Here is a 56062-nt window from a genome sequence, read left to right as displayed (position 1 = left end):
GCAGAGTCCGGCCGCGGCGGCGGTGACGCTGCCGGTGCGCCCGACAGCGACGAACGCGCGCAGCAGGTCGAGCTGCGTCAGCCGCGACAGCGGCAGCGGCTGCCCGTGCGCGCTCGAGGCAGGCGTATCCGTCCGGTCCATTCGTCACCTCCGCGGTCAGCCTACTGCAGCGGACGAGGCACCGTCTCCGGGTGCGACCCTGCGTCGCATTGGCGCGCCGGGCGCGGCCCCGCATCCTCGCGTGCCGCGCCGTGCGACAGGCGGCCATGGCGGCCTTCCGCACGCCGCCCCTATCCTTGTCCCTCATGTCCGCACGCCCGCCCTCCTTCATCGACACGCTCGCGCGACTGCGGTGGGTGGCCGTCGCCGGCCAGTCGGTGACGGTGCTGGTCGTGGACCGCGCGCTCCACCTGCCGCTGCACACCGGCCCGCTGTGGGCGGGCATCGGCGCACTCGCGCTGTTCAACCTCTACGCCCACTGGCGCGGCCGCCAGGCGCGCGAGGCGTCGTCGCTGGAAGGCTTCCTGCACGTCTGCGTGGACATCGTCGTGCTCGCCTGGCTGGTGGCCTGGAGCGGCGGCGTCGGCAATCCCTTCAGCTCGCTGTTCCTGATGCCCATCGCACTGGCCGCCCTCGCGCTGCCGCTGCGCTGGGTGTGGGCCACCGGCGCCGCCAGCCTCGCCGGCTACGCGGTCTCGGCCTGGGCCGGGCAGCCCTTGCCGCATGCGCACGGCGTCGTCGGCTACGACCTGCACCTCTGGGGCATGGTGGCGAACGTCCTGGTCTCGGTGGGCGTCGTGCTGTTCTTCCTGACGCGCCTCGCCGGGGCGCTGCGCGAGGGCGAGCGCGAACTCGCCCGCCTGCGCGAGCAGTTCGCGCGGGACGAGGGCATCATCGCGCTTGCCACCCATGCCGCGTCGGTCGCGCACGAGCTCAACACGCCCCTGGGCACCCTCACCCTCATGCTGGACGACCTCGGCGAGCATTCCCTGCCGGCCGAGGTGCTGGAGGACTGCGCGGCCATGCGCAGGATCGTCGACGTCTGCCGCGACCGCGTGCGCGAGCTGGCCGCGCCCGCCCACGCCGAGGGCGCGCCTGCGACGGTGGACATCGAGCGGATCGTCGCGCGCTGGCAACTGGTGCGCCCGGCCGTCGACCTGCATCGCGGGGGCGAGCTGCCGCCGACCGCCGCGCGCGTCGATCCCGGCGTCGGCCACCTCCTGCAGGTCCTGCTCAACAACGCCGCCGACGCCAGCGCGCGCGCCGGCAGCACGCGTGTGGACCTGCACCTGACGCAGGCGGCAGGACGGCTGGTCGGCGAGGTCCGCGACTACGGCGCCGGCTTCGACGACGACGCCGCGCCGCTGCCCGCGCGCATGTTCCGCAGCACCAAGCCGGACGGGCTCGGCGTCGGCCTGGCGCTGTCGCACGCGACCGTGGAGCGGCTCGGCGGGCAGCTGTCCATGGGGCCCGCGGACGGCCCGGGCGCGCGCGTCCGCTTCGAACTTCCACTGGAGCAGGCGTCCGCATGAACCCCCACCGCCGCGGCCTGATCGTCGACGACGACGACCTCTACGCCCGCACCCTGCAGCGCTCGCTGGCGCGGCGCGGCATCGACAGCGGGATCGCCCACGACGCGGCGGCCGCCCTCGCCGCGGCGGAGGCCGAGCGGCCCGACTTCGCGCTCATCGACCTCAAGCTCGGCAACGATTCCGGCCTCGCCCTGATCGCGCCGCTGCGCGCGCTGCGGCCCGACATGCGCATCCTGCTGGTCACCGGCTACGCCAGCGTGGCGACCGCCGTGGAGGCGATCAAGCGCGGCGCGGACAACTACCTGCCGAAGCCGACCACGCTCGACGCCATCCTCCGCGCGCTCGACGAGGACGCCGGCGCCGCCGATCCGGCCGAGGTCGAGATCGAGGACACCATGACACCGCTCGGGCGCCTGGAGTGGGAACATATCCAGCAGGCGCTGCAGGCCAGCGGCGGCAGCATCTCGGGGGCCGCGCGCCTGCTCGGGATGCACCGGCGCACCCTGCAGCGCAAGCTCGCCAAGCGTCCCGGCCCCGAGCGCCGCACCATCGATTGACTGGAAATGCCATGCACCTGCGCCCGTTCCTCGCCTTCCCTGCCCTCCTCGCCCTGGCCGCCTGCGACCGGACTCCGTCCGCGGACCCGGACCGCGCGCCCGATCCGCAGGCCGCCGCCCCGGCGCCTGCGCTGCAGGAGGGCTGCGTCCTGCACCTGGTCGACGGCTGGCTGGCCCCGGCACCGCCGGTCGCGCCGGTCCGGGCCGGCTACCTGACCATCCACAACGCCGGCAGCGAGCCCGTCGAGATCGAGGGGGTGTCCTCGCCCGCCTTCGCCCGTGTCGAGCTGCACGCGACCGAGGAGTCCGGCGGCGTCAGCCGCATGCGGCGCCTGGACGCCATCGAGGTGGCGCCGGGCGAGGCGCTGGAGCTTGCGCCGGGCGGCCTGCACCTGATGCTGATGGATCCGGTCGAGGACGGCCTGCCCGGCACGGTCGAGGTGGTGGTCCACGCCTGCGGCGAGGACTGGGCCGCTCCGCTGCCGCAGCGCGAGGACGCGGGCGACGCCGGCAGCGCCCACCGCCACCACGGCCACTGACCGCGGCGTTGCAAGCGGGGCGCCCTGCCCGCAGGCTATGCCGGCCATGTCCGCCCGCCGCACGTTCCTCCACCTGCTGCTCTGCCTGGCGCTGATCTTCAGCGCCGGCGCCAGCGCCTGGGCGGCGAGCCACCTGCCCGCCGTTCCCGCGCCGACGCCGGATTCGACGGACTGCCACGACCCGGCGCCGGCCCCGCAGGACGGCACTCCCATGGCCGTCGACGGCCACGGGGGCTGCTGCGACGACGGCGAGGCCTGCCGCGCGCTGTGCATGCAGCTCCAGTCCGCGCCGGTCCTCGTGCTGGCGCGCCCGCCCGACGCCCTGGCGCGCCTTCGCGGCGCGGCGCCGTCCACGCATCCCGATGCGTACGCCTCGCTGCACGACTCGCCCGAGGTCCGCCCTCCCATCGGCTAGACGCTCCCGATCGACGGCCGGCCGCCGCGCCTGCGCAGCGGCCGAGTACCCGCGGCGCCAGCGCCGCCAGTGGAGAGTCACAGCATGCATTCCGATTCGCCGGGGCCCATCCGGGCCTCGCGCCGCCGCTTCGTCGGCGGCCTGGCCGCGGGCGGCGTCCTCGCCGGCCTCGCGCCTCCCGTCCGTCCCGTCTGGGCGCTCGCCGGCCCCGGCCAGCCCACCGTCCTCGCGGGCTCCGAGTTCGACCTCGTCGTCGACAGCCTGCCCGTCGACTTCACCGGCCGCACGGTCCGCGCGGTCGCCGTCAACGGCTCGATCCCCGCGCCGGTCCTGCGCTGGCGCGAGGGCGACAGCGTCACCATCCGCGTCGCCAACCGGCTCGCCGAGGACACCTCGATCCACTGGCACGGCATCCTCCTGCCTGCCGACATGGACGGGGTACCGGGACTGAGCTTCACCGGCATCCACCCGGGACAGACCTTCACCTACCGCTTCGACGTGCGCCAGAGCGGCACCTACTGGTACCACAGCCACTCGAACTTCCAGGAGCAGATCGGGCACTACGGCCCGCTGATCGTCGACCCCATCGCCCCCGAGCCCTTCGCCTACGACCGCGACTACGTGGTGATGCTGAGCGACTGGACCGACGAGGACCCGCGCCGCATCTACGCCAAGCTCAAGAAGCAGGCGCACTACTACAACCGCAACGAGCGGACCGTCGGCGACTTCCTGCGCGACGTGCGCACCATGGGCTGGCGGGAGACCCTCGCCGACCGCCGCGACTGGGGCCGGATGCGCATGTCGCCCACCGACCTCGCCGACGTCAGCGGCGCGACCTATACCTACCTGATCAACGGCACCACCCCGAACGGCAACTGGACGGGCCTGTTCCGGCACGGCGAGCGGATCCGCCTGCGCGTCATCAACGGCTCGGCGATGACCTTCTTCGACCTGCGCATCCCGGGCCTGAAGATGACGGTGGTCGCCGCCGACGGCCAGTACGTGCGCCCGGTGACGGTGGACGAGTTCCGCATCGGCGTCGCCGAGACCTACGACGTCATCGTGGAGCCGGACGGCAGCGCCGAGGCGTTCACGATCTTCGCCCAGGCGATGGACCGCAGCGGCTACGCGCGCGCGACGCTGGCGACCCGGCCCGGCCTCGCCGCGCCGGTGCCCGAACCGGACCGGGTGGTGCTGCTCACCATGGCCGACATGGGCCACGACCATCACGGCGATCACGGCACGCAGGCGGACGCGCACGCGCATCACGCCGCCCCCCCGCACGCAGGACACGGCGCGCATGGCGGGCACGGCGCCATGCAGGCCCACCCCGCCAGCGAGTCGGGCAACTACGCCGTGGACATGCAGACCATGACGCCGCGCCCGCGTCTGGACGACCCGGGCATCGGCCTGCGCGACAACGGTCGGCGCGTGCTCACCTACGCCGACCTGCGCAGCAGCTTCCCGGACCCGGACGGCCGCGAACCGGGCCGCGAGATCGAGCTGCACCTCACCGGGCACATGGAGCGCTACATCTGGTCCTTCGACGGCGTGAAGTTCTCGGACGCCCACCCGCTGGTGTTCCGCTACGGCGAGCGCCTGCGCCTGACGCTGGTCAACGACACCATGATGGAGCACCCCATCCACCTGCACGGCATGTGGAGCGACCTCGAGGACGAGCACGGCGCCTTCCTGGTGCGCAAGCACACCGTCAACATGCCGCCGGGCACGCGGCGGAGCCTGCGCATCACCGCCGATGCGCTGGGCCGCTGGGCCTTCCACTGCCACCTGCTCTACCACATGGAAGCCGGCATGTTCCGGGAAGTGCGGGTGATCGAATGAACGCGCTCGTCGCACTTGCCCACCAGGCACGGACCGGGGGCGGCGTCCCCACGGGGATCCGAACCCCGGCCGCGCGTCTGCGGCATCCGCATCCCGCCCTGCTCGCCGCTGCGCTGCTCGTCGCGCTGGCCGGCCCTGCCGCGGAAGCACGGCCGCAGGCGGCCACGGACGCCGCACACGCCGCCCATCGCCACGGCGCCTCCGCACATCCCGAAAGCCACGACGCCCACGCGCACCACCGCGCGCACGGACACCACGCACACCACGGGCACGCCGACGACGCACCGCCGTCCACCGGCGGCGAGAATGACGCCGCACACGCCCCCCATGCCAGCCATGTGGGGCACACCGGACACGCGCCGGCGCAGGCACAGCCGTCTCGCGCACCCGCGGCATCCGCGCAACACCACCACGGCCATCACGACCACCACCACGCGCACCACCCGCAGGCGAACGCCGCGCAGGCAGGGCCGAACCTGCCGCCGATCACGGATGCCGATCGTGCTGCCGCCTTCCCCGACCTCGGCCCGCACGACATGGCCCACGGCGGCCAGCACGGCCACATGGACGACAACCCCTTCAACGTCCACGTGCGGTTCGACCGCCTGGAGTGGCAGAACACCGAGCCGGACGCCACCCTCGCCTGGAGCGCGAAGGCCTGGCTCGGTCGCGACGACGGCCGCCTGTGGCTGCGCAGCCACGGCGCCCGCAGCGGCGGCCGGACAGAGCACGCCGAACTGCAGGCGCTGTGGGGCAGGCCGGTCTCGCCGTGGTGGGACATGGTCGCCGGCGTCCGCCATCGTTCCCGACCGGGCCCCTCGCGCAGCGCGGCCGCCCTCGGCGTGATCGGGCTGGCGCCCTACTTCTTCGAGATCGAGGCGACCGCCTTCGTCGAGGAAGGCGGCCACGTCTCGGCCGAGGTGGAGGTCGAGTACGAACTCCTGTTCACCCAGGACCTCGTCCTGCAGCCGAGCCTCGGCCTCGAACTCAACGGCCGCAGCGACGCGGCGCAGGGCATCGGCTCGGGGTTGTCGTCGGCCCAGGCCGGGCTGCGCCTGCGCTACGAGATCCGCCGCGAGTTCGCGCCCTACCTCGGCATCGAATGGGAACGCAGCTTCGGCCGCACCGCCGACTTCGCGCGCGACGCCGGCCGCGGACACAGCGATGCACGCCTGGTCGCAGGCCTTCGCGTCTGGTTCTGACATCCTTGGCGTCCACGCGCCCCCTGTTCAACGAGGAACAACCCATGTCCCGCTTCTTCGCCCTCGCCCTCGCGGTGGCCGCCTGCGCGGTGGCCCCGGCGCTCGCCGGCGGCCCCGCCGCCGCCGCCGAAGCCCGCGCCGGACTGCCGCCCGTCACGGTCCACAAGTCGCCCGCCTGCGGCTGCTGCGGCAAGTGGATCGAGTACCTCGAGGCCGCGGGCTTCGAGGTGCGGGTGCGCGACACCCACGAACTCGGCGCGGTCAAAAAGCAGGCGCTCGGCATGCCCATGTCGATGGCGTCCTGCCACACCGCCGAGATCGACGGCTACGTGGTCGAGGGCCACGTGCCGGTGGGCGACATCCACCGCCTGCTGGCCGAGCGCCCGCAGGCGCGCGGCATCGCCGTGCCGGGCATGCCGCTGGGTTCGCCGGGCATGGAGACCGTCGACGGCCGCGTCGAGCCCTACGCGACCCTGCTCGTCGCCGACGACGGCAGCGCCACCGTGTTCGCCCGCCATGGCGAGGGCAACGAAGAAAAGTGAAGAAAGAACGCCCGAACCCGTTGACGACTTCCGGCACCGCCCGGTAAGCTATTCGTCTTTCCAGCACGTGGGGCCATAGCTCAGCTGGGAGAGCGCTACAATGGCATTGTAGAGGTCGCCGGTTCGATCCCGGCTGGCTCCACCACTCAAAAAGCTGGATGTCTCAAGTCCCCATCGTCTAGAGGCCTAGGACACAACCCTTTCACGGTTGCGACCGGGGTTCGAATCCCCGTGGGGACGCCATCCAGAAGAACGAAAAGACCCGCTCCGGCGGGTCTTCTCGTTTCTGCGTTCCGCAACCGGAAAACGGGCGCACCGGACTCCCCCCGGTGCGCCCCTTCCCCTCCCCTAGTGTTCGGCGACGCCGTGGTCGGGACGCGGCGTCGCGGCGGTGCTGGGCGGCAGCAGCGGATGTTCGATGCGCGGCTGCTCGCCCGTCAGCGTACGAAGGAAGGCTGCGATGGCGCCCACTTCGCCGGCGTCGAGTTCGCGACCGAGCTGGCTGCTGCCCATGATGGCGACGGCCTCCTCGAGCTCCCAGACCTCGCCGCTGTGGAAGTACGGCGCGGTCAGCGCGACGTTGCGCAGCGGCGCGGCGCGGAACACGTACTCGTCGCTCGCGGTCTGGGTCACCACGAAGCGGCCCTTGTCGCCCTCAGGCAGCACCTCCGCCCCCGGACGCTGCACGACGCCGAACGGGAAATAGGCCATGCCGCCGAGGTTGACGCCGTTGTGGCAGGCGGCGCAGCCGGCATCGACGAACAGGCGCAGGCCCTCGCGCTCGCGCGCGTCGAGCGCGTCGGTCTCGCCGGCGAGGTAGCGGTCGAAGGGCGCGTTCGGCGTCACCAGCGTCGCCTCGAAGGCTTCGAGCGCACGCGCGACGTTGTCGAAGCTCACGGGATCGGGATCGTCCGGATAGGCCGCGGCGAAGGCCTCGACGTAGGCCGGCATGCTGCGCAGCGTCGCGACCACGCGCTCGGGCGTGTTGTTCATCTCGACCGAGGCGGCGATGGGCCCCTTGGCCTGCTCCATGAGGTCCTGCGCGCGGCCGTCCCAGAACTGGGCGATGTTGAGCACCGCGTTGAACACCGTCGGCGAGTTGCGCGGGCCGCGCTGCCAGCCATGGCCGATGGACGCGGGCACGTTGTCGGCGCCGCCGGTGCCGACGTTGTGGCAGGTGTTGCAGCTGATGACGTGGCTGCGGGACAGGCGCGGCTCGAAGAACAGCATGTGCCCCAGCTCGATCTCCGCCGGGGTCACCGTGCGCGCGAGGGCGTCCTCGCCGCGCTCGGGAATGGGCTTGAACAGCGTGGTCGCGGTGGCGTGCAGCGTGTCGTCGGCGTGGCCGACCAGCGGGCACAGCGCCAGCAGCAGGGCGGAAGCGATGCGGCTCGGTGACATCGGGCGCTCCAGTTGGATGGACCGCCCCAGTACACGTCGGCGCGCGGCGGCGCGCCTTGATCACGATCAAGCCGCCCGCGGGATCCCGCCCGGATCGCGCCCCTCAGACCGCGGCGAGCAGCGGGTCGGCCGGCTCGGCCGAGCGCAGGGTATAGGCGCCGTGGCCCTGCTCGGCCAGGTACTGCAGCCACTTGCCGAGGAAGGTGTTCATGCGCAGGCGGTGGTCGAAGACCACCCTGGACGGCGCATCGAGGCCGATCACGTCCTGCCAGCGCCTGCCGACGTAGCAGTGGGTCGCCTCGGTCTGCCGCGCGTCGAGGTAGTGCCGCACGTGCGCGGAGGGATCCGGCGCGCCGGTCACCGGGTCGGGCATGGCATAGCTCAGGCGCATCTCCAGCGTGTAGGGATGCCGCTCGAGCACCTCCAGGCGCAGGTCGAGACCGTCGCCCACCCGCGAGACGTAGGCGCCCGGCGCGAGCGCGACGGGCGCGAACATGCGCGTCAGCCGCTGGTGGTTCTCGGCGTACAGGCCCATCAGCCACGCGAAGCGGCCGACGCGCGAGGGAAGCCTGGTCTTTTCGGCGATCAACATGGGCGGATGCTAGGCATGGCTGGACGAGGGGCGCAACGCGCGTATGCTGGCGGGCGCGGCCCGCTCCGGCGCCGCGCGATCCGTCCTCGTCCATGGACGCCCTGGCCGCCGCCACGGACCGGCGGCGCTGGCGCCCGCTCAGAACAGGTGTCGGTGGATCCCCAGGGTCGAGAGCACCTTGCTCGCGATCTCCTCGATCGATGTATGGGTCGTATTGAGGCTGGACAAGCCCGCGTTGCGGAACAGCAGTTCAGCCGCCGCCACCTCGCGCCGGCACTGGTCGGGTTCCGCATAGCGGCTGCCCGGCCTGCGCTGCTGGCGGATCTGCGCCAGCCGCACCGGATCGATGGTCAGGCCGAACAGCTTGCGGCGGTGCGGGCGCAGGCGCTTCGGCAGCTCGGCGCCCTCCAGGTCCTCCTCGGTCAGCGGGTAGTTCGCCGCCGCCACGCCGTAGTGCAGCGCCATGTAGAGGCAGGTCGGCGTCTTTCCCGAGCGCGACACGCCGACGAGGATGAGGTCCGCCTCGTCGTAGTTCACGTCCATGCCGTCGTCGTGGCTCAGCGCGTAGTTGGTCGCCTCGATGCGGCGCTCGTACGCGGCGAAGTCGACCAGGCCGTGCGCACGCCCCACGCGCGGCTGCGAGGCCACGCCCAGTTCCTGCTCCAGCGGCGCGATGAAGGGCGCGAACACGTCGAGGATGAGCGCGCCGCTGCCGGCGAGCACCGCGCTCAGGTTCCCGTCGAGCACAGTGTTGATCACGATGGGCCGCAGCCCCGCGCGCTCGCCCGCCTCGCGGATGCGATCGGCGGCCTGCTGCGCGCGCCCGACCGAGTCCACGAAGGCGATCCGGTGGGTGTCGAACGGCATGTCGCCGAACTGCGTGAGCATGCTGTGCCCGATCGTCTCGGCGGTGATTCCGGTGCCGTCCGAGACGTAGAAGACGGGGCGTGGCTGGGTCATGGCGAGGGGAAAGCAAGGAAGGGTGAAAACTCTCACGGGGCATTGACCCGCGCCTGCGCGACACTACAAAAAGCGCGCCGGATCAAGCTTGTATGCCGTGAAGGCGACCCGCATCATACGCGGCCAAGGCGCTTCGCGCCGGTCGCGCCCCTCTCTTCCGACCCCTTATCAGGAGCGTCTTTTGAACGCGCACGTGCTTTGGCTGCATGAACTCCGTCTGGCCGATCTGGCCCAGGTGGGCGGCAAGAATTCCTCGCTGGGCGAGATGATCAGCGAGCTGTCGAACCTCGGCGTCTCCGTGCCCGGCGGCTTCGCCACCACCGCGGACGCCTTCCGCGAGTTCATCCAGTACAAGGACCTGTCCACCCGCATCTTCGACCGCCTCGCCACGCTCGACACCGAGGACGTGGACGCGCTTGCCGAGGCCGGCCGCGAGATCCGCGGCTGGGTGATCGAGGCGCCGCTGCCCGAGGCGCTCGACCGCGAGATCCGTTCCGCGTACGCGCGCCTGTGCGAGGAGGCCGGCGGCCACGACGTCGCCGTCGCGGTGCGCTCCTCGGCCACCGCCGAGGACCTGCCCGATGCCAGCTTCGCGGGCCAGCAGGAGACCTTCCTCAACATCGCCGGCGCCGACGAGGTGGTGATCAAGGTCAAGGAGGTCTTCGCCTCGCTCTACAACGACCGCGCCATCGCCTACCGCGTGCACCACGGCTTCAAGCACGAGGAAGTGTTCCTGTCCGCCGGCGTGCAGCTGATGGTGCGTTCCGACATCGGCGCCTCCGGCGTGCTGTTCACCCTCGACACCGAGTCCGGCTTCCCGGACGTGGTGTTCGTCACCTCCAGCTACGGCCTGGGCGAGAACGTCGTGCAGGGCGCGGTGAACCCGGACGAGTTCTACGTCTACAAGCCCACGCTGCGCGAGGGCAAGCCCGCGATCCTGCGCCGCCAGCTCGGCTCCAAGCAGATCCGCATGGTCTATTCCGACGCGCCGGGCGAACGCGTGCGCAACGAGGACACGCCCGCCGAGCTGCGCAACCGCTTCTCGATCACCGACGAGGACGTGCACGAGCTCGCGCGCCAGGCGCTGACCATCGAGAAGCACTACGGCCGCCCGATGGACATCGAGTGGGCGAAGGACGGCGAGAGCGGCCGCATCTACATCGTGCAGGCGCGCCCGGAGACGGTGAAGTCGCGCAGCAACGCGCAGCAGATCGAGCGCTTCCGCATGAAGCAGCGCGGCGAGGTCGTGGTCGAGGGCCGCGCCATCGGCCAGAAGATCGGCGCCGGCACCGCGAAGGTGATCCGCTCGCTCAAGGACATGAACCGCGTGCAGCCCGGCGACGTGCTGGTCGCCGACATGACCGATCCCGACTGGGAGCCGGTGATGAAGCGCGCCTCGGCCATCGTCACCAACCGCGGCGGCCGCACCTGCCACGCGGCGATCATCGCGCGCGAGCTGGGCGTGCCCGCGGTGGTCGGCTGCGGCAACGCGCTCGACGCCATCGAGGACGGCGCCGAGGTGACCGTGAGCTGCGCCGAGGGCGACACCGGCTACATCTACGAGGGCAGGCAGGAATTCGAGCGGATCACCGCGGACCTCACCGACATGCCGCCGGCGCCGCTCAAGATCATGATGAACGTGGCGAACCCGGAGCGCGCCTTCGACTTCGCCATGCTGCCGCACAAGGGCGTAGGCCTGGCGCGGCTGGAGATGATCATCGCCTCGCACATCGGCGTGCATCCGCGCGCCCTGCTCGAATACGACCGCCAGGACGCCGAGACCCGCCGCCGCATCGACGAGCGCATGGCCGGCTACTCCGACCCGGTGGGCTTCTACGTCGACCGCCTGGCCGAGGGCATCGCCACCATCACCGCGGCCTTCGCGCCGGAGCCGGTGATCGTGCGCCTGTCGGACTTCAAGTCGAACGAGTACGCCAACCTCATCGGCGGCGAGAAGTACGAGCCCGAGGAGGAGAACCCGATGATCGGCTTCCGCGGCGCCAGCCGCTACGTCGATCCCTCCTTCGAGCCCGCCTTCGAGCTCGAGTGCCGCGCCATGCGCAAGGTCCGCGAGACCATGGGGCTCACCAACGCCTGGGTCATGATCCCGTTCGTGCGCACCCTCGACGAGGGCCGGCGCGTGATCGAGGTGCTGCGGAAGCACGGGCTCGAGCAGGGCAAGGACGGCCTCAGGATCATCATGATGTGCGAGGTCCCCTCGAACGCGCTGATGGCCGAGGAGTTCCTCGAGATCTTCGACGGCTTCTCGATCGGCTCGAACGACATGACCCAGCTCACCCTGGGCCTCGACCGCGATTCGAGCATCGTCGCCAACCTCTTCGACGAGCGCGACCCGGCGGTCAAGAAGATGCTGGCGATGGCGATCGGCGCGGCGAAGAAGAAGGGCAAGTACGTCGGCATCTGCGGCCAGGGGCCGAGCGACCATCCCGATCTCGCCGAGTGGCTGCTCGAGCAGGGCATCGAGTCGATGTCGCTCAATCCCGACACCGTCGTCGACACGTGGCTGCGCCTGGCCAAGCTCAAGGCCGAAGGCGGCGCCGCGGCGGCCTGAGGCGACGCGCCGCCGGGCCCGACTTCCGACGCCCCGCCCTGCCCGGCGGGGCGTCGTCGTTTCCACACCACCACCAGGAGCCACGCCATGAACGCCTTCCTCGGCGCCCTGCCCTCCGACTGGGAAGACCGCCTGCTCGACTTCGGCCTGCACCTCATCGCGGCCCTGCTCATCCTGCTGGTCGGCATGTGGGTGGCGCGCCTGCTCGCGCACCGCATGCTGCCGCGCGTGCTCGACCGCGCGGGCGTGGACGGCATGCTGACCGCCTTCCTCCGCAACGTGGTCTACGTGGTGGGCGTGGTGCTCGTGATCGCCACCGCGCTGACCGCGATCAACGTGCCGATGACGTCCCTGGTCGCCGTGCTCGGCGCGGCCGGCCTGGCGATCGGTCTGGCGCTCAAGGACTCGCTGTCCAACATCGCCGCGGGCGTCATGCTGGTGACCCTGCGCCCCTTCCGCGCCGGCGACGTGGTGACCGTGGCCGGCCAGACCGGGACGGTGCAGCAGGTCCGCATCTTCCAGACCGTGCTGTCGGGGCCGGACAACCAGAGCTTCACCATCCCCAACAACCTCATCACCGCCCAGCCCATCGTCAACCTGACGGCGCAGCCGACGCGGCGCGTCGAGCTGGTGATCGGGATCGGCTACGGCGACGACATCGCCACGGCCAAGCGCGTCGCGCTGGAGGCCATGACCAGCGACCCGCGCGTGCTCGACACGCCGCCGCCGGACGTGCTGGTCTACGCGCTCGGCGACAACAGCGTCAACCTGGGCATCCGCTGCTTCGTGGCCAAGGCGGACTGGTTCGCGGTGAGGTGCGACCTGACCGAGCGCATCAAGCTCGGCTTCGACCGCGCCGGCGTCAGCATTCCCTTCCCGCAGCGCGACATGCACCTCTACCTGCACAACGGCGATGCGCAGCCGGTCGTGGAGCGGATCGCGCAGCAGCGCGGGCCGCAGGCGCCGCTGCCCGGAGGCGAGTGAGGCCGGTCGCCGGCCGCGGCCGAGGGCGCTCCTGCGGACAGGCGGCGCGCGGCCGCGGCCGCCCTTCCGCGCGGGTCAGGCCCCCGGAAGCCCGCCGAGCCGGCCCATGAACGGGCGGTAGTGGCGAAGTTCCGCGACCGAGTCGCGGATGTCGGACAGGGCCGTGTGCGCGGACTCCTTCGAGTAGCCCTTGGCGATGTCCGGCGCCCAGCGCCGCGCCAGCTCCTTGATCGTGGAGACGTCGAGGTTGCGGTAGTGGAACCAGCGCTCCACCCGCGGCATCAGCCGGTAGAGGAAGCGGCGGTCCTGGCAGATCGAGTTGCCGCACATCGGCGACTTGCGCTCGGGCACCCACTGCGCGAGGAAGTCCAGCGTCCGCGTCTCCGCCTCCACCATGTCCACGCCCGACTCCAGCACCCGCTGCCACAGGCCGGAGCGGCCGTGCTGGGTGCGGTTCCACTCGTCCATGGCCTCCAGCCGTTCCAGCGGATGGCGAATGGCGAGTTCGGGGCCCTCGGCGATGATGTTGAGTTCGCGGTCGGTGATGAGCGTGGCGATCTCGAGGATCGAATCGGTGTCCGGATCCAGCCCGGTCATTTCCAGGTCGATCCAGATCAGGTGGCTGTCGCTCGAGATGACGGGGTTGCTCATGTGCTCGCGGATGTGGGTCCCAGCGCGCATCATACCGGCAGCCCCACAGCATGCCCGCCCATGCCGACGCCCTTCTCCATGGACCCCGCGCACTACACCGTCATCTCCTCGATGATCACGCCGGCGTTCTTCCTCACCGCGACCAGCTCCATGCTGATGTCGTCCAACGCGCGGCTGGCGCGGGTGGTGGACCGCATGCGGGTGGATCTCGCGAAGCTGCGCGAAACGCCCCAGGGCGAGCAGCGCCGGCAGATGGAGGCGCGCATCGTGACGCACAGGAAGCGCTCGACGCTGGCGCTCTCGGCGCTGCGCCTGCTGTACGGGTCGCTCAGCGCCTTCGTCTGCACCAGCCTCGCGATCGCCGCGGACAGCTTCCTCGGCTACCGCCTGGCGCACCTGCCGACGTTCTTCGCGATCATCGGCGTGCTGCTGATGTTCGGCGCCTCGGTCTGCATGGGCCGCGAGGCCCGGCTGGGCCTGAAGATGCTCGACCTCGAACTGCGCGAGGAGCTTTCCCGCGACACGCTGGAGGCCATCGACGGCGGCGACAGGCGCCCCGACTAGAGCGTGGCGGGTGCGGGCTTCGGTCGCGGCTGAAGCCGCTCCTACGATGCAGAGCGCCGCAGCGACTTAGCCGCGACGCGCGGCGCGCTTGGCGCGGAAGTAGGCGGTGAGCCGTGCCGCGGCCTCCTCGCCCAGCACGCCGCCCTGCACCGCCAGCCGGTGGTTGTGGCGCGGATCGCCGAGCACGTCGAACACGCTGCCGGCGGCGCCGGTCTTGGGATCGGTCGCGCCGTAGACGACGCGGGCCACGCGCGCGTGGATCATCGCCATGGCGCACATGGTGCAGGGTTCCAGCGTGACGTAGAGCGTGCAGCCGACCAGGCGATGGTTGCCGAGCCGCATGCCGGCCTGCCGCATGGCGACGATCTCGGCGTGCGCGGTCGGGTCGTGCTCGGTGATGTTGCGGTTCCAGCCCTCGCCGACGAGGCGGCCCTCGGCGTCGACCACCACCGCGCCGACCGGCACCTCGTCGTCCTCGCGCTGCGCGCGCTCGCCCAGCGCCAGGGCGCGGCGCATCCAGCGCGCGTCCGTCTCGGCATCGGCGGGCGCGGCCGCGGGCAGCGGGCGCGGGAGGGGCGTCGGGGGCACGGCGGCGGAGCCTGGTGGGCGGGCGGCAATGATACGGCCCCGCCCCGCAGGCCGGCAGGCGGCTACTCCCTGCCCCAGCCCATGCGCCGCGTCACGCGCTTCTCGATCTCCAGCACGACCATCAGCGCCGCGCCGAGCGCGACGATCACGAGGCCGTCGAGCAGCGACAGCGGGCGGGTGTCGAACAGGCGCTGCATCGCCGGCAGGTAGGTGAAGGCGAGCTGCGCCACCACCACCACCGCCACCGCGCCCAGCACCGCCGGCGTCCCCAGCATGCCGCGCCAGCTGAACGAGCTGACGTGCAGGTAGCGCACGTTGAACAGGTAGAAGATCTCCAGCACCACGATGGTGTTGACGACCATGGTCCGCGCGGTCGCCAGGTCGTCGCCGTGGGTCAGGCCGTAGAAGAACACGCCCAGCGCGGCAGCGGTGAACAGCAGCGAGACCAGCGCCACGCGCCACACCATGAAGGGCGAGAGCAGGCCCTGCCCCGGCGGGCGCGGCCGTCGCCGCATCACGTCGGGCTCGGCGGGCTCGAACGCCAGGGCCAGGCCGAGCGTCGCCGAGGTCACCAGGTTCACCCACAGGATCTGCACCGCCGACATCGGCATGGCGAAGTTGAAGAGGATGGCGGCGAGCACCGCCAGCACCTCGCCGCCGTTGGTGGGCAGCGTCCACGAGGTCACCTTGCGGATGTTGTCGTAGACCACCCGGCCCTCGTGCACGGCGGCCACGATGGACGCGAAGTTGTCGTCCAGCAGGACCATCTCCGAGGCTTCCTTGGCTGCATCGGTGCCCTTGAGGCCCATGCCGATGCCGACGTCCGCCTGCTTGAGCGAGGGCGCGTCGTTGACGCCGTCGCCGGTCATGGCGACCACCGCGCCCGTGGACTGCAACGCGCGCACGATGCGCAGCTTGTGCTCGGGACTGGTGCGCGCGAAGACGTCGGTCTCCGCCACCACCTGCGGCAGCGCGGCGTCGTCGATGGCGTCGAGATCGCGCCCGGTGAGCACGCGCGAGCGCTCGCCCAGGCCGAGCTGGCGGCCGATGGCGGCGGCGGTGTCGCCATGGTCGCCGGTGATCATCTTCACCGCGATGCCGGCCGCGCGGCATTCGGCGATGGCCGCCACCGCCTCCGGGCGCGGCGGGTCGATGAAGCCCACCAGGCCGACGAAGACCAGACCCTGGGCCAAGTCGTCGTGGTCGACCCGCGCAGTGTCCGCCGGCACGGTCTTCACCGCGAAGCCGAGCACGCGCTCGCCCTGCGCTGCGGCCTCGGCGATCCGCGCGCTCCACGCGGCGGCGTCGAGCGCGACCGCGCCGTCCGCGCCGTCCGCCTGCAGCGTACAGAGCTGCAGCAGTTCGTCGGGCGCGCCCTTCACGAAGACGCAGGCCGCGTCGCCCTCGCGGTTGAGCGTGGCCATGTAGCGGTAGCGCGCATCGAAGGGGATGGCGTCGACGCGTCGCCACGCGCGGCGGGTGGCTGCGGGATCCAGCCCCGCCTTCATCGCCAGCGCCACCAGGGCGCCCTCCATGGGGTCGCCCTGGACCGCCCAGTGCCCGTCCTTCCGCACCAGCTCGGCGTCGTTGCACAGCAGTGCCGCGCGCACCAGCGGGGCCGCGGCCTCGAGCGCGCCGGGCGCCTGCGCTTCGAGCCCGCCCTCCGGTGCATAGCCGGAGCCACTCGCCACGACGCGCCCGGCGACCGTCTCCAGCCGCGTCGCGGTCATCTCGTTGCGGGTGAGGGTCCCGGTCTTGTCGGAGCAGATGACCGAGGTCGAGCCCAGCGTCTCCACCGCAGGCAGCCTGCGGATGGCGGCGTTGCGCCGCGCCATCCGCTGCACGCCGATGGCGAGGGTGATGGTGATGACCGCCGGCAGGCCCTCGGGAATCGCGCTCACCGCCAGCGCCACCACCGCGACCAGCGCGTCCACCCAGGGATAGCCGCGCACGGCCACCGCGAACGCGAACAGCAGGGCCGACATCGCCAGCGCCAGCCAGGTGAAGCGCGTGCCGAACCGGTTGATCTGGCGCAGCAGCGGCGTGGTCAGGGTCTGGACCTCGTGCAGCATCGCGCTGATGCGGCCGATCTCGGTGCGCATGCCGGTGCCGACGGCCACGCCCACCGCCTGCCCCGCCGCCACGAAGGTGCCCGAATAGGCCATGGAGTGGCGGTCGCCGAGCACCGCGTCGTGGGCGACGGGCGCGACGTGCTTCTCGGCCGCGACCGATTCGCCGGTGAGGATGGCCTCCTCCACCCGCAGCGAATGCGCGCGCACCAGGCGCAGGTCCGCCGGCACCCGGTCGCCGGCCTCCAGCAGCACGATGTCGCCCGGCACGATCTCCGACACCGGCACGCCGGTGCGGCTGCCTCCGCGCAGCAGCTGCGCCTCGCTGGCGATCAGGCCGCGGATGGCGTTGAGTGCGCGCTCGGCCTTGCCCTCCTGCACGAAGCCGACGATGGCGTTCACCAGGACGACCGCGACGATCACCACGGCGTCGAGCACGTGTTCCAGCAGGGCGGCCGCCACCGCCGCGGCGAGCAGGAAGTAGATCAGCGCGTTGTGGAACTGGGCCAGGAAGCGGAGCAGCGGGTGCCGCCCGGACGCCTGCGGCAGTTCGTTGCGCCCGTGCGTGGCCAGCCGGCGCGCGGCCTCGTTCGGGTCCAGGCCGTCGTGGCCGGACCCGAGCGCCTGCAGCACGACCTCCGCAGGGCGGGCGTGGAAGGCGGGGTCGCTGGCGGGATCGCGCGCCTCGGAAGTGTCCATGCTGGCTCCTGTCCTGGTGAGGAGGCGTGGCCTGCGCATCGGGGCGCATCCCCGCCTCGTCCGGATGATGCGCGCGCGGGGCGGGCGCGCGCCTTGCGTTCGATCAAGGCGAGCCGGCGCCGCGGCCTGCGCTTCAGGCCGCGCCCCACAGCGTGCGCAGGGGACCGTCGTCGCCCTCGACCGGATCGCTGTCCGGGCGCGGCAGGGTCGCGATGCGGCGGCGCATCTCCGGCGTCGGCGCCTCGCGACAGATGTCGGGCGTCTGCCCGGGCGGGTAGGCGCCGACGACGAGGAAGCCGTCGCTCGCCTCCAGGCAGCGGTGTCCCGTGCCCGCCGGTAGCACCAGCACGTCGCCCGCCGAGACCTGCACGTCCTCGCCGCCGGGACCGCCCAGCACCAGCCGCGCCGAACCGCCGGCCACGCCCAGCGCCTCGTGCGCCTGGGTGTGGTAGTGGTGATGGTCGTAGATGCCGTCGCGCCACTGCGGCGGCCAGCGGTTCGCGGCGAACCGGCTCTCGAAGGCCGAGGCGGCGGCCTCGACGGACCGCCCGGACAGCACGCCGCGATAGATCAGGACCGGCAGGTCCGGGGCGTTCGGCACCCAGTCCCGGGCGGTGAGCAGAAGCGTTTCCGGCTGCATCCGGCCTCCTCTTTCGGTTCTGCGGACGGCCCCACCCTCGGCGCGGCTGCGGCCCACTGTGTCGGCAGCGGCGTTGAGGGCGTGTCGTGCCGCTCGCCCCGGACACGCCGTGTCGACCGGGACAGCCGCTCCGAGGCTGCTGGATCCTGCGCGATGGTTGCCCGATCCTCCCATCCGGCGGCCTGCGCGCTTGTGCCGTGCCCGGCGCCGGGCGTAGCGTCCGCGGCATGCGATCGTCCGCCCCCGCCTCCCCTGCCGCCCTCGCCGAGCTGGGCACGCTGATCGCGCGCTACGCCCCCGGCCCGGGCGGGCATTGTGCGATCCCACGGGTCGGCCTCCTGCGCGCCGATGCCCCGACCGAGCCGGTACCGGTCGTCTACGAGCCGCTCCTGTGCCTCGTGGCCCAGGGGCGCAAGCGCGTCATGCTGGGCGAGCAGGTGGTGGAGTACGACCCCGCGAACTATCTGATCGCTTCGGTGGACCTGCCGGTGACCGGCGCGGTGCTGGAGGCCTCGCCGGAAGCGCCCTACCTCTCGATGAGCCTGCGCATCGACCCGGCCCTGCTCGCCGAGGTCATGCTCGGCGTGCCGGCGCCCGCCGCGCCCCCGGGCGCGCACCCGGGCCTCGTCGCCAGCCCCATCGACGCGGATCTGCTCGACCCCGCACTGCGCCTCCTGCGCCTCCTGGAGCGTCCGGAGGACATCCCCGTGCTCGCGCCGATGATCGAGCGCGAGATCCTCTATCGCGTCCTGACCGGGGAACAGGGCGCGATGCTGCGCCAGATCGCGCAGGCCGGCAGCACGCTCACCCGCATCGGCCGCGCCATCGCCTGGATCCGCCGCCACTACGCCGAGCCGTTCCGGATCGAGACGGTCGCCGCCGTCGCCAACATGACCCCCTCGACCTTCCACCGGCACTTCAAGGGCATCACCTCGATGAGTCCCCTGCAGTACCAGAAGCGCATCCGCCTGCAGGAGGCGCGCCGCTTCCTCCTCGCCAACCAGGCGGACGCGGCCAGCGTGGGGTTCGCGGTGGGCTACGAGAGCCCGTCGCAGTTCAGCCGCGAGTACCGGCGGCTGTTCGGCGCGCCGCCGCTGCGCGACGCCGAGCGTCTCCGCGCGAGCGGGCTGGCCGAGCAGCTTGCCGTGGCCTGAGCGCCGCGTTGACGCGCGCGCGAGGCCGCGCCCGCTAGGGTCGGGCGCTTCCGCGAGGAGTCCGCGATGACGCAGGCCGCGCCGCCCATGCCGCCGAGGCAGTACGCCCGGGTCGGCGACATCCGCCTGGCCTTCCACGAGGCGGGCCCGCGCAGCGGCGTTCCCGTCGTGCTCTGCCACGGCTTTCCGGAGCTCGCCTTCTCCTGGCGGCACCAGATCCGCGCGCTCGCGGATGCGGGCTACCGCGTGGTCGTGCCGGACCAGCGCGGCTACGGCGCGAGCGACCGCCCGGACGACGTCGCCGCCTACGACATGGCGCACCTGACCCGCGACCTCACCGGCCTCCTCGACCACCTCGGCATCGACCGCGCCATCTTCTGCGGCCACGACTGGGGCGGGCTCGTCGTCTGGCAGATGCCGCTCATGCACCCGCAGCGGACCGCCGGAGTGATCGGCGTCAACACGCCGTTCCGTCCCCGCCCGCCCACGGATCCGGTGGCGACGCTGCGCAGGTTGATGGGGCACGACATGTACATCGTGCACTTCCAGACGCCCGGCGACGCCGACGCCCTCCTCGCCGCCGATCCGCGACGGGTCTTCGACTGCCTGATGCGCCGTCCGCCCGCCGACGCGACCGCGGCGGCCAGCGGCGTGACCGACCCCGCCGGCACCGAAGGCGGCTTCGCGCTGGTGCGCTGGATCCAGGCCTGGGATCCGGCGCGCGACACCCGCGAGCGCTTCCTGACCGAGGCGGAGCTGGAGGTCTTCGTCGACACCTTCGCGCGCACCGGCTTCACAGGCGGCATCAACTGGTACCGCAACCTGTCGCGCAACTGGCAGCGATCGGCGCACCTGCCCGGGCGCGTCGAGGTCCCGGCGCTGATGGTGATGGCGGAGAAGGACCCGTTCCTGCCGCCCGCCGCCGCGGACGGCATGGCGCGGCACGTCCCGGACCTGGAGAAGGTCCTGCTGCGCGGCGTCGGCCACTGGACGCAGCAGGAGGCGCCCGACCGGCTCGCCACCGTGTTGATCGACTGGCTGCGGCGGCGCTTCCCGCCGCGCGCTGCGGCCAGCCCCGTCCAGTCCGCCTAGTCCGCCTGGTCCGCCTGGGCCGGCAGCGGCACCAGCAGCCGGACGCGCGCCCCGCCCGCATTCTCGCGGTAGAGCCTCGCCCCGCAGGTCCGGGCGAGGGTGTCGACGAGGCCGGCGCCACGCCGCGTGCGCCCACCCGGCGATGCCGACATCGCTTCCGCGAAGCCCGGCCCGCCGTCGGCCAGGACCACCTCGAGCGTCCCCGCGTCCGTGCGGGACACCCGCAGGCGCAGGCCGCGTTCGATGGCGGCGCCGTGCTTGATGGCATTGGTGACCAGCTCGTTGACGATCAGGCCGAGGTTGGAGGCGAGCGCGAACGGCGCGCGGACGCCCTGCGCCTCGCTCTCCAGCAGCGCGCGTTCGCCGCCCTGGGCCTCGAAGACGCAGCGCGCAAGCGTCGGCAGGTACTCGCCGAGGTCCACCCCGCCGCCCTCGTGGCTGTGCAGTTGCTCGTGCACCACGCCGAGGCCGCGCAGGCGCGCGATCGCATCGCAGAGGATCGCCCTCGCCTCCTCGCCCTGCGCGCGCGTCTGGGCGAGCTGCAGGTAGGACACGACCATCTGCAGGTTGTTCTTCATGCGATGGTCGAGCTCGGCCCTCAGCAGGCGCTGGTACTCCTGCTGCTCGCGCTGCTCGGTGATGTCCACGCAACTGCCGAAGTAGCCGGCGAACTGGCCGCTCCGGTAGTACGGCGCGCCGCTGTCCAGGATCCAGCGGTACTCGCCGTCGTGGCGGCGCAGCCGGTAGGGCATGGCGAAGCGCTCGCGTGCGTCGAACGCCCGCTCGTAGATCCCGACGCAGCGTTCGAGGTCGTCCGGGTGCACGTCCGCAGCCCAGCCGTAGCCGCACAGCTCCTCCAGCCTCCTCCCGGAGTAGTCGCGCCAGGGCCGGTTGAACCAGTCGCACAGCTTGTCCGGCCGCGAGCGCCAGATCATCACCGGCGCGTTGTCGGCGAGCTCCCTGAATTCGAGCTCGCCGAGATCGGGAACGGCGTCCAAGCCATCGATCTCGCTCTGCATCCTGCCTCCTCGCCTCGTGCCACCGCCGGTCTTGCCGGCCACCGCCCCCTTCTGTCCGTGTCGCCGCCGCATCCGGCAACGGCACGGGCTCCGATCATATACGGCGCATGAACGGCCGTGAGCAAGCGTGAGAAAAGGCGGTTGTGCGCCCCGGCGCCGCATGGCTGCCGCACCGGCCGTCCACATGGCGCGCATGCGCCCCGCGCCAGAGTTTCCGCATGGCAACGGCAGTCCGCCCACGCACGCTTCTTCTGGCCGCGACGCTCGCCCTGCCCGCGGCGCGGCCGGCGCCCGCCGTGCCGCCGGCACCGCCGGTCTCCACCGATCCCGCCGGCCTCCCCGTCTGCACCGCGTGGCGCGATGCGGGCGGCGTCCTGGCCCTGGGCCGCGTCGCTCTCGGGACGCGGCAGCGCGCGCTCCCGGCCGAGTGGCCGCGGACGCCGGGCTGCACCGACCGCGGCAGCGCCTGCGAGGTGCGCGACCCGCAGGGTCTCGCCTACGTCGTCGAGCGCGGCCGCATCGGGCGGATCGAAGCCCGGCGCGCGGACGCGCTCGGGGCGGTGCTCCCCCTGGGGCTGGCCTTCGGGGAGGAGCGCGGCACGGTCGCGCGGCGGCTGGCCGCCATCCCGGAAGCCGGCCCCCGCGCCCAGTTGCTGGCGCAGGCCGCAGGCGCCCACGGCCCCCGGTGGGCCAGCGACTTCTGCGTCATCCACGGAAACGCCGCGCCCGCGAGCTGGTACGTCGGCTTCGATGCCGCCGGGCGGCTCGAGACGGTCGGCCTCCGGCTCGACCCGGCGCAGAGAACGGAGCCACGACCATGACCCGACGCCCCTTCCCCCTGCCGGCGCTCCTGGCGCCGGTCCTGCTGACCGTCGCCGCGTGCGGCGGCGAGATGCCCCCGCAATCGGCCCAGGGCCTGCAGCAGCCCATCGAGGCACCGCCACCCGCCGGTCCCGGACGCCCCGCGCCGGCCGCGCACGGCGACGCCCCCGTGGTCGTGCTCGACCTGCGGGAGAACGCGCCGCCGCTCGCCGGCGGGCGTGGCCTCGACGCCCTGGCGGCGGCCTTCCCCGGTGGCGTGCCGGCCGGTGCCGACGCGCGCGGCCTGGTCCAGGGCCACTTCACCGAGGCCGGGCGCCCGCAGCAGGCGGCGCTGGTCGCCCGCGGCAGCGAGGCCACGCTGCTGGTGCTGGAGGGCGAGACCGTGGTCGCCCGCCTGCCGGTGCCCGCGCCCTACGACGCCGGGCTCGCCGCGGCGCACGACCTTGACGGCGACGGCAGGGACGAGCTCCTCCTCCGCAGCGAGCGGATGGACGGCGCGCGCACCGTCACCGGCGTGGCGGTCGTCGCAATCGAGGACGGCGCCCTTCGCATGCTGGAGCAGTACCCGCGCGCGCGCGTCGATGCCTGCGCGGGGGATGCCGGCCCGCAGCGGGTCATGGCCGGCGCCTTCCACGCCGCCGAGGGCGGGCTCGACGTGCGGATGTTCGCCGCGCCGTGCAGCGAGGCGGGCGCGCCCGCACTCGCTGCCTTCGAGGCGCTTTAGGCTCCGGTGCCGCGGGCGCCTCGGCCCGATGGGTCCTCGTCGTCCGCGAACTCGTCGAGCGTGATCGCGTGCTGCACCGCGTCCGCCAGGTCCACGCTGTCGCTCACGTCCGGCAGGCTGGTGAACTGGCCGTCGAGGTAGGTGAAGTCGAGCGTCTCGCCGATCCGGCGCAGCACCGCCTCCTCGCTGTCCAGCCCTTCCCCGTGGCGCTTGTCCCCGTCGAGCAGGTAGCGATGGCCGTCGCCGGCGCGCTCGACGGCGCCGAGGTCGATCAGGCGCCCCGGCGGATTGCGGGCGTAGATGCGCCCACCGGCGGCGTACAGGGTGAAGGGCCTGAGATTGGGCTGGCGGGCGTCTTCGGCGGACATGGCGGGCTCCCTTGGTCGATGGAGCGACCCTAGCCGCGCGTCCGTCGCTGCCGGATCAGCGTCGGCGGTACGACGTCGCAGGCGGCGAGACCCCGGGCATCCCCAATGCCGTCACCTCGTGCCGACCGCCGTCTCCCGCATGTTCCACGCCATGGCGCAACTGCCGCTCTTCGGGACCGGGCCGCGGACGCTGCTGGACGACGCCAGCGGCCGCATCGACTACATCCCCGGCTTCCTCGCTCCCGACGAGGCGCGGGACTGGTTCGAGCGGCTGCGCGCCGGCGTGCGCTGGCAGAGCGGTCGCCGCCGCATGTACGAGCGCGAGGTGGACGTGCCCCGGCTGGTCGCAAGCCATCTGCTGGACGACCCGCACCTGCCGGCACCGCTGGCCGAGGCCGCGGCACGCGTGCGCACGGCGGTGGACGCGCCCTTCAATGCGGTCGGGCTCAACCTCTACCGGGACGCGCAGGACAGCGTGGCGCCCCACAACGACCGCCTCGCCCACATCGCCGAGGGCCATCCCATCGCCCTGCTCTCGCTCGGCGACACCCGCCGCATGACCGTCCGCGCCAAGCTGCCGCCGCGGCGCGTCCTGCACGTGGATCTCGAACCCGGCAGCCTGTTCGTCATGAGCTATGCGACCCAGCTGCACTACGACCACGGCATCCCGAAGCAGCACACGCCCGTGGGCCCGCGCATCAGCCTGGCGTTCCGGGTCCGGCGCCGCGAGGCGGCGACCGACTGAGCCCGCACTTCACGGCGCGCAACGGCCACCCGGCCACCCTGTACTGCCCTGTTCCACACGGAGACGCCATGTCCCGCACCCGCCCGACCGTGCTCGCGGCCGCGATGGTCGCCACGCTCCTCTCCGCCTGCGGCCGCGACGACGCGCCCCCACCCACGCCGCCGGCCGAGGCCGCGCGCGACACGGCCACCCCCGGCACCACCATGCAGGCATCGCCACAGCCCGCAACGCAGCCCGGCGGCGCGCCCGCGCCGCTCCTCGACCTGCGCGACGACACGCCGCCGGCACCGCTGGACGAAGCCCGGACGGCGCAACTGATGGAGGCCGCCGGGCGCCAGGGCATCCGGCCGGACGCTTCGGTGGCGGGACTGGTCGAGGGCAGCTTCACCGCGACCGGCCGCCAGCAGCAGGCCGCCCTGCTGCTGCCCGGCTCCGAAGGCGATGCGCCGGCCGAAACCCCGCCGACGCTCGCGGTCTTCGAGGGCGGCAGCCTCGTCGGCCAGACCCAGCTCGCCGGTGGCGCCTACACCGGCATCGCGGGCAGCGGCGACTTCGACGGGGACGGCATCGACGAACTCCTGCTGCGGACCGATGGCGAGCATCTCGGACAGAGCTTCGTCTCGGTCGACCACGTCAGCATCGCCGACGGCAACCCGCGCGTGCTGCAGCGGTTCGAGCAGGCACGCCTCGACACCTGCGACGGCGACGGCGAAGAGCGCGAAGTGCTGGCGACGGTGCTGGTCCACCAGGACGGACGCCTCGCCGCACAGCGCTTCCGCGCCGAGTGCGGCGCCGACGGTGCCGACGCCTTCGCGCCGATCGACGATCCCGACCAGGGCGTGCTGCCACCCGCGGCGGGCCAGCAGACCTGAGCCACGAGAGCGCGCTGCGCGCGCTCAACCCCCATCCCGGCCTTCCCCCGCAGGCGGCGGAAGGAGCCGCTCGCGCGGGTGTGGAGACTGTCGCTCCCGCACCGGAACAAGTCTGCAGACGAAACACCACCAGCCCCCTCCCCCGCGGACAGCGGGGGAGGGTCGGGGTGGGGGCGCTTCTGCTCCGTGCCGTTGCCGCTGCTTCCATCCCGCCTTAACACGCTCTCGTGGCCGCCGACGCGCCGGCACCTTCCTGCTTGTCATCCCGAGTGCAGCGAAGGATCTGTGCCGTCATTGCCGGCCCGGGCGCGAGATCCCTCGCCTTCGGCTCGGGAGACACTGGGCCGGGGCCTTTGCCTTTGCCTTTGCCGTTTGCAGGAAAGCACGCGCTGCGCGCGCTCACCCCCATCCCAGCCTTCCCCCGCAGGCGGGCGAAGGAGCCGGTCGCGCGGGCGTGCGGACTGTCGCTTCAGCACCGGAACGACCCTGCAGACGAAACACACCAGCCCCCTCCCCCGCGGACAGCGGGGAGCGTTGGGGTGGGGGCGCTTCTGCTTCCACGCGCGCGACGATCGCCCCGGGCCGTGCGGGATTGCGCGTGCTGTAAGAAAGTCCGTCGGCTCCGGACTACCTGTATCGGGCACACGGCAAACCGGGACTCCAGATGCCGGCAACACCCGCCAGCGACGCACAGGAACGGCTCTACCGCGAGGCCGTCGACGCCCACGGCGCCGCGCTCGCGCGCCTCGCGCAGGCGTACGAACGCGAGCCCGACGCGCGCCGGGACCTGCTGCAGGACATCCACGTCGGCCTGTGGCGCAGTTTCGCGACCTACGACGGACGGTGCAGCCTGCGCACCTGGACCTACCGGGTCGCGCACAATGTCGCGGCCAGCCACATCGAGGCCGCGCGCCGTCGCGGCCAGGCCTTCCTCGACCTCGAGGACGTGGTGCTGGTGGATGGCAGCGACGTCGAGGCCGACGTGGGTGCGCAGCATGCGCTGGGGCGGCTGCATGCGCTGATACGGCAGCTCAAGCCGATCGACCGGCAGGTCATCCAGCTCTGGCTGGAGGAACTGCCCGCCGCGTCCATCGCCGAGATCACCGGCCTCAGTGGCGGCGCCGTCGCCACCAAGGTCCACCGCATCAAGGCGCTGCTCGCGCAGCGCTTCAAAGGAGAGAGGTCATGAACGAGTACGCCCCCGATGCACTGCGGCGCCTCTGGCAGGCGCAGGGTCCGGTCACTGCATGCCCGCCGGATCCGGCGCGCGTGCGCGCCGGTGCATTGCGCTTCGAACGGCAGATCCGCCGCCGCAACCGCCTCGAATACGCGGCGGTCGCCGTCCTGATTCCCTGGTTCGCGACGGTCGCGGGCCTCGCGCTGATCGGTGGAACCGATCCGGGCAGCACGCTGCTCGGGCTCGGCGCCCTCCTCCTCGCGCTCGGCGTCGCCTACGTCGGCATCCAGCTGCATCGCCGCGCCAGCGTGGCGACGCCCCCGCTGGGCGCGCCCTGTCTCGCCTTCCATCGCGCGCAGCTCGAGCGCCAGCGCGCGGCCGTCGCCTCGGTCTGGCGCTGGTACCTCGGGCCCCTGCTCCCCGGCCTCGCCTTGATGTGGCTGGGGCCGGCGATCGCTGCACCGGAGCGCTGGCCCATGCACCTGGCGATACTCGCCCTGCTGGCAGGCGGCTGTGTCGGCGTCGGCGCGCTCAACACGCGCGCTGCGCAGGCCCTGCAGCGTCAGATCGACGCCCTCGATGCGCAGACGGGAGAGGTGGCATGAGGCGCCGGCTCGTCCTTGCCCTCGTCGTACTGCTCGCGCCGCCACGCGCCATGGCCGACGACGCGCTGACCGCACTGCTGGAGCGGGTGGCCGGCGAACACGCAGGCGCCGTGCAGGTGGTGGTCGGCATCACGACGCCCGAAGGACGCTCGGTCACGGCGCATCCGGGCACGGCAGGTTCCGCCGCGGACGGGACGGCGCTCTTCGAGATCGGCTCCCTCACCAAGGTCTTCACCGGGCTGCTCCTCGCCGACGCGGTGGTGCACGGCGAGGTCGCCTTCGAGACCCCGGTCGGCGACCTGCTCCCCGATGCCGCGTCGATGGGTGGAGAGGGTCCGAGCCTGCTCGACCTGGCGACCCACACGAGCGGCCTGCCGCGCCTGCCGCCGAACCTGCAGCCCCGCGCGCTCGACAACCCCTATGCCGACTACCACGAGGAAGACCTGCTGGCAGTCCTACCGTCACTGCCGCGCCACGATACGCCACAGCCTTTCGTCTACTCCAACCTCGGCAGCGGCCTGCTCGGCCAGGCCCTGGCCTGGCATGCGGGAACGGACTACGCGACCCTGCTGCAGGCACGGGTGCTGAAGCCCCTGGGTCTCCACGAGACCATGGTGGACGTACCGCCGGGGCTGGCCCAGCGCCGCGCACCGGCGCACGACGCGACAGGTCGCCCAACGGCGTACTGGGATTTTTCCGCACTCGCCGGTGCCGGCGCCCTGAACGCGAGCGCGGACGACCTGCTCTCCCTGCTCGACGCCTATCTCGACCGTCGTCCGTCGCCGCTGGCGGAGGCCATGCGGCAACAGCTCGCGAACCGCCGCGCCGGCAACGCAGGCATCGCGGCCGCCGCGGTCGGCTGGTTCGTCGAAGAGCTTGCCGGTCGCACCATCGCCTGGCACAACGGCAGCACCGGCGGCACGCGCAGCTTCATGGGCTTCGACACCACGCACGGCATCGGCGTCGTCGTGCTCACCAACACGACCGCGCTCGACGTCACGCCCCTGGGCCTGCGCCTGCTCCGCAACGGCCTGCCGGAGGCCGGCTCTTTCCCCCACGACAAGGAGGTCACCATGCTTCGCTCCATGCTCGGCGGCGCCACCCTCGGCGCAGCCCTCGCCATCGCCAACCCGGCTCCAGTCGCTGCGCAACCGGCGGCGACGCCCACAGCGCAGCAGGCGAGCGAACTCGACCAGGCCTACCGGACCGCGCCGAAGCGCTGATCGGGCTCTTCAATGGCGAGGTCGAGCCCGCCGAACTGTTCTCGGTGGCTTTCTTCCAGGCGGTTCCGGAACAGCAACTGCGGCGGACCATCGCTGCGGTGACGGCCCAACATGGCCCCGCCCGCGAGGTGGAGCACCTCGATGTCGCCCGCGACCACGGCAGCCTGGTCGTCGCCTTCGGCACCGCGCGGCTCGCCATGCGGATGGTGCTCGCCAGCAGCGCCCCGTACGTGATCGAGGGGCTTCTGATCACAGGCGAGGCGCCCGAGCCCGCGACCGCTGCACAGGAGTCCGACCCGCGCTGAGCCGGGGCACACGGAACGCAGGCGCCGGGAGGGACAGGACTGCAAGGTCCCGGAAACGTCTGCCGCCGCAGCCCTAGAGCCCGAACGGCCAGGTATCCGGTGCGTCCTCGCGGGCGTGCTCCGGCCCCAGCGGGGTCAGGGCACGGGTGGTGTCGAACCACACGTAGGCGTCGAACTGGCGCGGCAGGCAGGCCTCGGCGTAGTGGCTCCAGCGCTCGGTGTCCGGCCGGTAGATCACGCCGATGAAGCGCTGCAGGCGCCCCTCCTGCAGGCGACGGTGCAAGGCGGGGTCGCGGGCGGGATCGAGGTCGAGCAGGAAGCGCGGCAGGCCGCTGTCGTGGCACAGCCGCTCGACGCTGTCGCGCAGCGAGGGGCGCACGTCCATGACCTGCATGGCCTCGCCCCAGTCGTGCGCCGCCGCCACGGTGCCGGCATGCGTGCCGAAGCCGATGAGCGCCGCGTCGCGACCGAAGCGCTGGCGGCACAGCTGGCCGATGTTGTGCTCGCCGCGCACGGCGCCCATGTCGGTGTGGCGGGCATCGCCGATGTGCGAGTTGTGCGCCCAGACCACCGCCTTCGCATCCGGTCCGTGCGCGTCGAGGAGGTTCTCCAGCGTCTCGAACATGTGGCTGTCGCGCAGGTTCCAGCTCTCCGCGCCGCCGTAGTACATGACCCGGTAGTAGCGTTCGGCGGAGGCCACCAGGCGCGCGTTCTGCGCGGCGTCGAGGAAGGCCTCGCCGTCGGCCCGCGCGTACTCCAGCCGGCGCTCGAGCAGTTCGCGGCACTGCCGCACCACGGCCTCCTCGCACCTGGCATAGCCGGCGCGCAGCGAGGCGCGGCCATAGGTCGCCGGGTCCTTCTGCCAGGGCGTCAGGCAGCCGTAGCGCTCGCGGGCCACCGCGGCGGCCTCGGGATCGATCGCATCGAGGTAGCGCAGCACGCTCTCGATCGAGCCGTTCATGTTGTACATGTCCAGGCCGTAGAAGCCGACCTGCCGCGCGGAGGGCCGCCCCGCGTTGTGCGCACGCATCCAGCGGGCCAGCGCGTCGATCTCGGTGTTGCGCCACATCCAGGTCGGGAAGCGCTGGAACATGCGCTCCGGCCGTGCAGGGGCCGGCAGGTGGCGCACGTAGCGGTTGACCGCCGCCGCGTCCGGCCAGTCCGCCTCGACCGCGACGAGGGTGAAGCCGTGGCGTTCGACCAGGCGCCGGGTGATGGCGGCGCGCGCGGCATAGAACTCGTGCGTGCCGTGGCTGGCCTCGCCCAGCAGTACCACGCGGCGGTCGGCGTAGCGGTCGAACGGCAGGGCGAAGCCGGGATCGTCCGGCGCCGGCAGCGGCTCGGCGGCCGCGGCGATCCGCTCCGGGAGGCTGTACTGCCGCGACGGCGCCGGCACGTGGTCGCTGGCCGCGCGCGTGCCGTCCTCGGCGAAACCCTGCTCGCCGATCAGCGGCACGAAGCGCACCGCACCGAGGTCCTCGTCCTCGTACTCGTCCTCGCCGACGCGGGTGATGCGGCGCAACTGCTGCACCGCGCCGCGTTCGCCCACCGGCACCACCATGCAGCCGCCCACCGCGAGCTGCCCGCGCAGCGCCTGCGGCACCGCCGGCGCACCCGCGGCGACCAGGATGGCGTCGAAGGGCGCAGCCTCGGGCCAGCCACGGCTGCCGTCGCCGATGCGCAGCACGACGTTGTCGTAGCCCAGCTCCGCCAGCCGGGCACGGGCGCGCTCGCCGAGGCCGGGGTGGCGCTCGATCGCATGCACGCGCGCGGCGATCCGCGACATCACCGCCGCGGCATAGCCCGAGCCGGCACCGACCTCCAGCACGCAGTCGCCGGCGCTGAGGCCGGCGGCCTCGATCATCAGCGCCACGATGTAGGGCTGCGAGATGGTCTGCCCCTCGCCGATGGGCAGCGGGCTGTCCTCGTAGGCGAACTCGGCCATGTCCTCGCCGACGAAGGCCTCGCGCGGCACGCGCCGCATCGCCTCCAGGACCCGGGCCCGGCGGATGCCGCGCCCTTCGAGCTGCGCCTGCACCATGCGCTCGCGCGCGGCGGCGAAGTCGATCATCGCAGGCGCCTCCCGGCGCGCAGCCGCGGACACGGAAACCGTACCGGCCGCGCGGCAGCCTAGGCGCGACCTGCGCGCTGCGAATGCGGTCCGCCGGGCTCGGACACCCGCGCGAGCGTCTCGCCCGCGGCTTCCTCGCGCCGGGTCGTGAGATCGCCCAGCGACACCACGCCCACCAGGCGCTTGTCGCGGTTCACCACCGGCAGGCGGCGGATCCGCTGCTCGCCCATGTTGCGGGCCACCGCATCGGTGTCGTCGTCCTCGAAGCAGTACTTGGTCCCGCTCGACATCACGTCGCGGACCGGCGTCTCCGGCCCCTTGCCCTGCGCCACCCCGCGCACCGCGATGTCGCGGTCGGTGACCATGCCCACCAGGCGGTCGCCCTCGCCCACGGGCAGGGCGCCCGCGTCGAGTTCGGCCAGCATGCGGGCCGCGTCCTGGATGCTCTGCTGCGGGCTGGCGACGCGGACGTCGCGGGTCATGACTTCGCTCACTCTCATGACGTCCTCCTCGTTGCGGCGGAGTGCCGCACCACGGGACTGTCCGCGCCGGACGGTCGAACCGACGTCAACCGGCGTCCTGCTCCGCATTCGCCGCTGGGCGCAGGTTCAGCGCCGTCTGCCGCGTGCGAACGGGCCGCGGGCCACGCTGCCGCGCGGGACGGACCTCAGCCGTGCCGCTGGCCGCCGACGGCGGCGCCGACGCCCTTGGGTGCGACGGCGCCGGCTCCCATCCGAAGACGCTGCGCCCGCCGTAGGCATGCGACTGCCGGCGCTCCTCGTCGATCAGCGCCTCCACGCCGGGGCCGGAGGCGTGGCGCTCCAGGCGACGCGCCTGGGCGTCGAGGCGCCGGATGGCCTCCAGCTTCTCCTCGCGCCCGAGCCTGGCCTCGGCGATGGCGGTCTTGAGCGTGCGGATGGTCCGGTCGTAGACGCGCGTCGGCACCGGGAACGGATGCCGGTCCTTCCCGCCATGCGCCATCGAGAAGCGCGCCGGGTCGGTGAAGCGGCACGGCGCGCCGTGCAGCACCTCGGCCACCAGGGCCAGCGCGCGCACGGTGCGCGCACCGACGCCCGGCACCTGCAGCAGCTCGGCGAAGTCGCGGGGGCCGGCCTCGGCGGCCGCGGCGAGGTTGCCGTGCAGCCGGCGCACGACGATGTCGCCGGCATGGACCGCGTGGCGGTCCGGCATCGACAGGTGCGGCAGCAGGCCCAGCTGGCGGGGCAGCCCGGCCACCGGCGCGGCGCCTTCGAGACGCGCCAGCTCCCGCGCGATGCGCTCGGGCCCGAGCATGCCGAGCAGTTCGAGCTGCGCATCGCGCGAGGCCGCGGCGCGCCGGTCGGCGAGGTTGACGATGCGCCCCTGCCCCGGCCCGTCCACCGCCGCATGCGGGTCGTCGAGAAAGCTCTCCAGTCCCTCGGACAGCCAGTGGTAGCGGCGCGCCTGCCGGCGGTCGCCGTTCATGCCCTGCTGCACGACCACCCAGCGCCCGTCGTCGCTGACGACGAAGCCGTGGAGGTAGAGCTCGAAGCCGTCCTGCACCGCCGCACTGTCCACCTTGGCGACCAGGCGGCTCGCCCGGGCCAGCGCCGCCCCGTCCAGGCCGACGCGCTGGCCGACCGCCTCGAGCTCCGCCGGCGTGGCCCGCGAATGCCGGCCCCGCCCGCCGCAGACGTGGATGCCCAGCTCGCCCGACAACGGCGCGAGCCCGCGCTTGAGCGCGCCGATCACGCTGGTGGTGATGCCGGAGGAGTGCCAGTCCATGCCCATGACCGCACCGAAGGACTGGAACCAGAACGGATGCGCGAGGCGTCGCAGCAGCTCGTCGCGGCCGTAGTCGTGCACGATGGCCTGGACCATCACCGCGCCCAGCCGGGTCATGCGGTCCGCGAGCCAGGGCGGCACGCGGCCGCCATGGAGCGGAAGGTCGGCGCTGCCGGTGCGGCGGGACATGGCGGGAACCGGAACGGGCGCCGCAGGCTGCCATGCGCGCGTCTCAGGCGGTGAGACGCGCACGGCCTTCCCCACCCGCGGCGGGGGCCACCCCAAGCCGGAGCCGCGACGGACCGGCAGGCAGCCCGGACGCCTGCTGTCCCGCGCCCCCGCGGGGTGCCGCACCCACCTGCCCGGCCGGCCCCGTTTCGGGCAGAATCCGCCGCCACCTCCGTCCCTGCCGCGCACAGCCCGGTGCCATCGCCATGCATCCCTGCCTGACCTGCGGCGCCTGCTGCGCCATGTTCCGTGTCGGTTTCCACTGGTCCGAAGCGGCGCCCGAACTGGGGGGCACGGTCCCGCCCGCACTCACCGAAGTGCTGGACGCACACCGCGTGGTGATGAAGGGCACCTGGGCCAGCAAGCCGCGCTGCGTGGCGCTGGACGCGGACATCGGCCGCTATTCGCGCTGCACCATCCACCCCGTCCGCCCCAGCGTGTGCCGGGAGGTTCCCGCCTCCTGGGAGTTCGGCGAGGCGAGCCCGCAGTGCGACAAGGCGCGCATCGCCTTCGGCCTGCCCGCGCTGACGCCGGCCGACTGGCCGCAGGTCGCGGCCGAGGCGGGTGCCGCCAACGACCCGCTGGGCGTCGACCACGACGACGACCCACCCAGCCCGCGCCTGCCGCCGATGGCGGCCTGAGCCGTCGGATCCCCGGACGCCGCGCGCGCGGCCTCGGCATCGCCTACGTGTCGGACCGGACCGCGCGGCCATGGCTCGCCCGCGGCCCGCCCGGCTGCCGCTCGCCCCAGGAGAGCAGCGCATCCAGCGCCGGGCACAGTGCCTGGCCCCACTCGGTGAGCCGGTACTCCACCTTCGGCGGCACCTGCGGGTACACGGTGCGCTGGACGAGGCCGTCGGCTTCGAGCTGGCGCAACTGTTGCGCGAGCATCTTCTGCGAGATGCCGGGGATCAGCCGCTCCAGGTCGGAATAGCGCTGCACCCGGCCGCCGAACAGGTGGAACAGGATCACCAGCTTCCAGCGGCCGCCCACCAGCGCGAGCGCGCGCTCGATGCCGCTGGCGGCAGTGTCGGGCGTGTGGCTCCTGCGTTCCGGCTCAGTCACTTACTTCTTCGTGCGTTCTTGTGGAGCGGCCAGCTTGTCCCGACGATCCGGGTCCCGCAACACGAGGATCCTCCCCGATGACGCTCCAGCTTCCCGACCCGATCGCCACCTTCTTCGCCATCGACGACGACAGCGATGCGACTGCCGTCGCCGCCTGCTTCACCCCCGATGCGGAGGTCCGCGACGAGGGCGAGACCCACCGCGGCGGCGACGCCATCCTCGCCTGGCGCCGCGCCGCACGGCGGAAGTACGCCTTCCGCGCCGAGCCGCGCGAGCTGCGCCAGGACGGCGACATCCTCACCGTGCGCGCGCAGGTCACCGGCGACTTCCCCGGGAGTCCCGCGATGCTGGACCACGTCTTCACCCTGCGCGACGGGCGCATCGCCGCGCTGGAGATCCACTGACGGCCGCACCGCCCGCGCGGGCCGCGCCCGGCGGGCGGGCGCCTCCCTCCTGAGTCCCGACACCGGCTAGGCGTCGGGTGTCTCCGCCCCGGCGTCGCCGCCTCCGAAACGCGCCTCGTACAGCTGCGCGACCCAGTCGATGAAGACCCGGACGCGCGGCGCGAGCTGCCGGTGCTGCGGATACATCGCCGACAGCGGCACGCCCGGGCTGCGCCAACCGGCAAGCACTTCCACGAGCCGCCCTTCGCGCAGCGCCTCCTCCACGTGGAAGCGCGGCAGCTGGATGAGGCCGCACCCATGCAGCGCACAGGCGACGTAGCTTTCGGCATCGCTGACGGCGACCCAGCAGGGCAGCTCGAAGGTCCGCAGTACGCCGTCCACCACGAGTTCGAACGGATAGTCGATGTCGTGGTTGCTGGAGAAGAAGCCGACCGCCTCGTGATCGTGCAGGTCGTCCGGCACGCGCGGCACGCCACGGCGGGCGAGGTAGTCGGGGCTGGCGCAGATCGCCTCCGGCATCAGCGCGAGCCGGCGTGCCACGAGCGACGAATCGCGGGGCGTCCCGGCCCGGATGACGCAGTCGATCCCTTCCCTGACCAGATCGACGAGCCTGTCGCCGCTGCTGATCGCGAGCTGGATCTCCGGATAGCGCCGGTGGAAGGCATCGAGATGGGGCAGCACCACGTGCGTCGCATGCGTGCCGTGGAGGTCGACCCGCAGGCGCCCGCGCGGGCTCGCCCCGGTGTGGTGCAACGCCCCTTCGGCCTCTTCCAGCGCATCGAGGATCTCGACGCAGCGCGAGTAGAAGGCCTGCCCGTCGAGCGTCGGCCGGACCTGGCGCGTGGTCCGCTCGAGCAGGCGCGCATGCAGGCGCGCCTCGAGCGCCTTGATCGAATAGGTCGCCGTCGCGCGGGGAATGCCGAGTTCCGCCGCAGCGCGGCTGAAGCTGCCCCGCTCGACGATCCGGGTGAACAGGCGCAGCGCGTCGAGCCGATCCACGATTATTCAATCCGGCTGAAAAATGTTGTCGGAATCTGACGATTTATCCCACCGAGCGCAACCAAAAGAATGCGCCTCGAAGCGCCACGTCCCATGGCGCGCCAGGAGAGGCCCATGTCACCCACGTCACCCGTCGCCCTCGTCACCGGCGCATCCCGCGGCATCGGCCGCGCGATCGCGGAGCGGCTCGCCGACGACGGTTTCCTCGTCATCGTCAACTACGCCACCGACGCCGCGGCTGCGGAGGGCGTCGTCGCCGCCCTCCACCACCGGGGAGCGGAGGCATTCCCGCTGCGCGCGGACGTCTCCGATCCGGCCGAGGTCGAGCGCCTGTTCGGCGAGATCCGCGAGCGCTTCGGGCAGCTCCGCGTGGTCGTCCACAACGCCGGGGTCATGCCTCTGGCGCCGATCGCGCCGGAGAGCATCGAGGCGTTCGACCGCGCCGTCGCCGTCAACCTGCGAAGCACCTTCCTGATGATGGGCCATGCCGGCACCGCGCTCGGCAGCGGCGGGCGCTTCATCGCCCTGTCGACGAGCGTCCTGGCCCGAAACTTCCCGGCCTACGGCCCCTACATCGCCAGCAAGGCAGGCGTCGAAGGGCTGGTCCGCGTCTTCGCGAACGAGCTCCGCGGGCGCGGCATCACGGTCAACGCAGTGGCGCCCGGCCCGGTCGCGACCGAACTGTTCTTCGCCGGCAAGACCGCGGAGCAGATCCAGCACAGCGCGCAGCTCTCGCCGCTCGAACGTCTCGGCGAGCCGGCGGACGTGGCGAACGCGGTGGCCTTTCTGTGCGGCCCCGACGGCGGCTGGGTCAACGCCCAGGTCGTGCGCGTCAACGGCGGCTTCGCCTGACCTCCCGGAGCGAGAACATGAGCCACGTCATCCTCATCACCGGCGCATCCAGCGGCTTCGGCGCCATGACCGCCCGCGCCCTGGCGCGCGCCGGCCACACGGTCTACGCGAGCATGCGCGACACCGCGGGCCGGAACGCGCCGCAGGTACGCGCCCTCGAGACCCATGCGGCCACGCACGGCGTGGCGCTGCATGCGCTCGAACTCGACATCCTGTCGGATGCCTCCGTCGAGACCGCGATCGGCCACGTACAGGCGGCCCACGGCCACATCGATGTCGTGGTGCACAACGTAGGCCACATGGCATTCGGCCCTGCAGAGGCGTTCCTGCCCCACCAGTACGCAGACCTGTACGAAACCAACGTGATCGGCACGCAGCGGGTGAACCGCGCAGTGCTGCCGTCGATGCGCGCCCGGGGACGCGGGCTGCTGGTGTGGGTCGGCAGCACCAGCCACCGCGGCGGCACGCCGCCGTATCTCGCACCCTACTTCGCGGCGAAGGCCGCGATGGACGCGCTGGCGGTGAGCTACGCGGGCGAACTCGCACCGTGGGGCATCGAGACATCGATCGTCGTACCGGGTGCCTTCACCACGGGAACCAACCACTTCGCGCACGCCGGGCACCCCGGCGACGCCGCAGTGCAGGACGCCTACGAGCGGGGCGCCTGCCAGGGCCTGGGCGACCGGATCCTGCAGGGCCTCGCGGCGTGCGAGCCGCCCAGCGCGGACCCGCACAGCGTCGCCGAGGCCATCGTCCGGGTCGTGCAGCAACCCGCCGGCACGCGCCCCTTCCGCGTGCACGTCGATCCGTGCCAGGACGGGTGCGAGGTGGTCAGCGCGGTGGCGGACCGTATCCGGGCGGAGTTCCTGCGCCGGATCGGGCTGCACGATCTTCTCGGCCCCGCATCGGCATCCGCAGCGACCAGGGAGGCCGGCCATGCCTTCTGAAGTCGCGCGCTACACGCGGATCGTGCTCGGCGAGGCGATGGTGGCGTCCCTGGCCGCCACCGCAGCAGTGATGCTGCTGGACGTCCCCATCTGGGCGATGTTCGTCGGCTGGATCGCCTACTTCACCCGCGGGCTCAGCCTGCGGCACGGCGTACTCAACCTGGCCTGCGTGCTGATGGGCGTCGGCCTCGGCATGGTCGCGGCGCATGCGCTGGCGGTCGCGGGCCCGGTGCTGGGCGCCTGGGCGCCCGGCGCCGTGGTGTTCTGCATCACCATCGTCGCGCTGTCGCTGGGCACGCTGCCCTACGCGAACAACATCCTCGCCTGCTTCCTCGGCCTCGTCGCCTTCTTCGCGTCGCACCTGCCGCCCACGGCCGGCACCTGGCTCCTCCTGGCCATGGCGACCGGCCTCGGCACCCTGGCAGGCTGGCTGGCCCACGCACTGCAGCGGCGCATCCAGCGGGGAGCTCCGGCATGAGCGCCGATGCCACACACCGGCCCCTTGGCGGGGCCGGCCCGGGCCTCCCCGCCGTCCTCGAACATCGCGCAGTGGAGGCCGGCTACATGGCCCTTCGCGCGGTGTTCGGCATCCTCCTCGTCACCCACGGCCTGCCCAAGCTGACCGGAACCGGCCACGGCTCGATGGCGGATCCCATGGCGGGCTCGATCCACCTCATCGAGAACGTGCTGCACTTGCCGATGGCGCCGCTCTGGGCGATGGGCGTCGCCTGGCTCGAAGGGCTGGGTGGCCTGATGCTGGCCCTCGGCCTCGCCACGCGGCCCATCGCCCTGCTCGTGACGCTGCAGATGGTCGGCATCTGCTTCGTGCTGGGGCCCACGTGGGCGTGGATCGACCGGGGCATCGAGTTCCCCTTCCTCATGGCCTTCCTGGCCCTCTTCATCGCACTCCGCGGCGGCGGGCCGCTGGCTCTGGATTCGTGGCTGCACGCGCGTCTCGCCCGCAGGCGATAGAGAGCCACCCGGCGCGCCGTGGTCCGCGCCGGGTGCCTTGCGCGATGGCTTCCTGTACCTGTGCGGCCCGACCTCGGCAGCGACCAGCGCCGCGGACCTGCGCGTCCGCATGCTGGCCGCCACAGAGCGGACCGTGCCACATCGTTCATTCTCGGCAGACGGACGAACGCAGGGATGAGGGCGTCGCGACTGATGCCTAGATTCCGCCCACGCGTCCGCTCAGCTCCTCACGCACGACTGAGCGCGCTTGATCGATCAAGACCTGGTGATGGAGGCTCAGGTCTGCATCTTCTTCGTAGGCAAGGGTGTTGTAGAGAAATGTCACTGTGGAATCCTCGATGCCGCAGTATATGGCGATGCCATTGTTGAGTAGGTCTTCCATGTAGCGGTCCTTGCCTTCGCGAACGAAGCGCGTCTGACCACCGCCGACAAGCGCCACCCAGCGAATTGCGGAGAACGGGAGTTTCTTTCCATCTCCATAAACGAGACCATAATTCCACACGCGATCGATGTACCCCTTGAGCATCGCAGGCAGCGAATACCACCAGACAGGGAAAACAATGATGGCCACGTCGGAGCCCAGCAATGACTCGGCCAGCGCGGTGACTTCCCTGGAATACTGTTTGTGAGGATTGCTGAAGTCGGGCTCATCCTCAGGGCCCAGCACCGGATCGAACCCCTCCCGGTACAGGTCCAGCTCGACAATATCCACTCCCTTGTGCTTCGCCTCGGACATGATTGCATCGACAACCCGTCCGGTCAGGGAGTCGCGTCGCGGGTGAGCCCAGATAATATGGATCCTTTTAGGCCGACTGCTCATGACTAATGGCATACCTCAACTCTATTGGTGATATCGCCCCTTCCACATCGCGCATGCATCGCGGCAGGGAAAACGATATTAGGACCCGTTGACTGTTGCTCCAACCGGACTTACTCTTATTTCATTGGTAAGTCGTTTTTAACAATGAAACCTTCATTGACCGAGCTCCAGACGTTCGTGTCCATCGTCCGGGCAGGGAGTTTCCGCGCCGCAAGCGTGGAGCTTGATGTCTCGCCACCTGCTGTGAGCTTGTCGCTCAAGCAGTTGGAAGATCGGCTGGGGCTGAAGCTCATCAACCGCAGCACGCGCACCATGTCGCTGACGGAAGCCGGGGCAAGGCTCTATGAAGAGCTGGCACCTGCGCTCTCGAACATGGATCGAGCCGTCAAGAACATCGCGGATCTCCGCGACCGGCCTGCAGGCACGTTACGCATCGTCTCGTCCCGACTGGCTGCACGCCTGTACGTGGCGCAGATGGTGCACGGCTTCGTCGATCGCTATCCCGAAATGAAGGTCGAATTGTGGGCAGACGACAGCCTGACGGACCTGTCCGAAGAGAATTTCGATGCTGGAGTACGGCTTGGCGCAATCGTGGATGATCGAATGGTTGCGATTCCGATCGGTCCCAAGGCGCGCTTCGTCGTGGTGGCGACCCCGGAGTACTGGCAAGATCATCCGCGACCATCTCATCCGCGTGAGCTGCTAGCGCACGAATGCGTGAAATTCCGCTTTCCGACCAGTCGACGCCCTTATCGATGGATATTCCGGCGCGGCAACGAGGACCTCTCCATCGAAGTGAACGGAAGCACGACCGTCAACGACATGGATGTAGCGGCGACGCTCGTACTCAGAGGCCTGTGTGTTGGTTATCTGCTGTATGACCAGGTAGCCGAGGAAATCGAATCCGGCCGACTGGTGACGGCACTGGAGTCCTGGCTCCCCCCTCGTGCTGGCCATTATCTGTACTACCCCAGCAACCGGTTGGTATCGCGAGGTTTCCAGGCGTTCAAGGACTTCGCCAGGGAAGCAGCGATCTAGAGATCGCAGCGATGGCGCGGCAACGGTCTCCGACGCCGCCGTCGCCGGCGACATCACCGTCGCGCAGGCCCAGGAGGAGCTCGAACGGACCGTCGTCGCGATGGTGCGACGGAGCAGATAGCAGGTACGCGTCGGCTGGACGACGCGGCGCGAACGGCGTCGGCCGAGGCCGGGCGAGCGGCCTCGCTTCCGGCCGGATCGCTCACTCCGCGTCGCCGATTTCCGGCCGGAACACGAGCCCGTCGCTCACCTCCTCCAGGCAACGCAAGGGCGCGCGCGGCAGGCTTCGCCACCGGCGGTCGGGAGCGTCGTCCTCCGCGATGTTGGCGACGCTGGTCCAGGCGCGCCGGCTCAGATAGTTGAAGCTGATCTCGCGCATCGCACCGCTGGCGCGATCGACGCTCCTTGCGTCGTAGCCGATCAGGCGGAAACAGCCGTCCTGGTAGCGGAAGGTGAAGCCCGTGTTGCCCATCTCCCACCCGCCGGCGGACGCGAACCGGTGCAGGTCGACGAACAGCGTGCCGTTCTCACGAATGCCGACGCCGCCCATCTCGTCGAGGACATCCGCCGTGGCCGGCGACGTCGGCCTCGGGACCAAGGTGTGATCGGCCAGGATGCGACGATGGCCGCCGCCGGCCTCGGCAAGCGCCGCCACCAGCATGCGCGGGTTGGTGTCGAACCGCGGCGGCCCGAAGCCCGCATTGGCCACCACGTTGCGCGGGTCGTCCATGCGCAGCAGCAGGAGGACATCGGGCCGCCCGTCGCGGTCGAAATCGCCGGCATGACGCGCCTCCACCCGCCAACCGTCGGTACGAAGTCCTCCACCGCATCGGCCCGTTCCGGCAGCGCCGGATACGCGACCTCCGGCATGTCCGCCCGCGCCGGCGCCACCAGGGCCAGCAGCAGGCCGAGGCAGGCCGCTTCAGGCCCCCTCCCCCGCCATGCGGGGGAAGGCCGGGATGGGGGAGAGGCCGCGGAGAGGCGGCCGTCGCGCGCGACGGTGGACGCGCCATGCGCCCACGGCCGTTGCACCGGGTCCCACGGCCGATGCGCGAGCGACGGGCGACCCCGCGAGCACCGCGGCCGCCGAAGGCGTCGCCCCGACGCGGTACTCGCCCCGCTCTTCCTCGACCTGTGTGTTCCGCCCCGGCGCCTTCCCCAGCCGCTGTTCTTCGACCTCGTCCAGGACACGGCGCAGCGCCTCGGCGGCATCGCAGATGGCCTGCCCCAGCTGCGGCAGCGTGCCTGCGGCCAGTTCGCCCGCGTGGCCCACTGCCAGGACATCGCCGTGCGCGGAGATGGCCTGGACCAGGCGAGCCAGCGTGTCCACCTGCTCCAGCGTGACGCCGAAGGTGAAGCGGCCGCCGCCGGCGTCAGGTGCCTCCATCGCGGCTGCAATCGCCGCGGCATCGTCGTCGCCGGCGTGCTCCGCATCGCGCTCCGCCCTCTCCTGCGCGCCCTGCAGCCGCGCCGGCCACGCCACCTCGTCCAGCACGATGGACACCTGCTCGGCCAACAGCTCCAGGCAGATCGCCACCTCGCCCATGCTCACCTCGGGCGCCCACTCGCGTTCCTCGTCCGCCGTGCGCGGTTGCGCCAGATGCGACAGGAACGCCATGTGCTGCTGCAGTTTCTTCAGCCGGAACTGGCTGTCCTCGGGGAGGAGATAACCCAACGTGTCCCCACGATCCGACGTACCGTCCATCGCTCACCTCCGTGCGTTGAAGAGACGATCACCCCATCGACCGACCCGGCCCTGCCCGGGCGCGCTGCTGGCACCGGGACCACATCGGTCCTGTGTCGCAGGCTGCAACGTGAAATTGCGGATGTCAACAACTGCCGGTTATCTGTGTCCGGTGCCCGTTGCGCAACAATTCGGCGCGCAGCCGGATATGCCGGACGATGTGCAGGACGCAACGAGAACAAGGAGCCCGATGACAGCCCCCTATGCAGAGTTCGCAGATCGCCTGCACCAGACGCTGGACCGCGCCCTCTTCGTGCAGGGCCGCGGAAGGACGGGCGCCCTCGCCGACCGCTATGCCGTCTCGCGCGAGGCGGCCCGCAAATGGCTCTGCGGCCTCGCACTGCCTGAGCTCTCCCGCATCATCGAACTCGCACTGGATTTCGACGTCAGCTTCGAGTGGCTCGCCACCGGGCGCGGGCAGATCCAGCTCGGCGTCGGCGAACCCTCTGCCCTGTACCGGCGCCTCACCGACAGCGAGGACCGCCTGCTGGTCATCTTCCGCACGCTGCCGGAAGCCAAGCAGAAACTGCTGCTGGACTTCCTCTCCTGAGCCGTGGATGCACGGATCGCCGGGCACCGCAGCATGAGCGCGAAGCACGCGACGTTGTAGGCTTGGCGGCAGGGGGAACAGGGGAAAACGCGTGATCGTCTACCAGGCGACCAAGGAACGCTTCCTGCACGACAACGACCACGCGCAGATCGAGGACGTGGTGCAACGCGCGTTCCTCCAGAAGACCGGGCGGTACGCATCGCAGGGCGAGTTCAAGGCCTGGCGCAATTCGCTGGCCGCCATGGCGCGCGTGCTGCGCGACCGCGACATTCCCGACGACACCGGTGTGGGCATCGAGTTCGGCATCGCGCAGACCGCCAAGCGCATCGACTTCGTGCTTTCCGGCGCCGCCAACGACGACACCCCGCACCTGGTCATCGTCGAACTGAAGCAGTGGTCCAACTCCCGCATCAGCGAGAAGGACGGAATCATCGTCGCCAACCGCGGCGGCAGGGCCGAGGTGGAAGGCCCCCACCCCAGCTACCAGGCGTGGTCCTACGCAGCGCTGCTCAACGGCTTCAACGAGGCGGTGTACGAATCCGGCACCGAACTCAGGCCCTGCGCCTACCTGCACAACTACCGCGATGACGGCGTCATCCGCGATCCGCGCTACGCGCACTATCTGGAGAAGGCGCCGGTCTTCCTCGATGGCGCGGACGAGCTGGAGAAGCTGCGCGCCTTCATCAAGCAGCACGTGCGCAAGGGCGACCGCGGCAGGCTGCTGTACGAGATCGCCGAAGGCCGCATCCGCCCGTCGAAGATGCTGGCCGACAGTCTGGCGAAGATGCTCAAGGGCAACCGCGAGTTCGTGCTGGTGGACGACCAGAAGGTGGTCTACGAGACCTGCCTCGCCAAGGCCGAGCAGGCCAGCGACACCCGCAGGCAGGTGGTGATCGTCAAGGGTGGGCCGGGGACGGGAAAATCGGTGGTGGCGGTGAACCTTTTGGTGGAACTCACCAGGCGCGGCCAGCTCACCAAGTACGTCTCCAAGAACGCCGCGCCGCGCGCCGTGTATGCGCAGAAGCTGGCCGGGCACCTGCGCAAGGTAGAGATCGGCAACCTGTTCGCCGGCTCCGGCGGTTTCCACGACACCCCGCCCAACACCTTCCACACCCTGGTGGTGGACGAGGCGCACCGCCTCAACGAAAAGAGCGGCTACATGTCGAACCTGGGCCAGAACCAGATCATGGAACTGATCCGCAGCGCGCACTGCACGGTGTTCTTCGCCGACGACGACCAGATCGTGACGCTGTCCGACATCGGCCGCATCGCCGAGCTGGAGCGCTGGGCGCAGGCCATGGGCGCCGAAGTCACACGCCTGGAACTCGCCTCGCAGTTCCGCTGCGCCGGTTCCGACGGCTACATCGCGTGGCTGGACAATTTCCTCGGCATCCGCGAAACCGCCAATACCGACTTCGACCGCGACGCCTTCGACTTCCGCATCGTCGACTCGCCGGTCGAACTGCACGACCTCATCCGCGAGAAGAACAAGGTCAACAACAAGGCCCGCGTGGTCGCCGGCTACTGCTGGGACTGGAAGAGCAAGAGGAACCCGGACGCCTGGGACATCGAGATCCCCGAACACGGCTACCGCGCGCAGTGGAACCTCGACAAGGACGGCAGCCTCTGGATCGTGGCGCCGGATTCGGTGGAGGAAGTCGGCTGCATCCACACCTGCCAGGGGCTGGAGCTGGACTACGTCGGCGTGATCATCGGGCCGGACCTGCGGTGGATCGACGGCAAGCCGACGGTGTTTCCCGAATCACGCTCGCGCATGGACCGCTCCATCCGCGGTTACAAGACCCTGATGAAGCAAGACCCCGAGGCCACCCGCGAGCGCGTGGAGCGGATCGTGCGGAATACGTACAAGACGCTGATGAGTCGGGGGATGAAGGGGTGCTATGTTCATGCGACAGATCCAGAGTTTCAACCGCTCATGACGACCAAGAGAACCGCCTGCGTTCAGACTTAAAATTCAAGGCCACGAGTGCACTCAGCGCCGAGAGTTCCCGCTACGCACCGAAGCCAGTCGATAAGATACCAATGAAAACCAGCAACGTGATCAAAGTCATGACCCGGGAAGCGCTCCTTAAGCGCAAGATTCGTCAGCACCTCCAACGGGTCGGTTTCAAACATGATGAACAAGGCGACCTGCACCTAATAGCCGACAACAAAGAAGCGATCCGTGCAGCGCATCAATTGCAACGTACAGAGCGCTCCTCGAAACAGAGGAGCTTTCTAGAATCAAAGTTCCCAAAACTTGCCCAGCACTTCGCAGTAGGGCATGAAATCGACCCTCTTAGGGTTCAACCACGCTTGGAGCGCGTCTATAGCGGCACCTTACAGTCTGATCTATTCAAGCTCGCCTCCCTCACCTGGTCGGTGCCAGTCTCCCCCGGATTCGGCCGACGCCTTCGCTACCTGGTCTGGGATGAGAGTCAGAAGCGCCTAATGGGAATCCTCGCCATCGGCGACCCTGTCTTCAACCTGCGCTCCCGAGACGAATACATCGGCTGGACAGGCGAGCAGCGCGGAACCCATTTGATCCATACGATGGACGCGTACGTCCTAGGGGCGGTGCCGCCCTACAATAAAATCCTCGGCGGCAAGGTCGTAGCATCCCTGTTGCGCACCAGAGACCTCTATGAGGACTTCCTGAGAGCCTACGGATCTCGTGAAGGCGTTATATCTAAACGGGTAAAACAGGCGCGCTTAGCCGCCATCACAACGACCTCATCAATGGGGCGGTCATCAGTCTACAACCGCATCAAGTTAGACGGAAAAAAATACCTGAAGCCAATTGGATACTCGAGCGGGTACGGTCACTTTCACATTCCCGACGACTTATTTCTTGAACTTCGGGCCTACCTTCGCACTAAGGATCACCGATACGCAGACGGCAACGAGTTCGGAAAAGGGCCGAACTGGAAGATGCGCGCGACGCGAGCAGCACTCGCAATGATTGGCGAGCGCCCAAACCTGATGATGCACGGCGTCAAGCGCGAGGTCTTTATTTGCGAAATGGCGAGCAACGCGGTGGAGTTTCTAAAAGGTGAGGCCACCGAACTGGATCTAGGGGATCTGAAAACGGCCAAAGAGGTTGGCACCCTAGCTTGCCGTCGCTGGCTGATCCCTCGCGCCACTCGTGATACCACCTTTCGGCAATGGACCCAACAGGATCTGGCCGACCTAGTTTCACAAACCTCGGGCGCGTCCATTTCAATCGCAGATTCGAATTATCGGAAGGGAGCGCCGTCTTAGCAGTGCATCTACCCACTCTCCAACAGGATCTGGAAGCCCGATTTAGCGAGATTTCCTCCGAACGCACGGAGAACCAGCACATCTTCGCGCTGGAGCACGGATTGGCAATCGACATGTCGGCGCTCGCCAATAGCCTGTCGAAACAACTCGCATACGGCATGACCAACCAAGCTTCCTGGCTCGCTTGGGTCGTATTTGCCACCGAAGTCGGATATGACTATGCCGGCGCCGAGTACTGGCAGACATTCAACGAACGATTACCGGCTTGGCGCGCCGTAGATACTAATAAGAGTCGAAGCCGGATCCGCATGTGGTTCCGGCGCTTCGCCAGTACCTACAACGGTGTCCGGCCATCGGGCACGTGGGCCGAGCAGTTTCGCATCATCGCCTGGCCTATCACCCACGCCATCCTGCCCAAGGACTTGCAATACCAGTTCGCCCGATCGATCCACCACAACCGCTACCAGATCGCCGCGGACAGCGACCCGCTCGTCGTCGGCCGCCTGATCCACCATCGGACCCCCCATCCCTCGTCGCGCTTCCGGGAATTCTGCGAGCAGGAGGAGATGGTCGGCCGCATCGCCTTGGCCCTGCTGGGCGCTGGAACGGAAGATCCTCCTCTCTCGCCCGAGGCAACCCGGCGCATTGTCGGTGACCTCGAGATGACGCAAGAAGCCCGCGAGTGGCTTCAGGAAGCCCGCTCCGACATTCGCTGGATCCATGGCGCTAAGCGCCAACGATTTTCGGGCCGCTCACCGCAGGATCGAGCCCGAACAGTTGCCCAACCCCAACTCAACCTGCGCCCGACACTGCTACTGAGCCGAAAGAGCGACGCTTGGCATGTGGGCATCCAAGTCCCTTCCTTTGCCCCGCTAGCTGCCGGGTCCCCGGAAGTCGCTAGGCATCTGCAAAAGACGAAGGTTCGGATCGAAGGCGGATCGGGCCAGTGGCACCCGGCCCAGATCCTCAACACTCCCTCAAAACCCCATGGACTTCAACGATGGCCAGGCGACGGCATGGTCCTACGGTTCAAGGACGCCCTCCCGATCTTCGATCAGTTGGTGCGCTTGGAAGCCACGTTGGGCAAGGGCCCCCTCTGGGTCTGCCGCATCGGCACCGACGGCCTCGCACGTGAAGTTCGCAGCCACCACGTCCGACCAGGCCAGAAGTACATCGTGATGGCACGCACGGGCCACGTTTTTCGGCCCCACCCGGCTCTCCGGCCCGCCGACCTGCGATGCGACGGCCTTACGGGCATTCAGTTGTCGCTGCCCCCCCATGTGTCTGAAGACCTCCGGCACGCGCTGAAGACACTAGGCCTGTCGTTCGCCTCTACGGTCAGAATCTGGCCCGCTGGATTGCCCGCAGTATCGTGGGACTGCGAGGGACGAAGCGAATGGCTCACGACCGATACACCATGCTTCGGCATCGATGTCGATCACGACGTGGCGGCCGTGGACGTCGCGCTCGACGGCATTCCTCCGCTGCGGATTTCCCGGACGGGAGTGCAAGGCCCCTCTTGGGTGCAGTTGCCTCCCTTGCCACCGGGGGAGCACCGCCTGGTGGTCGAAGTGAAGGACGGCGCGGGGCAAGCCGGATTGCTTGGCGCCTCCCGCGGTGAGGTGATCCTGGAGGTCCGGAACCCGGTGAGCCTGGACGAAACCGTCCAGCGACGCGGCGGCCTGATCGTGGTCGCGACGCCAATCGATGCGACGTTGGAGAGTCTCGAGCGAGACGAGCTTCAACTCGAGGTCTATGGCCCCGCCGGTCGTGAAGCTCAATTGTTCCTGGAGATCGAAGGCTGCGACTCAGATCCAAGACCATTCGATAGGACGGTCGTGCCGGCGACATTGACCCACCTGTGGCGCCGATTACCGACTGAGATCCAGGAGAACCTCGGGGGCAGCAATGCCTGCCGCCTGGTCATCCGCGCCGAAGAAATCGGCACTTTCACGCTGTCGCTGGAGCGCGCAAGCCGACCAGTACGTTGGACGCTGCGCCAGTCACGGCAGACCACCACGATCAGGCTGGTCGACGAAGCTGCAGTGGGCGCCCATGCGCTGTGCCAGATGGCACCGCTGGACCAGCCCTGCGCCGCGCAGGCGCTGGACTACGACGACTGCGTTGACGGCATCGACGTCCCCGCACCGGGCGCGCTTTTCATCGTGGCCGGCCGTGACCGGCTAGACGCGGTCATCGTCAGCCAACCGGGCCAGGGAACGATGCGTGATTTCGCCGAGCTGGCCTTGGCACCCCGGCTCAATGGTTTCGCATCATCCGCCGAACGCTTGCGCGATGATGTCGCCCTACTAGGTTTGTGGTCGCGTGCCCGTGTCGTCGGCCCCTTGGGCGCGGCGAGAAAGGGCAAGGTGGTGCGCGCGATGCGGGATGCACTCGTCCGTTTCGTCTGCGGCCCGGCGTGGATGGACGCCGAACGCCGGATCGGCGACCCGCCGTGGAACGACGATGCCATCGCCACGCTGGGTGATGCCATAACGAACCGCAGGGAGTGGATGAACTTCCCTGCCCAACTACGCGTGTCGCACCGGGAAGTGCTGGACATGTTGCCAGCACAGGTCGTTTCATGGCTGCTCGGGATTACCACCAGATACCGGCTTTGTACTGACCATCTCCTCGTCGAGCGAATGCTTCGATACTTGACCGATCCCGATAGTTTCATTGCATCCTCCCGTGACGTCGCCGTGGACATACAGTCACTTGTCGCCCATGGCGAACTCGCACGAAGCGTTCGTTACCTGCAGAAATTGTTGGAGGGCAAGTCGTGGGACTGGAACTAAAATCACTGACGCGGGAGACACTACTTGCCGCCACAGCGAGTCAGCTTGGGCTAGCCGATGCAGAGGCGTCCTCCGACGAATTGCCCACGGCCCTCCTCGCGAGTGTCCTGCGCCGGATCGCTGTGACCACCTGTCCCAGTCCAAGGGAGGCACTTATCGGTTGCGCAGTCGATGCGTTCACCGGCTTCGGCGCCCCCGAGGCGATCAAACTGCGCGTGCGAGACGTGCTCGACAGCCTCGTCGTCATTGGCGACCTACTCGAGTTGGGAGGATCGATGTCCTTGCCCGGCGTGATTGCCGAAGACTGGCTCTACTGCGCCCCGCCGGCATTCGTCGTTCGTGAGGGATCCATCCTGTTGCTGGGCATCGAGCCGGAAGATCAGGCTTCCCTGCCGGCAGCGCTGCGTACCCGGGTGGTTCGCCAACGTGAGTTGCGCTACCTCCGTATCGACGAGGATGGCGATGCCATTTCGGCACAGTTGCGTGCAGCCGGATACCTCGAAATCTCGAACGTCGCGTGGACACGCCCCCCGCATAAACATACCGCAGAAACATTCTTGGAAGATGTTATCCGCCGTTTGCGCGAGGCCGACAACCGCGGAACGTTGGAGGGGCTCCAAGTGTATGGCCCCGCTACCCCGGGGGAGCATTTCGCTTCGCGGCTGGGTCCACCCGAGGGCCGCTCGGGTTTCCATGTCGGCCGCCGCCCGCAGGCCTTCGGGGCGCCGATCTGGCTTTTCGTCGAGCTCGAACAAGGCCTCCCGGTTCGCTTCCTGGACTTGCCTTGGCGTGGCGGCAAGTTTCGTGGCTGTGATCACGGCTGGCGGATTCAGAGCGCACTCGACGCCCATGCTGGCCAACCGCAGACGTACCGCGTAACGCCGATCGATGACGATCGTGACCGTTACGAGTTTTTTTCGCCATTGCCGTTGTGGATCGAACGCAAGCTCAGGATTCATGGCGAAAAGTTGCCTGCTGGCGGCGCCTTGTTTGCCTACGCGATTGACCGTCACTGCGATCACGGCACGGATGATCTGGTGCAGTCGTATATGTGGTTCCAGAAAATCGACTAAAGGGGGAGCAAGGGATGTCCGCGACTATCCAGCAATCCGTTTCGAGACTCCACCAAGCACTGGTTGAGTACATCGAGGCGACTTACCACATCGGCACCGAGGCATTGGTCCGGGCACGCAAGCGCCTGCTCGATCATCCGGGCACAATCCATCAGGTGCCATTCTTGGAATCAACGCCGCGCTACGTTTCAGACCGCACGTTCGCACAAATCGATGGCTTGCCTGCTTCGGCCGTAGGTCTGCTTGAGGCGCTGTCTTCCGGTGTGCAAGGTCATGCACCATTGCTGCACAATCCACCGTATTCCCACCAGGCCGAAGCGATTGAGGAAGCCACCGTTAGGGGCAAGAACCTGCTGATCATGACCGGCACCGGCTCGGGCAAGACCGAGTCCTTCCTGATGCCAGTCCTATCGAAGCTGGCGATCGAGGCCAGTTCCAAGCCCGAGGCCTTCACTGATTCAGCAGTCCGAGCTCTGCTGCTTTATCCGATGAATGCCTTAGTTAACGACCAGCTCGGGCGCCTGCGCTCGATGTTCAGCGACCCTCGCGTGACCCAGGCATTCGTCGGTTGGGCTGGTCGCATTCCACGATTTGCTCGCTATACCAGCCGCACCCCCTATGCGGGCGTGCGCGAGAAGGGTAAAGACGACCGACGGCTGAAGTCGCTCGAAGAGTTCTACGTCAGGATCGAGCAGAAGGCGGGGGAAACGGGAGATGAGGCTGATCGCGCCCGGGATCTGATGCGGCAGTTGAAGGCCAAAGGCAAGTGGCCGGCCAAGCCTAGCCTGTCGACTTGGCTCGGCGCGCCAGGTACGCGATGGCAGGACCGCAGCACTGGCGAATTCGTCCGTGCGGTTGCACTTCCCGACGATAGCGAGTTGATTACGCGCCACGAGGTCCAAGCCGCGCCACCGGACCTGCTGGTCACCAATTACTCGATGCTCGAGTACATGCTGATGCGCCCGATCGAGCGCTCGATCTTCGATGCAACTAAGGCTTGGCTGAAACGCAATCCAAGCGAGAAGTTCCTAATAATCCTCGACGAGGCGCACTTGTATCGCGGCGCGGGCGGGGCCGAGGTCGGCTTGTTGATCCGCCGACTGACCGACCGCCTCGGCGTGTCTTCTGACCGCATCCAGGCGATATGCGCCACAGCGAGCTTCAGCAACAGTCAATACGCCAAGACCTTCGGGGCACAGCTCAGCGGCTGCGCCGAGGAGACGTTCAAGCCAGTCGAAGGTAACAAGCTGCTGGGCGCCGAAGCCACGACGGGAACGCTGGCCGAAGCTAAGGCGCTGGCCGTTATTGACGTCGCTCGCTTTCAGGAAACTGAGGATCCGAAGGAACGGGCCAGTCTCATCGCCTCATTCCTGGCATTTCGCAACGTGACTCCCACGGGATCCGTCGACCAGGATCTGTATGCCGCACTGGAGGCGTTCGGTCCGTTGCAGTGGGTCGTCAACGAGACCATGGGTAACGCCAAGCGTCTTGCCGCCCTGTCGGCGCAGGTGTTTCCGGGTATCGATCATGACTTGGCGGCACAAGCATTCTCCAACCTTCTGACCTTGGGCAGCATGGCCAAGTCCACGGGCGGCAACGGGCTGCTACCCTGCCGCGTGCACGGGTTCTTCCGAGGGTTGCCCGGGTTGTGGGTCTGCATGGATCCTGATTGCACGGAGGTCGCTCCCGAGGAAAGGAACCCCTACTGCGGCAAGATGTACAGCCAACCTGTTAAGCACTGCGCCTGTGGCGCGACGTGCCTGGAGTTCTACACCTGCCGCCACTGCGGCGCCCCATACGCTCGCGCCTACACCGATAACGTCGAGGAGCCGCAATCCCTCTGGCCGGAGCCTGGCGCGAACATTGCGCTCATCGACGGTGAGGCCGAGCAACTGGAAGCATTGGACCTACTGTTGCAGACGCCACTCAAGGAAGGCACCGTCGTGCCGGTTACGTACGACGTGGAAACCGGCCGGCTTAATGCTTTCGACAGCGGGAACAGATCCAGAATCGTCTATCGCAGGTTGCTCAGCGCCAAGGACTTGGCCGACGAGGATGAAGATGGCAACCAAGGCACGCTGGGACAGTTCATCCCCTGTGGCATTTGTCGCGGCCGAGCCGGCGGCGGCAAGTCCTCGGTGCAAGACCACATGACCAAGGGCGACCAGCCCTTCCAGACCCTCGTCGCCCGGCAGATCGACATCCAACCGCCCGGGCCGAAGAGCGACGACAATTTCGCGCCGCTGCGTGGACGCAAGGTGCTGGCATTCTCAGACTCGCGGCAGGTCGCCGCACGCCTGGCGCCGAACCTACAAACCTATTCGATGCGCGACGCACTGCGGCCGTTGCTGGTCTGGGGCATGCAGCGGTTACAGCAATCGCCGGCACTGGCCCGGCAGGTCAGCCTTCAAGACGCTTATTTCGCAACGCTGCTCGCCGCCCGCTGCCTCTCGGTACGGCTGCGCCCAGAGTTGAAGTCCGGCGAGTCCTTCGACCCCTACATCAAGATCGGCGCCGCTATCGGCAGCGGCGGAACGATCGACGAAGAGACCTTGATCGAACTCTATAACGAGCACCACTACGCTAAAGCGCCCGATGCATTGATGGAAGAACTGCTCAGCGTCATCCAGGATCGCTACATCGGGCTGGATGCAATCGCGCTTGGATCGTTGACGGTACGGCCGGGCAGAAAGAAGGAAGAGTTGCTGAAGAAGCTTCCCGATATTACCGGATTCGCGACGACCGACGTCGAAAAATTATCGCTGGTGGGATTCTGGCTGCGGTGCTGGCGCAAGAAGAGCCGGAAATGCCATATTTGGTTCCAGGGAATGGACGCCGACATGTGGCGGACCGATGTGCTCGGGCAGAACGGAAAGTTCAAGGCCATCGAGAAACTGCTGCCGGACAAGGCGGCCAAGACGGTATTCGCCGAGCGTTGGTTGCCGGCGCTCCTTGGCGAGTTCACCGAGAAGCTGGGATCGATGTACCGGTTGCAGGCGAAGAATCTCTACCTCGAACTCGGCGGTGACTGGGTTCGCTGCAAGAACTGCGCTTCCGTGCATCGCCCGGTCGCGAACACGGCTGCCTGCGTCGACTGCGGTGAGGAGGAGACCGCAATCATCGACCCCTTCATCGACCCGGTGTTTCGCGCCCGCAAGGCTTACTACCGCCGAGCCACCGAAGAAGTCCTGGACGATGCCTCTAAACGCCCGTTGGCGCTGATAGCGGCCGAGCATACCGCGCAGTTGAACTCGTCTGACCAGGAGGAGGCTTTCTCCAAGGCCGAGCGCAACGAATTGCTGTTCCAGGACATCAACATCGCCTGGAAGGAACAGGACGATGCCCCGGTCGCCATCGACATCCTGTCGAGCACGACGACGATGGAGGTCGGCATCGACATCGGCGCCTTGTCCGGCGTGGCGCTGCGCAACATGCCCCCCGGCCGCGCGAACTACCAGCAACGTGCCGGTCGTGCCGGCCGCCGCGGCACGGCCGTGGCCACCGTGGTCGCCTTTGGCAGTGTCGACAGCCACGACGAGCACTACTTCTCGCATCCCGAGGAAATGATCTCGGGAAAGGTGGTCGACCCCCTCCTCTCGCTCGACAACCGAGACATCGCCAAGCGGCATATCCGCGCCTTCCTGTTGCAGTGCTACCACCAAGACCGCCTGCCCGAGTTCGATCTCGGGCAACCGCACGACCTGTTCTCTGTCCTGGGCAAGGTCGGTCCGTTTCGCGATGGCTCGGGCGTACTCAACCGCAACGACCTGGCGGCCTGGCTCGACGAACACGAAGCCGAGCTCAAGGGACGTGTCGCGAAATGGCTCCCCAAGCACCTCACACCTGAAGGCATAGACGCGCTTGTCTCCAGTATGATCGAAGATTGCATCACTGAGATCGACAAGGCGATCACGAATGATCGTGTAACGGCGCAGAACAAGAAAAAAAGCGATGGCAAGGGCGCCGGCGCGGAAGAACAGGATCCGGATGTCGAACAAGGGAAGCCGCCCCATGCCGATAGCGACAAGCTGCTCGATCGTCTGCTCTACGAAGGAGTCCTGCCCCGCTACGCGTTCCCCACGGACGTGGCAACCTTCCACATCTTCAATCGGGAGCGATCCAGAAAGTTCCGGCATCGCGACGAATTCGCCCCTTCCCAAGGCCTGCCCGTGGCACTGTCGCAGTACGCCCCCGGCAAGCAGGTGTGGGTAGGCGGGAAGTGCTACGTCTCGGGTGCGATCTACTCGCGTTCCTGGCAAGAGCGTGCCGCCGCATGGGAGAACCGAGAGCGCTACTTTGAGTGCTCGATTTGCCGGTTCGCCCGGACGGAAGCCAACAGCGACACGTCGTGCACCACCAACCGGTGCCCGGCGTGCGGCACCCGGGACAGCTTCGAGTTTAAAGGCGAATGGATGCGACCGGTAGGCTTCGCCCATCCCATCGACGTCGAGGAGGAAACCTCGCCCGATCGCGTGCCGGAAGTCAGCTACGCCACCCGAGCCAAACTGACCACGAAGACACCCGGCGACGACCAAGAGTGGTTCGAGGTCAATTCGCGGTTCAAGAGTGTGCCGTTCCGGGATCACCTATTGGTATCCAACGTCGGACCCGAGGGCAAGGGCTACCGATACTGCACCCAATGCGGTCGCATCGAGGCCATGACCGAGCCGCGCTCGACTGTCGGTGGCCCGCACCACAAGCCCTTCCCTACCGACCCAGGCGAGGAGAACTGCCGCGGCCGCGGCATCGAGCACGTCGTCCTTGGCGCGAAGTTCGTTACCGATATCGCCCTGTTCTCTCTGCGAGTCGATGCGCCGATGAACCTGACGCCGGGCACCTACGCGAGTCACGTCGCCTTGCGGACCGTCAGCGAGGCGCTGGCTCGGGCAGCAACGGACCTGCTCGGGATCGAGCCGGGCGAGATCCTGGCCGAGTTCCGGCCGGCGATGTCGGCGGACGCGAGTTCGGCACTGTGCGCGGAAATCTTCCTGTACGACACGCTCCCGGGTGGCGCCGGCTTCTCCAGCGCCATTCCGGCCAAGGCGGAGAATCTACTCAGGCGCGCTCGCAAGCTGCTGGACGATTGCCCGGAGAAGTGCGACTCCTCCTGCTATCGCTGTCTACGCGCTTTCGGCAACCGCATTGAGCATCGCTCACTCGACCGCCACGTCGGCGTCGAACTGATTGACTACCTGCTGACCGGCATCGTCCCAGAAGCCGAGACCGATCGTTTGAAGGTATCTACGGACCTGCTGTTCAAAGATCTTTCAAGATTGCTGGGGGAGGACACGGAGATCGAATGCGAGCGCACTGTTGAGATACTGGTTGGAGATAAAAAGTACATCGCGCCGATCCTGTGTCAACTGAAGTCGAATGGCGCCATGGTTGTTGTCGGGCTAAGCAGTGCCTTGCAGGACGGGTACGCTGCAGAGGCCGACGTACGAGCATTGCAAGATGCCGAAACTGACATCGATGTGGTCGTTGTAAACGAGCTGTTGGTGCGGTCGAACCTACCGGCGGCAACTAAGTCAGTTTGTGTGCAGCTCGGCTGTGACCGAGGTGGAGCTGCCGCCGAAGCTGGAGTTTCCGCAAGCCCCGTTATCGGCGCTTGGAAAGGGGTATCGACATGGCAAGGTAGTTAAGCGCAGCGATCTTCGTGGCCTGGTACTCAAGCTAAAACAGCGTCCCGTCAGCTGGCAAAACGTGGCTATGCGTAGAAGGAAAAGTTTGGTTCCGGCACATGAAACGCTGGGAAGCTAAACCGCTGAGGCAGGGAACAGTTCAATTTAGGCTCTATGCATTGCGCCTAAGTGCTGCCAAGAACTTATCCCAAAGCGAAACGTCGAAGTCCTCTGAAAGCATTAAAGAAGCAGCGGATGGATTGATCTGCACAAGCTCTCGATAATTCTTCTGGAACGAGAATCCTTCATCCCTGTATCGCCTAAGTGAATCGGCAAGAGATGTTATCTGGTCTGTACGAATTACTAGACGAACAGCGGTGCCTCCGTAAGAGCATGGGAAATAGGATTTTCCGTCTTTAGCCTTGGTAAGGAGCATGCCGTAGTCGCCACTTGCTATGAAGAAATTCCCGCCATTTCTACATATTCGACTCGTCATGTACAGGCCGAAGCCGGAATTTGCCCATGGACCGCGTTGTTTCCGCGCCCCCTTGAATGCTCTGCCGGAAACTGCCGGCATTAGCGCGTAATTCAAAGCTGAGCGATCATTGTTGACGTCCAAGTGAGGATTCCTGGACAGGGTCTTTCGGAGACCTACTCCTCGGTCGAGAATTGCGACCTCAACTTTGTGCTTTGTCGGCCAGTACTGAGCGCATATCCCGAGTTGCTTTGACTCACTATGCTCAACAACATTCCGAATTATTTCCCGAAGAGAATAAGAAAGCGTTTCAAATACATCGCCGTTATCAGTCCCGCACAGCAATGTGGCGAGGTGCTTACTTCTGGCTTCAACGATGTTGCCAACCTCTGTGTACTCGCTACTTGCTTCCTCCCGGAGCGAGTTACAGTCAAGAATATTTACGGGCAAATGCCGCGACCCTCCATCCTTCTTCCCTGGCCTATGAGTGGATGGGTAACCAAAGGCCTCAAAAAAGCCCATTCGGCTCGCATAGCTCATCGACTCGTGATTGACGCATTCGAATCTATTTACCTGGCTTCTAACGGCCGCCCTTTGCAGCTCGCTCGACACCATTAGCATTGCAAATGGCTCAACTAATCCGACCCCCTTGAAATCTGCGCGTATAGAAGAAACGTCCTTGATCTGCGATAGCTCAATGGACAATCTAAGTGCACCAGAAAGATCAAGGATGCCCGGGATCTTGACCGTTAAATGCGTCACTGATAGCCCTTGCCGATTATGCCCGGAGTGCAGGCGACGCATTCAATGATATGACAGTGTTGCAGCTCGCGAAAGTGACTCGATTAACCTGCACGCGCTTCGCGGTAGTCGGCCCTGAAGAACCCCTCATAGCCAGCAGCCATGCGGCCTGTGGCGCCGAGGG

The 56062-nt window shown here is 69.1% G+C and carries 52 protein-coding genes, 2 tRNA genes and 1 pseudogene (1 of these 55 cut by a window edge); 35 read left to right on the top strand and 20 right to left on the bottom strand.

What is annotated here, in order from left to right; genetic code table 11:
• Positions 1-141, bottom strand: partial view of a LysR family transcriptional regulator gene (locus ACFO3Q_RS13870; protein WP_377005327.1) — the 5' end (the start) only. 849 nt of this gene lie to the left of the window's left edge; 141 of the gene's 990 nt are visible here — the first part of the coding sequence; the start codon lies at positions 139-141; its stop codon lies beyond the left edge, outside the window.
• 164 nt (positions 142-305) lie between these two features.
• On the opposite strand from ACFO3Q_RS13870, the gene ACFO3Q_RS13865 reads away from it, so the two are divergent.
• The 5 genes from ACFO3Q_RS13865 (at position 306) to ACFO3Q_RS13845 (ending at position 4885) form a co-directional block, all read left to right on the top strand.
• On the top strand, positions 306-1532 hold the full coding sequence (locus ACFO3Q_RS13865; RefSeq protein ID WP_377005326.1) for an ATP-binding protein: 1227 nt from the start codon (positions 306-308) through the stop codon (positions 1530-1532).
• Positions 1529-2089: a response regulator transcription factor gene (locus ACFO3Q_RS13860; RefSeq protein WP_377005325.1), complete on the top strand. Its 561-nt coding sequence runs from the start codon at positions 1529-1531 to the stop codon at positions 2087-2089. The genes ACFO3Q_RS13865 and ACFO3Q_RS13860 overlap by 4 nt, the downstream gene beginning before the upstream one ends.
• A gap of 11 nt (positions 2090-2100) precedes the next feature.
• Complete coding sequence (locus ACFO3Q_RS13855; protein WP_377005324.1) at positions 2101-2628, top strand: copper chaperone PCu(A)C; 528 nt, start codon at positions 2101-2103, stop codon at positions 2626-2628.
• A gap of 46 nt (positions 2629-2674) precedes the next feature.
• The gene (locus ACFO3Q_RS13850; protein WP_377005323.1) at positions 2675-3043 is read left to right on the top strand and encodes a hypothetical protein; all 369 of its coding nucleotides are present in this window, start codon (positions 2675-2677) and stop codon (positions 3041-3043) included.
• A gap of 84 nt (positions 3044-3127) precedes the next feature.
• Positions 3128-4885: a copper resistance system multicopper oxidase gene (locus tag ACFO3Q_RS13845; RefSeq protein WP_377005322.1), complete on the top strand. Its 1758-nt coding sequence runs from the start codon at positions 3128-3130 to the stop codon at positions 4883-4885.
• Here ACFO3Q_RS13845 and ACFO3Q_RS13840 read toward each other — a convergent pair.
• A complete protein-coding gene (locus tag ACFO3Q_RS13840) occupies positions 4837-5448 on the bottom strand; it encodes a hypothetical protein (protein ID WP_377005321.1) in 612 nt (203 codons plus the stop codon). The genes ACFO3Q_RS13845 and ACFO3Q_RS13840 overlap by 49 nt on opposite strands.
• Here ACFO3Q_RS13840 and ACFO3Q_RS13835 point away from each other — a divergent pair, their 5' ends adjacent.
• The 4 genes from ACFO3Q_RS13835 (at position 5449) to ACFO3Q_RS13820 (ending at position 6872) form a co-directional block, all read left to right on the top strand.
• Positions 5449-6087, top strand: a complete 639-nt coding sequence (locus tag ACFO3Q_RS13835; protein WP_377005320.1) for a copper resistance protein B — start codon at positions 5449-5451, stop codon at positions 6085-6087. It begins immediately after the preceding gene.
• A 44-nt stretch (positions 6088-6131) separates the two neighbouring features.
• A complete protein-coding gene (locus ACFO3Q_RS13830) occupies positions 6132-6629 on the top strand; it encodes a DUF411 domain-containing protein (RefSeq protein ID WP_377005319.1) in 498 nt (165 codons plus the stop codon).
• Positions 6630-6698: 69 nt separating this feature from the next.
• Positions 6699-6774, top strand: a tRNA-Ala gene (locus ACFO3Q_RS13825).
• Between the two features lie 22 nt (positions 6775-6796).
• Positions 6797-6872 (top strand) — tRNA-Glu (locus ACFO3Q_RS13820).
• Positions 6873-6977: 105 nt separating this feature from the next.
• Here the strand turns inward: ACFO3Q_RS13820 and ACFO3Q_RS13815 are convergent.
• From ACFO3Q_RS13815 to ppsR, 3 genes are all read right to left on the bottom strand, one after another.
• Positions 6978-8030: a cytochrome-c peroxidase gene (locus tag ACFO3Q_RS13815; protein WP_377005318.1), complete on the bottom strand. Its 1053-nt coding sequence runs from the start codon at positions 8028-8030 to the stop codon at positions 6978-6980.
• A gap of 103 nt (positions 8031-8133) precedes the next feature.
• Positions 8134-8622, bottom strand: coding sequence for a DUF1249 domain-containing protein (locus ACFO3Q_RS13810; RefSeq protein WP_377005317.1), 489 nt, complete (start codon positions 8620-8622; stop codon positions 8134-8136).
• A gap of 138 nt (positions 8623-8760) precedes the next feature.
• Positions 8761-9582, bottom strand: coding sequence for a posphoenolpyruvate synthetase regulatory kinase/phosphorylase PpsR (gene ppsR / locus ACFO3Q_RS13805; protein WP_377005316.1), 822 nt, complete (start codon positions 9580-9582; stop codon positions 8761-8763).
• Between the two features lie 181 nt (positions 9583-9763).
• On the opposite strand from ppsR, the gene ppsA reads away from it, so the two are divergent.
• Entirely contained in the window at positions 9764-12154 is a 2391-nt protein-coding gene (ppsA, locus tag ACFO3Q_RS13800; protein ID WP_377005315.1) for a phosphoenolpyruvate synthase, read from the top strand.
• 87 nt (positions 12155-12241) lie between these two features.
• Positions 12242-13138, top strand: a complete 897-nt coding sequence (locus ACFO3Q_RS13795; protein WP_377005314.1) for a mechanosensitive ion channel family protein — start codon at positions 12242-12244, stop codon at positions 13136-13138.
• Between the two features lie 75 nt (positions 13139-13213).
• Here ACFO3Q_RS13795 and orn read toward each other — a convergent pair whose 3' ends face one another.
• Positions 13214-13789, bottom strand: a complete 576-nt coding sequence (orn, locus tag ACFO3Q_RS13790; protein WP_377005313.1) for an oligoribonuclease — start codon at positions 13787-13789, stop codon at positions 13214-13216.
• 60 nt (positions 13790-13849) lie between these two features.
• Here orn and ACFO3Q_RS13785 point away from each other — a divergent pair, with 60 nt between their 5' ends.
• On the top strand, positions 13850-14353 hold the full coding sequence (locus ACFO3Q_RS13785; protein WP_377005312.1) for a DUF2721 domain-containing protein: 504 nt from the start codon (positions 13850-13852) through the stop codon (positions 14351-14353).
• A 66-nt stretch (positions 14354-14419) separates the two neighbouring features.
• Here ACFO3Q_RS13785 and tadA read toward each other — a convergent pair whose 3' ends face one another.
• From tadA to ACFO3Q_RS13770, 3 genes are all read right to left on the bottom strand, one after another.
• Entirely contained in the window at positions 14420-14914 is a 495-nt protein-coding gene (tadA, locus tag ACFO3Q_RS13780; protein ID WP_377005374.1) for a tRNA adenosine(34) deaminase TadA, read from the bottom strand.
• Between the two features lie 89 nt (positions 14915-15003).
• Complete coding sequence (locus tag ACFO3Q_RS13775) at positions 15004-17709, bottom strand: HAD-IC family P-type ATPase (protein ID WP_377005310.1); 2706 nt, start codon at positions 17707-17709, stop codon at positions 15004-15006.
• Between the two features lie 133 nt (positions 17710-17842).
• Positions 17843-18349, bottom strand: a complete 507-nt coding sequence (locus ACFO3Q_RS13770) for a cupin domain-containing protein (RefSeq protein WP_377005308.1) — start codon at positions 18347-18349, stop codon at positions 17843-17845.
• A 227-nt stretch (positions 18350-18576) separates the two neighbouring features.
• Between ACFO3Q_RS13770 and ACFO3Q_RS13765 the strand changes: the two genes are divergently transcribed.
• Both ACFO3Q_RS13765 and ACFO3Q_RS13760 read left to right on the top strand, forming a co-directional pair.
• Positions 18577-19503 carry an AraC family transcriptional regulator gene (locus ACFO3Q_RS13765; RefSeq protein ID WP_377005307.1) on the top strand — a complete coding sequence of 309 codons (927 nt, stop codon included), beginning with the start codon at positions 18577-18579 and terminating at the stop codon, positions 19501-19503.
• 66 nt (positions 19504-19569) lie between these two features.
• On the top strand, positions 19570-20595 hold the full coding sequence (locus ACFO3Q_RS13760) for an alpha/beta fold hydrolase (RefSeq protein WP_377005306.1): 1026 nt from the start codon (positions 19570-19572) through the stop codon (positions 20593-20595).
• On the opposite strand, the gene ACFO3Q_RS13755 is transcribed toward ACFO3Q_RS13760, so the two are convergent.
• Positions 20592-21614: a sensor histidine kinase gene (locus tag ACFO3Q_RS13755; RefSeq protein ID WP_377005305.1), complete on the bottom strand. Its 1023-nt coding sequence runs from the start codon at positions 21612-21614 to the stop codon at positions 20592-20594. The genes ACFO3Q_RS13760 and ACFO3Q_RS13755 overlap by 4 nt on opposite strands.
• Positions 21615-21832: 218 nt before the next feature.
• Between ACFO3Q_RS13755 and ACFO3Q_RS13750 the strand changes: the two genes are divergently transcribed.
• Entirely contained in the window at positions 21833-22435 is a 603-nt protein-coding gene (locus ACFO3Q_RS13750; RefSeq protein ID WP_377005304.1) for a hypothetical protein, read from the top strand.
• Positions 22432-23160: a hypothetical protein gene (locus tag ACFO3Q_RS13745; RefSeq protein ID WP_377005303.1), complete on the top strand. Its 729-nt coding sequence runs from the start codon at positions 22432-22434 to the stop codon at positions 23158-23160. The genes ACFO3Q_RS13750 and ACFO3Q_RS13745 overlap by 4 nt, the downstream gene beginning before the upstream one ends.
• Here ACFO3Q_RS13745 and ACFO3Q_RS13740 read toward each other — a convergent pair.
• Entirely contained in the window at positions 23157-23528 is a 372-nt protein-coding gene (locus ACFO3Q_RS13740; protein ID WP_377005302.1) for a hypothetical protein, read from the bottom strand. The two genes, ACFO3Q_RS13745 and ACFO3Q_RS13740, sit on opposite strands and share 4 nt — an antisense overlap.
• 118 nt (positions 23529-23646) lie before the next feature.
• On the opposite strand from ACFO3Q_RS13740, the gene ACFO3Q_RS13735 reads away from it, so the two are divergent.
• The 6 genes from ACFO3Q_RS13735 to ACFO3Q_RS13710 all read left to right on the top strand — a co-directional run bounded on the left by ACFO3Q_RS13735 (position 23647) and on the right by ACFO3Q_RS13710 (position 28455).
• Positions 23647-24273: an alpha-ketoglutarate-dependent dioxygenase AlkB gene (locus ACFO3Q_RS13735; RefSeq protein ID WP_377005301.1), complete on the top strand. Its 627-nt coding sequence runs from the start codon at positions 23647-23649 to the stop codon at positions 24271-24273.
• Between the two features lie 68 nt (positions 24274-24341).
• The gene (locus ACFO3Q_RS13730; protein ID WP_377005300.1) at positions 24342-25145 is read left to right on the top strand and encodes a hypothetical protein; all 804 of its coding nucleotides are present in this window, start codon (positions 24342-24344) and stop codon (positions 25143-25145) included.
• A 664-nt stretch (positions 25146-25809) separates the two neighbouring features.
• A complete protein-coding gene (locus ACFO3Q_RS13725) occupies positions 25810-26334 on the top strand; it encodes an RNA polymerase sigma factor (protein ID WP_377005298.1) in 525 nt (174 codons plus the stop codon).
• A complete protein-coding gene (locus tag ACFO3Q_RS13720) occupies positions 26331-26927 on the top strand; it encodes a hypothetical protein (RefSeq protein WP_377005297.1) in 597 nt (198 codons plus the stop codon). Before ACFO3Q_RS13725 ends, ACFO3Q_RS13720 begins: the two co-directional genes overlap by 4 nt.
• On the top strand, positions 26924-28150 hold the full coding sequence (locus tag ACFO3Q_RS13715) for a serine hydrolase domain-containing protein (protein ID WP_377005296.1): 1227 nt from the start codon (positions 26924-26926) through the stop codon (positions 28148-28150). Before ACFO3Q_RS13720 ends, ACFO3Q_RS13715 begins: the two co-directional genes overlap by 4 nt.
• A gap of 44 nt (positions 28151-28194) precedes the next feature.
• Positions 28195-28455 carry a hypothetical protein gene (locus ACFO3Q_RS13710; protein ID WP_377005295.1) on the top strand — a complete coding sequence of 87 codons (261 nt, stop codon included), beginning with the start codon at positions 28195-28197 and terminating at the stop codon, positions 28453-28455.
• A 73-nt stretch (positions 28456-28528) separates the two neighbouring features.
• Here the strand turns inward: ACFO3Q_RS13710 and ACFO3Q_RS13705 are convergent, their stop codons facing one another.
• The 3 genes and pseudogenes from ACFO3Q_RS13705 to ACFO3Q_RS13690 all read right to left on the bottom strand — a co-directional run.
• On the bottom strand, positions 28529-30526 hold the full coding sequence (locus ACFO3Q_RS13705) for a protein-L-isoaspartate(D-aspartate) O-methyltransferase (RefSeq protein WP_465251333.1): 1998 nt from the start codon (positions 30524-30526) through the stop codon (positions 28529-28531).
• 59 nt (positions 30527-30585) lie between these two features.
• Positions 30586-31026, bottom strand: coding sequence for a CBS domain-containing protein (locus tag ACFO3Q_RS13695; RefSeq protein WP_377005294.1), 441 nt, complete (start codon positions 31024-31026; stop codon positions 30586-30588).
• Positions 31027-31195: 169 nt separating this feature from the next.
• Positions 31196-32479: pseudogene (locus ACFO3Q_RS13690) on the bottom strand (DUF763 domain-containing protein); the annotation flags it as partial.
• A 245-nt stretch (positions 32480-32724) separates the two neighbouring features.
• On the opposite strand from ACFO3Q_RS13690, the gene ACFO3Q_RS13685 reads away from it, so the two are divergent.
• Positions 32725-33159: a YkgJ family cysteine cluster protein gene (locus ACFO3Q_RS13685; RefSeq protein WP_377005293.1), complete on the top strand. Its 435-nt coding sequence runs from the start codon at positions 32725-32727 to the stop codon at positions 33157-33159.
• Positions 33160-33202: 43 nt separating this feature from the next.
• Here ACFO3Q_RS13685 and ACFO3Q_RS13680 read toward each other — a convergent pair whose 3' ends face one another.
• A complete protein-coding gene (locus ACFO3Q_RS13680; RefSeq protein ID WP_377005292.1) occupies positions 33203-33583 on the bottom strand; it encodes a winged helix-turn-helix transcriptional regulator in 381 nt (126 codons plus the stop codon).
• Positions 33584-33660: 77 nt separating this feature from the next.
• Here ACFO3Q_RS13680 and ACFO3Q_RS13675 point away from each other — a divergent pair, with 77 nt between their 5' ends.
• The gene (locus ACFO3Q_RS13675) at positions 33661-33987 is read left to right on the top strand and encodes a nuclear transport factor 2 family protein (protein WP_377005291.1); all 327 of its coding nucleotides are present in this window, start codon (positions 33661-33663) and stop codon (positions 33985-33987) included.
• Positions 33988-34053: 66 nt separating this feature from the next.
• Here the strand turns inward: ACFO3Q_RS13675 and ACFO3Q_RS13670 are convergent, their stop codons facing one another.
• Entirely contained in the window at positions 34054-34986 is a 933-nt protein-coding gene (locus tag ACFO3Q_RS13670; protein ID WP_377005290.1) for a LysR family transcriptional regulator, read from the bottom strand.
• A gap of 114 nt (positions 34987-35100) precedes the next feature.
• Between ACFO3Q_RS13670 and ACFO3Q_RS13665 the strand changes: the two genes are divergently transcribed.
• From ACFO3Q_RS13665 to ACFO3Q_RS13650, 4 genes are all read left to right on the top strand, one after another.
• On the top strand, positions 35101-35838 hold the full coding sequence (locus ACFO3Q_RS13665; protein WP_377005289.1) for an SDR family oxidoreductase: 738 nt from the start codon (positions 35101-35103) through the stop codon (positions 35836-35838).
• Positions 35839-35855: 17 nt separating this feature from the next.
• The gene (locus ACFO3Q_RS13660) at positions 35856-36785 is read left to right on the top strand and encodes an SDR family oxidoreductase (protein WP_377005288.1); all 930 of its coding nucleotides are present in this window, start codon (positions 35856-35858) and stop codon (positions 36783-36785) included.
• Positions 36775-37263: a DUF1097 domain-containing protein gene (locus ACFO3Q_RS13655; protein ID WP_377005287.1), complete on the top strand. Its 489-nt coding sequence runs from the start codon at positions 36775-36777 to the stop codon at positions 37261-37263. Before ACFO3Q_RS13660 ends, ACFO3Q_RS13655 begins: the two co-directional genes overlap by 11 nt.
• Positions 37264-37349: 86 nt before the next feature.
• On the top strand, positions 37350-37757 hold the full coding sequence (locus ACFO3Q_RS13650) for a DoxX family protein (protein ID WP_377005286.1): 408 nt from the start codon (positions 37350-37352) through the stop codon (positions 37755-37757).
• 196 nt (positions 37758-37953) lie between these two features.
• Here the strand turns inward: ACFO3Q_RS13650 and ACFO3Q_RS13645 are convergent, their stop codons facing one another.
• Entirely contained in the window at positions 37954-38577 is a 624-nt protein-coding gene (locus ACFO3Q_RS13645) for an NAD(P)H oxidoreductase (protein WP_377005285.1), read from the bottom strand.
• A 156-nt stretch (positions 38578-38733) separates the two neighbouring features.
• Between ACFO3Q_RS13645 and ACFO3Q_RS13640 the strand changes: the two genes are divergently transcribed.
• Positions 38734-39615: a LysR family transcriptional regulator gene (locus ACFO3Q_RS13640; protein WP_377005284.1), complete on the top strand. Its 882-nt coding sequence runs from the start codon at positions 38734-38736 to the stop codon at positions 39613-39615.
• A 202-nt stretch (positions 39616-39817) separates the two neighbouring features.
• Here ACFO3Q_RS13640 and ACFO3Q_RS13635 read toward each other — a convergent pair whose 3' ends face one another.
• Positions 39818-40411, bottom strand: coding sequence for a hypothetical protein (locus ACFO3Q_RS13635; protein WP_377005283.1), 594 nt, complete (start codon positions 40409-40411; stop codon positions 39818-39820).
• Positions 40412-40537: 126 nt separating this feature from the next.
• On the bottom strand, positions 40538-41320 hold the full coding sequence (locus ACFO3Q_RS13630; protein ID WP_377005282.1) for an XAC0095 family protein: 783 nt from the start codon (positions 41318-41320) through the stop codon (positions 40538-40540).
• A gap of 229 nt (positions 41321-41549) precedes the next feature.
• Between ACFO3Q_RS13630 and ACFO3Q_RS13625 the strand changes: the two genes are divergently transcribed.
• The 6 genes from ACFO3Q_RS13625 (at position 41550) to ACFO3Q_RS13600 (ending at position 54683) form a co-directional block, all read left to right on the top strand.
• On the top strand, positions 41550-41909 hold the full coding sequence (locus tag ACFO3Q_RS13625; protein WP_377005281.1) for a DNA-binding protein: 360 nt from the start codon (positions 41550-41552) through the stop codon (positions 41907-41909).
• Positions 41910-42000: 91 nt separating this feature from the next.
• Positions 42001-43881 carry a DNA/RNA helicase domain-containing protein gene (locus ACFO3Q_RS13620; protein WP_377005279.1) on the top strand — a complete coding sequence of 627 codons (1881 nt, stop codon included), beginning with the start codon at positions 42001-42003 and terminating at the stop codon, positions 43879-43881.
• A 71-nt stretch (positions 43882-43952) separates the two neighbouring features.
• Complete coding sequence (locus ACFO3Q_RS13615; RefSeq protein WP_377005278.1) at positions 43953-45170, top strand: Druantia anti-phage system protein DruA; 1218 nt, start codon at positions 43953-43955, stop codon at positions 45168-45170.
• Positions 45171-45172: 2 nt separating this feature from the next.
• Positions 45173-47968, top strand: a complete 2796-nt coding sequence (locus ACFO3Q_RS13610; protein WP_377005277.1) for a hypothetical protein — start codon at positions 45173-45175, stop codon at positions 47966-47968.
• A 224-nt stretch (positions 47969-48192) separates the two neighbouring features.
• A complete protein-coding gene (locus ACFO3Q_RS13605) occupies positions 48193-49041 on the top strand; it encodes a hypothetical protein (protein WP_377005276.1) in 849 nt (282 codons plus the stop codon).
• A gap of 14 nt (positions 49042-49055) precedes the next feature.
• The gene (locus tag ACFO3Q_RS13600) at positions 49056-54683 is read left to right on the top strand and encodes a DEAD/DEAH box helicase (protein ID WP_377005275.1); all 5628 of its coding nucleotides are present in this window, start codon (positions 49056-49058) and stop codon (positions 54681-54683) included.
• 151 nt (positions 54684-54834) lie between these two features.
• On the opposite strand, the gene ACFO3Q_RS13595 is transcribed toward ACFO3Q_RS13600, so the two are convergent.
• A complete protein-coding gene (locus tag ACFO3Q_RS13595; protein WP_377005274.1) occupies positions 54835-55899 on the bottom strand; it encodes a hypothetical protein in 1065 nt (354 codons plus the stop codon).
• Between the last annotated feature and the right edge of the window lie 163 nt (positions 55900-56062).

Source organism: Coralloluteibacterium thermophilum, from assembly GCF_042654365.1.
GTDB classification, from domain to species: Bacteria; Pseudomonadota; Gammaproteobacteria; order Xanthomonadales; family Xanthomonadaceae; genus Coralloluteibacterium; species Coralloluteibacterium thermophilum.
This window is presented reverse-complemented; position numbering and strand designations above follow the sequence as displayed.

What these genes read in the sequence shown, in the direction of transcription:
- ACFO3Q_RS13785 (WP_377005312.1), top strand. Translation starts at nt 13,850, where the DNA reads ATGCCGACGCCCTTCTCCATGGACCCCGCGCACTACACCGTCATCTCC.
- ACFO3Q_RS13755 (WP_377005305.1), bottom strand. Translation starts at nt 21,614, where the DNA reads ATGCAGAGCGAGATCGATGGCTTGGACGCCGTTCCCGATCTCGGCGAG.
- ACFO3Q_RS13665 (WP_377005289.1), top strand. Translation starts at nt 35,101, where the DNA reads ATGTCACCCACGTCACCCGTCGCCCTCGTCACCGGCGCATCCCGCGGC.
- ACFO3Q_RS13725 (WP_377005298.1), top strand. Translation starts at nt 25,810, where the DNA reads ATGCCGGCAACACCCGCCAGCGACGCACAGGAACGGCTCTACCGCGAG.
- ACFO3Q_RS13645 (WP_377005285.1), bottom strand. Translation starts at nt 38,577, where the DNA reads ATGAGCAGTCGGCCTAAAAGGATCCATATTATCTGGGCTCACCCGCGA.
- ACFO3Q_RS13655 (WP_377005287.1), top strand. Translation starts at nt 36,775, where the DNA reads ATGCCTTCTGAAGTCGCGCGCTACACGCGGATCGTGCTCGGCGAGGCG.
- ppsR (WP_377005316.1), bottom strand. Translation starts at nt 9,582, where the DNA reads ATGACCCAGCCACGCCCCGTCTTCTACGTCTCGGACGGCACCGGAATC.
- ACFO3Q_RS13650 (WP_377005286.1), top strand. Translation starts at nt 37,350, where the DNA reads ATGGCCCTTCGCGCGGTGTTCGGCATCCTCCTCGTCACCCACGGCCTG.
- ACFO3Q_RS13630 (WP_377005282.1), bottom strand. Translation starts at nt 41,320, where the DNA reads ATGGACGGTACGTCGGATCGTGGGGACACGTTGGGTTATCTCCTCCCC.
- ACFO3Q_RS13810 (WP_377005317.1), bottom strand. Translation starts at nt 8,622, where the DNA reads ATGTTGATCGCCGAAAAGACCAGGCTTCCCTCGCGCGTCGGCCGCTTC.
- ACFO3Q_RS13740 (WP_377005302.1), bottom strand. Translation starts at nt 23,528, where the DNA reads ATGTCCGCCGAAGACGCCCGCCAGCCCAATCTCAGGCCCTTCACCCTG.
- ACFO3Q_RS13795 (WP_377005314.1), top strand. Translation starts at nt 12,242, where the DNA reads ATGAACGCCTTCCTCGGCGCCCTGCCCTCCGACTGGGAAGACCGCCTG.
- ACFO3Q_RS13745 (WP_377005303.1), top strand. Translation starts at nt 22,432, where the DNA reads ATGACCCGACGCCCCTTCCCCCTGCCGGCGCTCCTGGCGCCGGTCCTG.
- ACFO3Q_RS13720 (WP_377005297.1), top strand. Translation starts at nt 26,331, where the DNA reads ATGAACGAGTACGCCCCCGATGCACTGCGGCGCCTCTGGCAGGCGCAG.
- ACFO3Q_RS13675 (WP_377005291.1), top strand. Translation starts at nt 33,661, where the DNA reads ATGACGCTCCAGCTTCCCGACCCGATCGCCACCTTCTTCGCCATCGAC.
- ACFO3Q_RS13770 (WP_377005308.1), bottom strand. Translation starts at nt 18,349, where the DNA reads ATGCAGCCGGAAACGCTTCTGCTCACCGCCCGGGACTGGGTGCCGAAC.
- ACFO3Q_RS13615 (WP_377005278.1), top strand. Translation starts at nt 43,953, where the DNA reads ATGAAAACCAGCAACGTGATCAAAGTCATGACCCGGGAAGCGCTCCTT.
- ACFO3Q_RS13830 (WP_377005319.1), top strand. Translation starts at nt 6,132, where the DNA reads ATGTCCCGCTTCTTCGCCCTCGCCCTCGCGGTGGCCGCCTGCGCGGTG.
- ACFO3Q_RS13685 (WP_377005293.1), top strand. Translation starts at nt 32,725, where the DNA reads ATGCATCCCTGCCTGACCTGCGGCGCCTGCTGCGCCATGTTCCGTGTC.
- ACFO3Q_RS13775 (WP_377005310.1), bottom strand. Translation starts at nt 17,709, where the DNA reads ATGGACACTTCCGAGGCGCGCGATCCCGCCAGCGACCCCGCCTTCCAC.
- ACFO3Q_RS13705 (WP_465251333.1), bottom strand. Translation starts at nt 30,526, where the DNA reads ATGATCGACTTCGCCGCCGCGCGCGAGCGCATGGTGCAGGCGCAGCTC.
- orn (WP_377005313.1), bottom strand. Translation starts at nt 13,789, where the DNA reads ATGAGCAACCCCGTCATCTCGAGCGACAGCCACCTGATCTGGATCGAC.
- ACFO3Q_RS13660 (WP_377005288.1), top strand. Translation starts at nt 35,856, where the DNA reads ATGAGCCACGTCATCCTCATCACCGGCGCATCCAGCGGCTTCGGCGCC.
- ACFO3Q_RS13845 (WP_377005322.1), top strand. Translation starts at nt 3,128, where the DNA reads ATGCATTCCGATTCGCCGGGGCCCATCCGGGCCTCGCGCCGCCGCTTC.
- ACFO3Q_RS13865 (WP_377005326.1), top strand. Translation starts at nt 306, where the DNA reads ATGTCCGCACGCCCGCCCTCCTTCATCGACACGCTCGCGCGACTGCGG.
- ACFO3Q_RS13855 (WP_377005324.1), top strand. Translation starts at nt 2,101, where the DNA reads ATGCACCTGCGCCCGTTCCTCGCCTTCCCTGCCCTCCTCGCCCTGGCC.
- ACFO3Q_RS13600 (WP_377005275.1), top strand. Translation starts at nt 49,056, where the DNA reads ATGTCCGCGACTATCCAGCAATCCGTTTCGAGACTCCACCAAGCACTG.
- ACFO3Q_RS13760 (WP_377005306.1), top strand. Translation starts at nt 19,570, where the DNA reads ATGACGCAGGCCGCGCCGCCCATGCCGCCGAGGCAGTACGCCCGGGTC.
- ACFO3Q_RS13850 (WP_377005323.1), top strand. Translation starts at nt 2,675, where the DNA reads ATGTCCGCCCGCCGCACGTTCCTCCACCTGCTGCTCTGCCTGGCGCTG.
- ACFO3Q_RS13835 (WP_377005320.1), top strand. Translation starts at nt 5,449, where the DNA reads ATGGACGACAACCCCTTCAACGTCCACGTGCGGTTCGACCGCCTGGAG.
- ACFO3Q_RS13715 (WP_377005296.1), top strand. Translation starts at nt 26,924, where the DNA reads ATGAGGCGCCGGCTCGTCCTTGCCCTCGTCGTACTGCTCGCGCCGCCA.
- ACFO3Q_RS13815 (WP_377005318.1), bottom strand. Translation starts at nt 8,030, where the DNA reads ATGTCACCGAGCCGCATCGCTTCCGCCCTGCTGCTGGCGCTGTGCCCG.
- ACFO3Q_RS13625 (WP_377005281.1), top strand. Translation starts at nt 41,550, where the DNA reads ATGACAGCCCCCTATGCAGAGTTCGCAGATCGCCTGCACCAGACGCTG.
- ACFO3Q_RS13695 (WP_377005294.1), bottom strand. Translation starts at nt 31,026, where the DNA reads ATGAGAGTGAGCGAAGTCATGACCCGCGACGTCCGCGTCGCCAGCCCG.
- ACFO3Q_RS13730 (WP_377005300.1), top strand. Translation starts at nt 24,342, where the DNA reads ATGTCCCGCACCCGCCCGACCGTGCTCGCGGCCGCGATGGTCGCCACG.
- ACFO3Q_RS13750 (WP_377005304.1), top strand. Translation starts at nt 21,833, where the DNA reads ATGGCAACGGCAGTCCGCCCACGCACGCTTCTTCTGGCCGCGACGCTC.
- ACFO3Q_RS13765 (WP_377005307.1), top strand. Translation starts at nt 18,577, where the DNA reads ATGCGATCGTCCGCCCCCGCCTCCCCTGCCGCCCTCGCCGAGCTGGGC.
- ACFO3Q_RS13860 (WP_377005325.1), top strand. Translation starts at nt 1,529, where the DNA reads ATGAACCCCCACCGCCGCGGCCTGATCGTCGACGACGACGACCTCTAC.